The sequence below is a fragment of the Streptomyces sp. NPDC007896 genome (genome assembly GCF_042959425.1).
Lineage (GTDB): Bacteria > Actinomycetota > Actinomycetes > Streptomycetales > Streptomycetaceae > Streptomyces.
Window position 1 is genome coordinate 55,531 of sequence record NZ_JBIBKX010000022.1, and the last position, 56,064, is coordinate 111,594.

A 56,064-nucleotide genomic window follows, 5' to 3' on the forward strand; every position below is an offset into this window, starting at 1 on the left:
CGGGGTGGTGGCGGCCCAGGCCCATCACCCCGAACCCGGCGAGCATGTCCAGGTAGTCGTTGCCGTCGGCGTCCCAGAAGTGCGCGCCCTCGGCCCGCTCGTACACCTTGTCGAAGCCGATGGTGTGCAGCATGCGCGGGAGCTGGTGGTTCAGGTACTTGGTGTGCAGCTCGTAGCGCTCGGCTCCGCGCTCGGCGAGGAGCGCGCCGAGGTCGAACTCCCCCTTTTCCGCAGGGTCGGTCATTCCTGTTTCTCCTTGGACAACTCTTCCTCGGACGGCGCGTCCTTCGACAGCGCGTCCTTGACGGCCAGACCGGCGCTGATCCGCCCGGCGATCTCGACGGGCGTGAGACCTATGTCGGCCAGCACCTCCCCGCGCTTGGCGTGCGCGAGGAACTGCTCCGGGATGCCGAAGCGCCGTACGGGCACGTCGACCTCGGCGTCCCCGAGCGCCAGCGCGACCGCGGCGCCGACGCCGGCCGCCCGGCTGTTGTCCTCGACGACCGCGACGAGCCGGTGCTCGGCGGCGAGGCCGGGCAGCGCCGGGTCGACGGGCTTGACCCAGCGCGGGTCGACGACCGTGCACCCGACGCCACGGGCCTCCAGCAGGTCGGCCACCTGGAGGCAGACCGGTGCCATCACGCCGACGGCGACCAGGAGGACCTGCGGGGTGTCTTCGGAGCGGTGCAGGACGTCGAGTCCGCCCAGGTGGTCGACCGCCGGGATCGCGGGGCCCACCGACTCCTTCGGGAAGCGGATCAACGTCGGCGCGTCGTCGACGGCGACCGCCTCCCGCAGCTGCGCCCGCAGCTGGTCGGCGTCGCGCGGCGCGGCGATCCTCAGGCCCGGCACGACCTGGAGGATCGACATGTCCCACATGCCGTTGTGCGAGGCCCCGTCGACGCCGGTGACCCCCGCCCGGTCCAGCACGAAGGTCACTCCGCAGCGGTGCAGCGCGACGTCCATGAGGAGCTGGTCGAAGGCCCGGTTGAGGAAGGTCGCGTAGACGGCGACGACCGGGTGGAGACCGCCGGTGGCGAGCCCGGCCGCCGAGACCGTGGCGTGCTGTTCGGCGATCCCTACGTCCCACACCCGGTCGGGGAACCGCTCGGCGAACTTCCCGAGCCCCACCGGGTGCAGCATGGCCGCCGTGATCGCCACGACGTCGTCCCGCTCCTCGCCGATCCGCAGGATCTCGTCCCCGAACACCGAGGTCCAGGACGGGCCGCCCGAGGGCGCGAGCGGCTCGCACGTCAGCGGGTCCATCACACCGACCGTGTGGAAGTGGTCCTCCTCGTGCGCGAGCGCGGGCTCGTAACCGCGCCCCTTCTCGGTCAGGCAGTGCACCAGCACCGGCCCGTGGAAACGTTTCGCGCGGCGCAGCGCGGACTCCACGGCCCCGACGTCGTGCCCGTCGATCGGCCCGACGTACTTGAGCCCCAGGTCCTCGAACATGCCCTGCGGCGCGAAGGCGTCCTTGAACCCCTTCTTCGCGCCGTGCAGCGACTCGTAGAGGGTGTGTCCGACGACGGGGGTGCGCAGCAGTACGTCCTTGCCCCAGGCGAGGACCTTCTCATAACTGTCGGTCGTCCGCAGGGTCGCGAGGTGGTTGGCCAGGCCACCTATGGTCGGCGCGTACGAGCGTTCGTTGTCGTTGACGACGATGATCAGCGGGCGGTCCTTGGCCGCGGCGATGTTGTTCAGCGCCTCCCACGCCATGCCGCCGGTCAGCGCGCCGTCGCCGATGACCGCGACGACATGGCCCTTCTCGCCCTGCACCTGGCGGGCCTTGGCGAGCCCGTCCGCCCAGCCGAGCGCCGTGGAGGCGTGGCTGTTCTCGATGATGTCGTGCTCGGACTCCTCACGCGAGGGATAGCCGGACAGGCCACCCTTTCCGCGCAGCTTGGAGAAGTCCTGGCGTCCCGTCAGCAGCTTGTGTACGTAGCTCTGGTGGCCGGTGTCCCACAGGATGCGGTCGACGGGTGACTCGAAGACCCGGTGGAGCGCGATGGACAGTTCCACCACCCCCAGATTGGGTCCGAGGTGACCGCCGGTCCTGGCGACCGCGTGCACCAGGAACTCCCTGATCTCGTCCGCCAGTTCACCGACGTCCGCCTCGGACAGCGCCTTCAGGTCGCGTGGTCCCCGGATGCTCTCCAGAATCGTCACGCTCGGGCCCCCTCTCGGTCCGTGCTGATCAGCTCACGGTGACGGCGGGTTCGCCGGAGGCGACGCCGTCCTTCTCCATCTGCTCGGCGATCTTCATCGCTTCCTCGATGAGGGTCTCGACGATCTTCGACTCGGGCACGGTCTTGATGACCTCGCCCTTGACGAAGATCTGCCCCTTGCCGTTGCCGGAGGCGACCCCCAGGTCCGCCTCCCGCGCCTCGCCGGGGCCGTTGACGACGCAGCCCATGACCGCGACGCGCAACGGGACCTCCATCCCCTCCAGACCGGCCGTGACCTCGTCGGCCAGCTTGTAGACGTCGACCTGGGCGCGTCCGCAGGACGGACACGAGACGATCTCCAGGCGGCGCTGCTTCAGGTTCAGCGACTCCAGGATCTGCAGGCCGACCTTGACCTCCTCTGCGGGCGGGGCGCTCAGGGAGACCCGGATGGTGTCCCCGATGCCCTCGCTGAGCAGTGCCCCGAAGGCGACGGCGGACTTGATCGTGCCCTGGAACGCAGGACCGGCCTCCGTCACACCGAGGTGCAGCGGGTAGTCGCACTGGGCGGCGAGCTGCCGGTAGGCGTTGACCATCACCACCGGGTCGTTGTGCTTCACCGAGATCTTGATGTCCCGGAACCCGTGCTCCTCGAAGAGGGACGCCTCCCACAACGCCGACTCGACCAGTGCCTCGGGGGTCGCCTTGCCGTACTTCTGCAGCAGCCGCCGGTCGAGCGACCCGGCGTTGACCCCGATCCGGATCGGGGTCCCGGCGTCAGAGGCGGCCCGCGCGATCTCGCGGACCTTGTCGTCGAACTGCTTGATGTTGCCCGGGTTCACCCGCACCGCCGCACAGCCCGCGTCGATGGCCGCGAACACGTACTTGGGCTGGAAGTGGATGTCCGCGATCACCGGGATCTGGGACTTGCGGGCGATGGTCGCGAGGGCGTCCGCGTCGTCCTGCGTGGGGCAGGCGACGCGCACGATCTGGCAGCCGGACGCGGTGAGTTCCGCGATCTGCTGCAGGGTGGCACCGATGTCCGACGTACGCGTCGTCGTCATCGACTGCACCGAAACGGGTGCTCCGCCCCCGACCGCCACCGCTCCGACCTGGATCCGCCGCGACACACGGCGTTCGGCGATCGGTCGGACCGGCACCTCGGGGAGGCCCAAGGAAACGGCGGTCATGTCGTCACCCGCGGCTTTCCGTGAAGGTCTCGCGGGCGGCGCGCAGCGACTCCTTGAGGGAGCCCATCGTGGCGAGGACGGCCGTCGGCTCGTAGCCGCAGTGCGCCATGCAGTTCGCGCACCGCTCGTCCTTGCCGCGCCCGTAGGAGTCCCAGTCGGTCTCCTCCAGGAGCTGCTTGTACGTCTGCACGTACCCGTCGCTCATCAGGTAGCAGGGCCGCTGCCAGCCGAAGAGCGAGTAGCTGGGGATCGCCCACGCGGTGCACGGGAAGTCGACCTTGCCTTCCAGGAAGTCCAGGAAGAGCGGGCTCTGGTTGAGCCGCCAGCGGCGGCGGTTGCCGCCCGAGAAGGCCTTCTTGAACAGCTCCCGGGTCTGCTGGACGCCGAGGAAGTGCTCCTGGTCGGGTGCCTTCTCGTAGGCGTAGGCGGGCGAGAGCATCATCTCGTCCACCTTCAGGTCGTCATTGAGGAAGTTGAGGACCTCGATGACGGTCTGCGGGGTGTCGGTGTTGAAGAAGGTCGAGTTGGTGGTGACCCGGAAGCCGCGCCGCTTGGCCTCCTTGATGGCCGCGACCGCCTCGTCGAAGGTGCCTTCCTTGGCCACCGACTCGTCGTGCCGCTCGCGCAGCCCGTCGATGTGCACGGCCCAGGCGAAATACGGCGAGGGCTTGAACTTGTCCATCTTCTTGCGCATCAACAGCGCGTTCGTGCACAGGAAGACGAATTTCTTCTTGGCCACCAACTGCCGTACGATCTCGTCGATCTGCGGGTGCATCAGCGGCTCGCCGCCGGCGATGGACACCATCGGCGCGCCGGATTCGAGGACCGCACCCACGGCCTGGGCAACGGGCATGCGCTGCTTGAGCACCCCCGCCGGGTGCTGGATCTTGCCGCAGCCCTCGCATTTGAGGTTGCAGGCGAAGAGGGGTTCCAACTCGACCAGCAGCGCGAACTTGTCCCGCTTCCTGAGCTTCTGTTCAAACAGGTACGCAGCGACCTTCATGGACTGCCGAAGCGGCATGGCCATCTGGCTCACCTCCGGGGGAGCAACAAAGAACGGTGCCATTCAAAGAAAGCGGGAAGGACGGCACGAAGAACACGGAAAGCTGATATTCCACCGCGTACTGTGCCGATTCGGACGAGTTCATGTTCTGGAGCGTCCACGACCACCCGTACGGCCGCAACCGGGCGCACGCCCGCACGTACGGCACTGTGGAGCGTGGCCGCGGATTCCATGTCGACCGCGATCGCGCCGGTCGCGAGCAGTTCCGACCGCTCGTGACCTCGGACGACGTGATCGGAGCCGGTGAGTGGCCCGGTGTGGACGGTGCGCCCGGGCACGGTGCGCACGAGTTCCTTGACGAGCAGTTCCGTGCCCACGCACGGGGTGCTGCCGCGTGGGTCCCGGGTCTCCTCGGCGACCACCAGGTCACCGGGGTGCATGCCCGGGGCGAGCCCCGCGCAGAAGCCCGTGGCCAGGACGGCGGCCTCACTCAGAGCCGGGTCGGCCAGGACCCGGGTGAGCGAGCGCTCGGCTGCCTTGGGACCCATGCCGGTGCGCAGCACGGTGACGGGCCCGTCGGCCCCGGTACGGTCGCCACTGCGCAGGGCGAGGTGCTCGATGCCGAGCGCGCAGGCGATCAGCAGCGGGGCCGGATCGGGCTTCGTGCTCATCAACCCCCCTTGACCTCGGCGAAGGACTCGCCGTGAACAAAGCTCGGTTCGCCGTGGACATAGCGGCCGAGCGCGGTGAGCGGGAAGACCTGCCGGTAGAGGTGGTAGTTGATCGAGAAGTCCCACGGGAACCCGGTGCCGGTGAAGTACGGCTCGTCCCAGGAGCCGTCCGCCAGCTGGGTCTCCGCGAGCCAGGCGACCCCGCGTTCCACCGCCTTGGCGTCCCGCTCCCCCGCGGCCAGCAGGGCGAGCAGCGCCCAGCCGGTCTGGGAGGCGGTCGAGGCGCCGCGTCCGCTCCACTCGGCGACCTCGTGGTAGGAGCGCAGGTCCTCGCCCCAGCCGCCGTCGTCGTTCTGGACGGTTTCCAGCCAGGCGACGGCCCGGCGGATCGCCGGATGCGAGGCGGGCAGTCCGGCGGCCACGAGCGCCGGGAGCACCGACCCCGTTCCGTACACGTAGTTGACGCCCCAGCGGCCGAACCACGAGCCGTCCGGCTCCTGGTGGGCGAGCAGCCACTCGATGCCCCGACGGGTGCGCGGGTCGTGCGAGAGCCCCTCGACCGCGAGCATCTCCACCACATGGGCGGTGACGTCGGCGGACGGCGGGTCGATGACCTCCCCGAAGTCGCAGAACGGGAGCCGGTTGGGGAAGGCGCTGGTGTTGTCGACGTCGAAGGCGCCCCAGCCGCCGTCCTTGGACTGCATACCGAGGTTCCAGCGCACCCCGCGCCCGATGGCGTGCTCGACGCGCTCCGGGTCGTGGTGGCGGACGCGGCGCAGCGCGAGGGCGACCTCGGCGGTGTCGTCGATGTCGGGGTAGTTGTCGTTGTGGAACTCGAAGGCCCAACCCCCGGGCGGAAGGTGGGGGCGCTTCACCGCCCAGTCCCCGGGCCGCACGATCTCCTCACCCAGCATCCAGTCCGCGGCCTTCACCAGCTGCGGATGGTCGGCGGGCAGGCCCGCGTCGGCGAGCGCGATGGTGGCGAGGCAGGTGTCCCAGACCGGGGACTGACAGGCCTCGATCATCCGGGCCCCGTCCTCGCGCCAGACGGCGAACCGGTCCAGCGACGCCAACCCCTCACGCATCACGGGGTGTTGGAGGTCGTAGCCGAGCAGGTGCAGCGCGATGACCGAGTACACCGCGGGTGGCTGGATGCCGCCCCAGCAGCCGTCGTTCTCCTGCCGTTCGATGATCCAGCGCGCCGCCGTGTTCATCGCGGCCCGGCGCAGCCGACGTGGGACGACCTTGCGGTACTGGTGCAGGGCCTTGTCGAGACGCTGGAAGACCCCGTCCCAACTCGCCACGGGGGCGAGGGGTTTGACCGGGTTGGGGTCGCGGGCGTCGGTGTGCAGCTCGTCGAGCGGGAACGGCGCGGGTCGCACCGGGCGCTTCGCCGAGACGATGGTCAGCGGCACGATCGTCTGCCGCGCCCAGCAGCCGAAGTCGTAGATGTTGAGCGGCATCCACTTCGGGAAGTAGATGAGTTCCGGCGGGAGTTCGGGCAGGTCGTCCCACTTCCACCAGCCGAACAGGGCGAGCCAGATCCGGGTGAAGACGCGGGCCGAGGCGATGCCGCCCCGCTCGCGGACCCAGGCGGCCGCCCTCGCCATGTGCGGCTCGTCCGGGCCGTCCCCGGCCAGCCGCAGGGCGACGTACGCCTCGATGGTGGCGGAGAGTTCGCCTGGGCCACCGTAGAAGGTGGCCCAGGTGCCGTCCTCGCGCTGCTCGCCGCGGATGAACAGTCCGGCGGCGCGTGTGGTCGTCTCGTCGCGGATTCCCAGGAACTGACGGAGGAGCAGGTCCTCGGCGTCCATCGTGACGTTCGTCTCGAGGTCGCCCTTCCACCAGCCCTCCGCGTCCTGCCGTGAGAGCAGGAAATCGGTGGCGCGCTGTATGGCGTGCGTGGCGACGTCTCGGGTCTCGACTGTCCCGGCCGCCGCGGGAGTCGTCTCTGGGTGGATTTCGCTGGCCGCGGCAGCGCGGGGCGGCAGTGCCCCGGTGCTTCCGTCGGTCGTCGCTGTCATGGCTTCCCCTTCGTGCAGTGGTACGTCTCTGCTGGGTCCGCCGTCGGCCGGTGCGCCTGTCTCATGGGGGTCCCACCCTGCTCGAACGGAGTTGAGAGCTTGGGAGAGGCACCGGCCGGCGACTACGCGAGGTTTATTCGACCGATAGTGATCATCTCTTCCGTACGACGACGAAGTCGGCGAGCGCCACGAGCTGGGCCCGCACCTGGTCGGGCATCTCCACGGCGTCCAGGGCTCCGATGGCGATGGTGTGCTGGCGGCGCGCCTCCTGGGCGGTCCACTCGCGGCCGCCCGCCTCCTCGATGAGCGCGGCGCGCACGGCGAACTCCTCTTCGGAGAAGTTCTCGAAGTCGCTGGCCTTGGCGTCCTCGGCGAGCAGTTCACCGAGCCGCTCGGAGGCGGGCCCGCCCGCCGCGAGCGCGGCCACGACCGGCAGGGACTTCTTGCGCTGGCGCAGATCGCTCCAGGTCTGCTTGCCAGTGGCCTCCGGGTCGCCCCAGATGCCGAGGAGGTCGTCGACGGCCTGGAAGGCCAGGCCGAGGTGGTAACCGTACTTCTCCAGCGTGTCCGCGGTACGGTCGTCCGCGCCGCCGAGGACCGCGCCGATGGAGCAGGCGCAGGCGAGCAGGGCGCCCGTCTTGTTGCCCTCCATCTCCAGGCACTCCTCGACGCTGACGCGGTCGCGGTGCTCGTAGGAGATGTCCTGCGCCTGACCGTCGATGAGGGCGCGGGTCGCGCTGGTCAGCCGGCGGGTGGCACGCCCGGCCTCGACGGTGCCGAGTTCGAGGAGGATCTCGTTGGCCAGCGCGAACAGGGCGTCGCCGACGAGGATCGCCTGGGCGGGGCCGTGCACCTTCCAGACGGTGTCGCGGTGGCGGCGCTGTTCGTCGCCGTCCATCAGGTCGTCGTGCAGCAGCGAGAAGTTGTGCACCAGCTCGACCGCGACCGCGCCGGGCACGCCGACCTCGGGGGCGGCACCGGCGGCCTGCGCGGAGAGCACGGCCAGCGCGGGGCGCACGGCCTTGCCGCCGTCGCCGTCCGCGGGGTTGCCCTGGGCGTCGATCCAGCCGAAGTGGTAGGCGGCGACGGTGTCCATGGGCGACGCCAGGCGGTCGACGGCCGCCTTCAGCACCGGTGTGGCCAGGGTCCGGCCGCGCTCCAGGAGCGCGGTCACGTCCACCGCGTCGGCAGCCTTGTCGGCCGGGGGCACAGTGGGCACAGTCTCTCCTCTTGTTGCGGTACCGGGGGTGCGGGGGTCTGCCGCGCGCTCGTCGAGCATCAGGCCGCCTCCTCGAACGCGAGGAGGTGGTCGCGGGGCCGGCCCAGGGCGCCCAGTGCGGCTCGCGCCGCACCGACACCGCTGCGGACCGCACTCTCCATGGTCGCGGGCCACCCGGTGGCGGTCCACGCGCCGGCCAGATACAGGCCGGGGGCTCTGGTGCGGACGCCGGGCCGCAGCCGCCCGACGCCTGGGGTGGGGGCGAACGTCGCGGTGCGCTCCCTGGTCACGAAGAAGTCCTTCACCTCCGCGCCGCGCGCGGCGGGCAGCAGCCGCTCCAGCTCCGGCAGATAGCGCTCGCGCAGGACGGCGACGGGTTCGTCGATCTCGTCCTGGGCGGCCGACTGCGACAGGGCGAGGTACTGCCCTTCCCGCAGTCCGGACGCGTCGGTGCGGTCGAAGACCCACTGCACCGGGGAGCCGAGGGCGGCGAAGAACGGTCGCGCGAGCACCTTCCGGTCGTAGACGACATGGACGTTGAGGATCGGCGCGGTGCCGATCTCCAGCAGCCGTTCGGGGGCGTCGAGCGCTCCCTCGGGCAGCAGATCGTGGGCCTCGCGCTGGGGTACGGCGAGGACGACGGTGTCGGCGTCGAGCCTCTCGCCGGGAACCTGAACGCTCCAACGCCCGTTCTCGTTAAGGGAGATGGAGGTGACGCGTGTACGGACTTCGGTACGCACGCCCGCGGAGTCGAGCGCCTTGCGGGCCAGAGTGTCGTGCAGTTCGCCCAGCGGGACGCGGGCCCAGCCGATGTCGGCCGCGCCCGGGTCGGACAGCAGACCGGTCTTGAACACCATCGCGGCGAGCCCGAGCGAGGAGTCGCCGGCCACCGCGTTGAGGGTGGCGACCCCCACCAGGTCCCACAGTGCCTCGACGGCACGCTCCGACTGACCGTGTTCGGCGAGCCATTGGCCGAAGTTCTGGTCGTCGAGGGCCGGATCGTCGAGATCGAGCGCTTTGAGCGCCAGTGCGGCACGGCCGACCTTGGCGCGCTCGGCGAGCGACAGATGCTGATACGTCGCCAGGCTGCGCGCGAGATGCAGAGGTACGGGCAGCGCGCTGCGGCTGATTCTGCCGAGCCGCCGCCCGGGTTTCGCCTCCGCGTCGAGAACGGGCACGTCGAGACGATCCTGCAGGGGCGCGAGCGAGGCCCCGTCGATGCGGTCGAGGAACCAGCGGTAGGCGGTGCAGCAGCGCAGATACACGTGCTGTCCGTTGTCCACGGTGAGTTCGCCGCGCTGGAAGGAGAAGGCGAGCCCGCCGAGCCGCGGCCGGCCTTCGAGCAGGGTGACACGCACCCCGGCGTCGGCCAGCGCGAGCGCGGCGGTGATTCCCGCCAGCCCGCCGCCGACCACCACGGCGGCAGCCCCTTCCGGGCGGCCCGAAGTCCCCGTGGGCTGCGTGTCCTCGCTCATCGTGCACCCTCCCCAGCGGCCGTGCCGCGGTGATTGAACGGTGCACGGCAGGCCATCGCAGTCAGGGACGCCACCCGGTGCCGGAGGGTTGCGTGCCGCTTTTCGCCGATGGAATCACCTTGGCCCATATTGTCCATCAGGTACGCCTCCTGACGGTACGCCTCGAGACATGCCGGGCGTCCAGACCGGAGAGGCCGCGCACGGCGACGTACGCCTTCTCGCGCCCCGGCAGCGAGACACGGCCGCGCAGCACGGCCTCCGGCTCGCGCTCGATGCGGTCGAGGAGCCGCCGGTAGATGCCGGCCATGGCCGCGACACAGGCGCCGCTGCGCCGGTCGAGCATGGGCAGCAGCCGGTAGCCCTCGGCGAAAAGGGTGCGGGCCCGTCGCACCTCGAAGTGGACGAGGCCCGCGAAGTCGGAGCCCTCGGGCGGGGTCGGGCCGTTGAACCCGGCCGAGCAGCCGAACTTCGCGAGGTCGTCGGCGGGCAGATAGGTGCGCCCGCTCGCGGCGTCCTCCCGTACGTCCCGCAGGATGTTGGTGAGCTGGAGCGCGAGCCCGAGCGTGTCCGCGTACTCCGGCGCGCGCTCGGCGCCACGCGCCCCCGGTTCCGTACCGAACACGCCGAGCGAGAGCCGCCCGATCGCCCCGGCCACGCACCGGCAGTACACCTTCAGGTCGTCCCAGGTCTCGTACGTCTCACCGCGTACGTCCATCAGGACGCCGTCGATGAGTTCGTCGAGGCCGCCCAGCGGCACCGGGAAGTACGCGGCGGTGTGGCTGAGGGCGACCGCGACCGGGTCGGTGTCGTCCTCGTCGACCCGGCCTTCGCGGACCCGGGCGAGCAGCGCCCGGGTGTCCTCGAGCCGCGCCGCCTTCACATCCGGTGCCAGCGCGCCGTCGCCGATGTCGTCGACACGCCGTGAGAACGCGTAGAGCGCCGACATCGCACGACGCTTGGGCGTCGGCAGAAGTCTGATGCCATAGGCGAAATTACGAGCCTGCTGACCGGTCACTGCCTCGCAGTAGCTGTATGCGGCGAGTACCGGTGCGGACACGTGTTGTTCCGACTCCACGGTCCGGATCACCCCTCTCCTCGCAGAGTCACTCCCACCTCGCGCAGCAACTGGAGCTTGCCGGGCTTGGGCGGGCCGGGAAGTACGTCGTATTCAGCGGCGGTGATCGCACGGATCGCCGCCCTTCCCCCTGCCACGAACCCCGCGAGCAGCAGCTTCAACCTGCCGTGGACGCTACCCACGAGGGGGGTGCCTTCATTCAGGAGGTGGAGCGCGCGTTCTGCTTCGTATGCAACCAGTGCGCGCACCGATGCGCCTGCTGTGGCCATGGCGAGATCCGCCTCCTGGACATGGAAGCGCTTCATGTCCTCGGCCGGCAGGTAGATGCGGTCGCGGCCGAGGTCCTCGGCGACGTCCTGGAGGTGCTCGACGATCTGCAGCGCCGTGCACACCGCGTCCGAGCGGCGAATCCGCTCGGGCGTGGAGGTGCCGGTGACGGACAGCACCAGGCGGCCGACGGGGTTGGCGGACAGCTCGCAGTAGGCCACGAGGTCGTCATAGGTCTCGTACCGCTTGATCAGCTGGTCCTGGCGGTTGGCCGCGATCAGCCCGAGGAAGGGTTCGGGGGTGAGGTCCGCGCGGCGGACCGTGGGCTGCAGGCGGCGCAGCAGCGGGTGGTGCGGCGTCGAGTCGAACACGCGGCGCAGGTCGGCCTCGAAGGCGTCCAGGAGTACGAGACGGTCCTCGGCCTCTTCGGGCGACACGCCGAGCAGCCTGGCGTCCGCGCCGCCCGGGGCGAGGTCGCCGTCACCGATGTCGTCGACGAGGCGGGCGAAGCCGTACACCGCCATCAGGTCGTCGCGCCAGGCCTGGGGCAGGAAGAAGGGGGCCACGGGGAAGTTCTCGCCCGCGGCCTTGTCGAGCGTTCCGCGCTCCGTCTCACCAGTGCGCGCCGTACCGGCTTGGGTCACCGCTCGCCGCCCGGCGCGGGGACGGCACACGCGTCGCGGAGCTGGAGAGTTTCCGTAGCCATTGCCGTCACATCTCCCGTTCTACACTGCCGACCCAAGGGTGCCCATATCGGACACGCCGCCCGGGACTCCGCGCGGCGCGCCGGTGCCGGGTGTTGCGCAGTATCGCCCCACTTGCCGCGATTCAGCACCGGTACAGCTTACGTTGTACAACGCAGCGAGGTTCGTCGGGGTGTCCTGCACATCACAACAACACACCGATTGGTGTCAAGATTCCTAAGGCCAGCAGGAGTTGGCGTTTCCTTTGCAGACGCAGAGCCCCGCCGAATCGTTGCGGCGGGGCCCTGGGTATTGCGGGCGTTGCGGGCTACTTGCCCGTGAACTTCTCGTACTCCTTGAGGACCTCTTCGGTCGGACCGTCCATCCGCAGCTCACCGCGCTCCAGCCAGAGCACGCGGTCGCAGGTGTCGCGGATCGACTTGTTGTTGTGGCTGACCAGAAACACCGTGCCCGCGCTCTTGCGCAGCTCACGGATGCGGGCCTCGGAGCGCCTCTGGAAGGAGCGGTCTCCGGTGGCGAGGGCCTCGTCGATCATGAGGACGTCGTGGTCCTTGGCGGCCGCGATGGAGAAGCGCAGCCGCGCCGCCATGCCGGAGGAGTAGGTGCGCATCGGCAGGGTGATGAAGTCGCCCTTCTCGTTGATGCCCGAGAAGTCGACGATCTCCTGGTAGCGCTCCCTGATCTGCTCGCGGGACATTCCCATGGCGAGCCCGCCCAATATGACGTTGCGTTCGCCCGTGAGGTCGTTCATCAGGGCCGCGTTCACGCCGAGCAGCGAGGGCTGGCCGTCGGTGTAGACCTTGCCCTTCTCGGCGGGCAGCAGACCGGCGATGGCGCGCAGGAGCGTGGACTTGCCGGAGCCGTTGGAGCCGATCAGGCCGATGGCCTCGCCGCGGTAGGCCATGAAGGAGACGCCCCTGACGGCGTGCACCTTGCGTACGCCCCGCTCCTCGCCGCGCTTGATGATGCGGCTGAGAGCGGCGGTGGCGCTGCCCTTGCCGGTCTTGGCGCCGTTCACGCGGTAGACGATGTGCAGTTCGTCCGCGATGACGGTCGGGATGTGGGATGTCTGCTCAGCCACGGCCGTACCTCTCTTCCGCCTTCCAGAAGTACACGAACCCGCCGGCGGCGACGACCACGGCCCAGAAGGTGGCGATGGCCCACACATGGGGCGGCAGGTGGGAGGCGCCGTAGCCGTCGATGAGGGCGAAGCGCATCAGGTCCATGTAGATCGCGGCCGGGTTCACCTGGAGCGCGCGGATGAACCACTCGGGCCGTCCGACGAGCATGTTGCTGATGGAGAACATGACGCCCGAGGTGTACATCCAGGTGCGCAGGATGAACGGCATCAGCTGGGCGAGGTCCGGCGTCTTGGCGCCCAGGCGCGCCACGATCAGCGCGAGGCCGGTGTTGAAGAGGAACTGCAGCACCAGCACCGGGACGATCAGCAGCCAGGACAGACCTGGCGCGCTGCCGAAACCGATCACCACGACGAACAGCACGATCATCGAGAACAGCAGCTGCTGGAGCTGCTGGAGCGCGAAGGAGATGGGCAGCGAGGCGCGCGGGAAGTGCAGCGCGCGCACCAGCCCCAGGTTGCCCGAGATCGCGCGGACGCCCGCCATGATCGAGCTCTGCGTGAAGGTGAAGACGAAGACACCGGTCACCAGGAACGGGATGTAGGTGTCGTGCGACATGCCCCGGCTGGCCTTGAGGATCACGCCGAAGATGAAGTAGTACACGGCCGCGTTCAGCAGCGGCGTCGCCACCTGCCACAGCTGGCCGAGCTTGGCCTGGCTGTACTGCGCGGTGAGTTTCGCCTGCGAGAAGGCAAGGATGAAGTGCCGCCGCCCCCACAGCTGACGCACGTACTCGACGAGTCCGGGCCGGGCGCCGCTGACCGCGAGCCCGTACTTGGCGGCCACGTCGGCCGCGGAGAGCCCGTCATCGGGGGACGGACGGTCGCTCACCGCGACAGTTCCGTCATGCGTTGTCTCACTCACAAATGGAAACTTTCGTCTTCATGATGCGCACGGCCTGGTGGGGCAGGGGCTGGGGGCACGGGACCGGAGTACGGCGAACGTGCTCCCGGGAACGAGCTTGTCAGATGGCGTGGTCGCTTGTCAGATGACAGGAGGACGGCCGAGGCGGGTCAGCCGCCATACCGTACGCCACTTCATGGGACGCCGGGGCCCGCAGGAACTGGTCCAGCCCTCCTTGAAACCGCCGAACCACGCCTTCAGTGCAGGTCCCGAGGGACGGCGGGCCAGGGTCAGGAGCATCCAGACGCCGAGGTAGACCGGGACGAGCGGCGCGGGAAGGTTTCGGCGCGCGAGCCAGACGCGGTTGCGGGCCACCATGCGGTGGTAGACCGCGTGCCGCGAAGGGGCGGTCGTGGGGTGGTACAGCACCATGTCGGACCGGTAGTCGATCATCCAGCCCGAGTCGAGGGCCCGCCATGCCAGGTCGGTTTCCTCGTGGGCGTAGAAGAACTCGTCCGGAAGTCCGCCGACCTCGGCGAAGACCTTCGTACGGACCGCGTTGGCGCCGCCGAGGAAGGTGGTCACGCGCGAGGAGCGCATCGGGTCGGAGGCGCGCAACCGCGGTACGTGGCGGCGCTGGGTCTCCTTGGTCTCGGGGTCCGCGATCCGGAAGCTGATGATGCCGAGCTCGGGGTCGGCGGCGAAGGCCCGGCGGCACAGCTCGGCGGTGTCGTGGGTGGCGAGGAGGCCGTCGTCGTCGAGGAAGAGCAGGACGTCGACGTCCGTGCCACCGGGGCCGAAGGCCTCGATGCCCACGTTGCGGCCGCCGGGTATGCCGAGGTTCTCGGGCAGCTCGACGGTGCGCACGCCGTCGGGGACGTCAGGGACGGGCGAGCCGTTGCCGACCACGACCACCTCGACCCGGTCGCCGTCCTGCTTGGCGACGGAGCCCAGCAGGGCTCGGAGTTCGTCGGGGCGGTTGCCCATGGTGATGATGACCGCGCCGACCTTCATCGCCGTACTCACTTCAGCCTGCTGGAGGCGAGGATGGACACGAGGTGCAGCACGGTCTGGAGGATGGCGATGCCGGCCAGGACCGCGACGCCGAGGCGGGTGAAGAACAGGTCCCCGCGCACCGAGTCCACGATGGCCAGCACCAGGATCAGCAGGGACGCCTCGATCCCGAGGACCAGCCGGTGGAACTTCAGCGCGGCGGCGGCCTTGCGGGCCAGCGCCACGCCGGACGAGCGCGGCTCGGACGCCGACTCCTTGACCGGCGGCAGTCCGCCCTGGTGGCGGGCGACGCCGACGAGGTCGGTCTCGGCCTTGATCAGGATCGCGCCGAGGGCCGCCAGGGTGCCGAGGAAGGCCCAGAGCCAGTCGATCCGCCCGGAACCCCAGGGATCGGCGGCGCGCAGGCCGAAGCCGACGAGTACCGCGGCGTCGGTCAGATAGGCACCGACCCGGTCCAGGTAGACCCCGCCGAGCGAGAACTGCTTCTTCCAGCGCGCTATCTCACCGTCGACACAGTCGAGCAGCAGGTAGAGCTGGACCATGATCACACCGAGCACGGCGCCCGGGATCCCCGGCACCAGCAGGGCCGGGGCGGCGAGCACGCCACAGACAGTCATCAGGTACGTGAGCTGGTTGGGCGTGATCCTGGTGTTCACCAGGTAGCGGTCGCAGCGCAGCGAGATCTCTCGCATGTACAGGCGTCCCGCCCAATGCTCACCGCTGCGCCGGTCCTTCACCCCTGCGGGATGAACGACGGGGCGGAGTTCAGCTACTGATGGCCTTGGCATAGTCGGAGTAGATGTCCTTGATCTGGTTGGTTTTCAGGTCGAGGTGTTCGAGGATCGTGTAGCGGCCCGGCCGGGTCTGTGGAGCGAACTCCACGACCTGCACGAACTCGTCCACGGTGAACCCGATCTCCTCGGGCAGCACCGGCAGCCCGTGCCGGCGCAGCACCTCGGCCGTGTACGCCGACTCCTCGTGCGCCCCTCGCAGGTACATCGCGAAGGCCGCGCCCAGGCCGCACTGCTCGCCGTGGCTCGCCGCGCGCTTGGGGAAGAGGAGGTCGAAGGCGTGGTTGATCTCGTGGCAGGAGCCCGAGGCGGGCCGTGAGTCGCCCGAGATCGACATCGCGATGCCGGTGAGGACCAGCGCCTCGGCCAGCACCTGGAGGAAGTCGTTGTCCCCGATGCCGCCCGGGTGCCGGAGCACCGCCTCGCCGGCCTGACGGGCCATCGCGGAGGCGAGGCCGTCGATCTTTTCGCCGTTGACGCGGTTGGAGAGTTCCCAGTCCGCGATCGAGTTGATGTTGGAGATCGCGTCGCCGATGCCGGCTCGCACGAAGCGCGCCGGTGCCTCACGGATCACATCGAGGTCGATGACGACCGCGATCGGGTTCGGCACGCCGTAGGAGCCGCGGCCCGCGTCGTTGTCGAGGGTCGCGACGGGCGAGCACAGGCCGTCGTGCGCGAGGTTGGTGGGCACGGCGACCAGCGGGAGCCCGACGCGTGCCGCGGCGAACTTCGCGCAGTCGATGATCTTGCCGCCGCCCAGGCCCACGACCGCGTCGTAGTGGCCGGCCTTGATGGCACCGGCCAGCCGGATCGCGTCGTCGAGGGTGCCGCCGCCGACCTCGTACCAGGTGGCGCCGGGCAGGGACGGGGCGATCCGCTCGCGCAGCCTCGCGCCGGAGCCGTTGCTCACGGCGACGGCCAGCTTCCCGGAGTGCGAGATCCGCTGGTCGGAGAGCACGCTCGCCAGGTCGTCGAGGGCACCCGGGCGGATGTCGACGACGACCGGCGAGGGGATGAGCCTTGTCAGTACTGGCACGCGATCTCCCGTCCCTTGGCGAGGTCGTCGTGGTTGTCGATCTCGACCCACTTGACGTCGCCGATCGGCGCCACGTCGATCTTGAAGCCGCGGTTGACGAGCTCCTGGTAGCCGTGCTCGTAGAACTGCTGCGGGTCCGTCTCCCACACCGTCTTCAGGGCGTCGGTCAGGTCGGCGGCGGCGTCGCCCTCGATGAGGGTGACGCCGATGTACTCGCCGGTGGCCTCGGTGGGCTCCATCAGCTTGGTGATCTTCCGGACGCCCTTGTCGGGGTCCACGACGACCTTCATCTCCTCGTCGGCGAGCTTCTTCACCGTGTCGAGGGCGAGGATGATGCGCTTGCCGTCGCCGCGGGCGGCCAGCAGCGTCTTCTCGACGGAGACCGGGTGCACGGTGTCGCCGTTGGCGAGGATCACACCGTCCTTGAGTGCGTCACGGCCGCACCACAGGGAGTAGGCGTTGTTCCACTCCTCGGCCTTGTCGTTGTCGATGAGGGTGATCTTGAGGCCGTACTTGGCCTCCAGGGCGTCCTTGCGGTCGTACACGGCTTCCTTGCGGTAGCCGACGATGATCCCGACCTCGGTCAGACCGATCTCGGCGAAGTTGCCGAGGGTCAGGTCCAGGACCGTGATGCTGTCCTCTATGCCCGCGGGGCCCACTGGCACGAGAGCCTTTGGGAGGCTGTCGGTGTAGGGACGCAGACGCCGTCCGGCGCCGGCCGCCAGCACGAGGCCGATCATGCGGGTTCTCCTTCATCGTGTACGGCGGGGGCCCCGGAGGACACCCAGAAGCGGATGCTCTCGACGAGCACCAGCAGCGCCACGGCCACGGCGAGCGCCGTGAGCGCGACCTTGAACTGTGCGGCGGTGAGCAGCGCGGCCAGGACGGTGACCAGCAGCGTCCTGCCTTCGTGCCCGCCGATCGCCCGCACCAGCCAGTGCGGGGGGGCTCCGGCGTTGCCGCGGATGCGGTACACCGTGTCGTAGTGATGGTAGGCGACGGCGGCCACCAGGCCGAAAGCCGCGGGAAGTGCTCCGTTCACATCGGCTTTGGCCGCCAGTACCAGAACGGTGAGGTATTCGGCGGCGCGGAAGAAGGGGGGCACCAGCCAGTCGAGGGCTCCCTTGAGGGGGCGGACGACGGCGAGGGCGGACAGGAGCACGTAGCCGATGGCGCACAGGACGGTCTGCCAGCCCGCGCCCCAGAGCAGGGCCGAGGTCACCACGAGGACGCCGCCGACGGCGGCACTGACGGGCGCCGCGATACGGACCGTGCCGCGCGCCAAGCGCACCAGCAGTTCGACGAGCGGTCCACTGTCCGCGAGATCCGCCAGCGCCTGCGCCGCCCGGTCCGTGCGCCGGGCCTTGCGGGTGAGCGAGCGCAGTACGCGGCCCGCCGTGGTGTACGTCGCGGCGAACGCGCAGCCGACGAGCAGCGCGTAGAAGGTGATGCGGGGGGTCGTCAGCGCCGTGAGGACGGCGATCATCGCCCATCGTTCACCGATGGGCAGGACTATCATCCGGCGCACCCAGACCGTCCAGCCGACGCTGTCGAGCTTGTCCGAGAGGGCGGCGGTGGGGCTGGTGTTGGCGGTGGCGTCGTGGTTCGCCTCGTTGAAGGAGAAGTCCACGACGTGCCGGCAGGTCTGGAGGATCATCGCGCCGAGCGCGAGGGCCCATACGTCGTCGCCGCCGCGGGCGGCCCCGAGGGCGAGGCCCGCGTAGTAGGCGTACTCCTTGGCGCGGTCGAAGGTCGCGTCCAGCCAGGCGCCGAGCGTCGAGTACTGGAGCGAGTAGCGGGCGAGCTGCCCGTCCGTGCAGTCCAGGACGAAGGAGAACAGGAGCAGCAGCCCGGCCGCGACGAATCCGGCGCGGGTGCCGGTGGCGGCGCAGCCCGCGGCGATCAGCGCGGTGAGCAGGGAGGCGGTGGTGACCTGGTTCGGGGTCAGGCCGCGGCGGGCGCACCAGCGGGCGATGTAGCGCGAGTACGGGCTGATGCAGTACGTGGTGAAGAAGCCGTCGCGGGCCTTCACCGCGCTGCGCAGGCGTACGGCCTCGTCGTCCACGGCGGAGACGGCCTGCCGGGCCTCGTTGCGCTCCTGCGGGTCGGTGGGGACCGTGGCGACGAGCGTGCCGAGCTCGGGGCGGAACACGGCGACGCCGTCCGTGTCGAGGGCCGCGGTGAGCCGCTCGGCGAGGTTGTCGGTGGCGACGGCGAGGCCGCCGGAGGCGGAGCTCTCGCGGGCCACGGCACGGGTCAGCGCCCGGCGGGCCTCGGGCTGCACCGAGACGGCGCCGGGCAGGGCGGAGGCCGTGAACCGCGGGTCCGTGAGGCCGAGGCGCAGTGCGTGCAGGTGCCCCACGAAGCGGGCGTCGACGACGGCGACCCGCTGGTCCGCCGGTACGGCGGCCAGCAGTGTCTCGGCGTCACCGGCTTCGGCGGCGAGCCGCACGTCGAAGCCGAGCGACCGCAGATCGCCCTCGAGCGACGATCCGGGGACCGGCTGGCCGGTGAGGATGGCGGTCGACAGCGAACTCACTCCCTGAGTGCCGACGCGGCCTCGCGCCGGGCGTGTACGTGGTGGGAAGGCCCCGGCCCCAGGCCCGAGGGGCTCAGGCCGCTGGGCGGCATGTCGGCAGAGGCTATCCGATGATGAGAAGCGGGCGTTCACCGCCCGTTCACTGCGCGATCAACCACATCTGCGTACCGCCTCCGCCGCGATCATCATCGGTGATCCGGGGGCCGTGTCACAAACCCGTACTCGCAGAACGCATTATTTGCGTCATTGATCACAACATCTTCCAGACCGTTACTTAGTGGGGTAGGACGGTCGGATCGGCGGCCGGCACCGGAGCCACCGGCGGCGGACCGACATAGGGTGGTCGTCCATGACATGGCTGATCACAGGCGGGGCCGGATACATCGGGGCACACGTGGCGCGGGCGATGGCGGAGGCCGGGGAGCGCGTCGTCGCCCTCGACGACCTCTCGGCCGGGGTTCCGAACCGGCTTCCGGAGAGCATTCCGCTGGTGCAGGGCTCGTCACTGGACGGGGACCTGCTCAAGCGGGTCCTCGCGGAGCACTCGGTGACGGGCGTGGTGCATCTCGCCGCGCGCAAGCAGGTCGGCGAGTCCGTGGCCCAGCCGACGCGCTACTACCAGGAGAACGTGGGCGGGCTCGCGACGCTCCTGGAGGCGGTCGCCGGGGCCGGCGTCAAGCGCTTCGTCTTCTCCTCCTCCGCCGCCGTCTACGGCAACCCGGATGTGGACCTCATCACGGAGGACACCCCCTGTGCGCCGATGAGCCCGTACGGCGAGACGAAGCTCGCCGGGGAGTGGCTGGTCCGCGCGGCGGGCCGGAGCCACGGCATCGCGACCGTGTGCCTGCGCTACTTCAACGTGGCGGGTGCGGCCAAGCCCGAGCTGGCCGACACCGGCGTGTTCAACGTGATCCCGATGGTCTTCGACCGCCTCACCCGCGACGAGGCCCCGCGGATCTTCGGCGACGACTACCCGACGCCGGACGGCACCTGCGTCCGTGACTACATCCACGTCGCCGACCTCGCCGAGGCACACCTCGCGGCGGCCCGGCGGCTGGCCGGCGGCGCGACGGGCGACCTCACGGTGAACATCGGCCGCGGGGAAGGGGTATCGGTACGAGAACTGCTCACCTTGATCGGCGAGGTCAGCGGGGACACCCGGCCGCCGGTCGTCGAGCCGCGCCGCCCCGGGGACGCGCCGCGCGCGGTCGCCTCGGCCGACCTGGCCGGGCGGGAACTCGACTGGAGCGCGCGGCGCGGGGTCCGGGAGATGGTGGAGTCGGCGTGGCAGGGGTGGGTGCTGCATCACCCCCGGGCACAGGATTAACGATCTTGAGTGTGCTCTGACCTGCGGATCGTTTCCGCAGGTCAGAGCATATGACAACGGTGTTCAGTGCCGCATTGCCCGATACCCCCCGCCCGTAGTTCACTGTGATCCCGGGCAGAGCACAGGAGGCGGCTTCCATGGGGGCTGGACACGATCACGGGCACGCCCACGGCGCGCCCACCAGCGGCACGGCGGCAGCCGCGTACCGCGGGAGGCTGCGGGTCGCGCTGTCGATCACGCTCACCGTGATGGTGGTCGAGATCGTCGGCGGACTCATGGCCGATTCCCTCGCGCTCGTCGCCGACGCGGCACACATGGCGACGGACGCGGTGGGGCTGGGCATGGCGCTCCTCGCCATCCACTTCGCCAACCGCCCGCCCAGCGGCAACCGCACGTTCGGCTACGCGCGGGCCGAGATCCTCGCCGCGCTCGCCAACTGTCTGCTGCTGCTCGGTGTCGGCGGCTACGTCCTGTACGAGGCGATCCAGCGCTTCGTGACGCCCGCCGACACCGAGGGCGGTCTGACCATCGTCTTCGGGTTGATCGGTCTGGTCGCGAACACGATCTCGCTCACGCTGCTGCTGCGCGGCCAGAAGGACAGCCTGAACGTGCGCGGCGCCTTCCTGGAAGTGGTGGCGGACGCGCTGGGTTCGGTGGCGGTGATCATCTCCGCCGTGGTGATCATGACCACCGGCTGGCAGGCGGCCGACCCGATCGCCTCGATCCTCATCAGCATCATGATCGTCCCGCGCACCTGGAAGTTGCTCCACGAGACGCTCGACGTGCTCCTGGAGGCGGCGCCCAAGAACGTCGACATGGCGGAGGTGCGCACCCACATCCTGGCCCTGCCAGGCGTCGAGGACGTGCACGACCTGCACGCCTGGACCATCACGTCGGGCATGCCGGTCCTCTCCGCCCATGTGGTCGTCAGCTCCGACGTCCTGAACGCCATCGGCCACGAGAAGATGCTCCACGAGCTCCAGGGCTGTCTGGGCCACCACTTCGACGTGGAGCACTGCACCTTCCAGCTGGAACCGAGCGGGCACGCGGAGCACGAGGCGAAGCTCTGCCACTGAAAGGCTCCATCAGGAAGCTCCTGACCCAACGGGCCCTCAAGAGGCTCCTGTATCCGGCGGGCTCTCACGAGGCTCCTGATCCGGCGGGCTCTCGAAAGACTTTCGAACCGGCGGGCTCTTAATTCGCGGGCGTGGTCGGCGCCCCCGGTGCTAGCGTGGCCGGAAATCCGAGGAAGAGGTGGGTTGATGACTGTCGCGTTCGGTGCCGCTGTGCGCGGCGACAGGTGCGTCCCCATCCTCCGGGTCCACGGCTGACCCACGCCGAGCGGCGTGCGCGGCGGCCCGGGCCCCCGCATCCAAAGGTTTCCCACGTTGTCCGAGCATCACGACTCGTCCGACCGCAATGCCCTCCACGAGGCGTTCTTCACCCTGCGTCACCGACTGCCCCGGCAGGGCCCCGGCTCCGACGCCACCACCCGTCACCTGCTCTCACTCGCGGGCCCACTGCCCGTCCGTCCCCGCGTGCTCGACCTGGGCTGCGGCCCCGGCCGCTCGGCGCTGCTCCTGGCCGCCGAGGCCGCGGCCGAGGTGACGGCCGTCGACCTGCACGAACCGTTCCTCGACGAACTGCGGACGGCCGCCGAGACCCGGGGGCTGACCGCCTCGATCGACACCGTCCACGGGGACATGGGGGAGCTCGCCCACCCCGACGGCTCGTTCGACCTGCTCTGGGCCGAGGGCTCGGCCTATCTGATCGGTTTCGACACCGCCCTGCGCCGCTGGCGGCGGCTGCTCGCCCCCGGCGGCACGCTGGTCCTCACCCAGTGTGTGTGGACCACCGACACGCCGTCCGACCAGGCCCGTGCGTTCTGGGAGGACGACTCGTTGCGCACGACCGACCAGGACACCCGGGTCGCGCGCGACGCCGGGTACTCCGTCCTGGGGGTGTATCTCCAGCCGGAGTCCGACTGGGACGAGTACTACGACGCGCTCGGCGTCCACGCCGACGTGGCCGATGTCACCAGGCCCGGCATGGCCGAGGCGGTGGCGGGTGCACGGGCGGAGATCGCCATGCGCCGCGAGCACGGGAGGGAGTACGGCTACGTGGGCTATGTCCTGCGTCCGGTCGCCGTCGGCGACTGACGCCTCCCGCCCGCCCGGTGCCCGCGTCGGCGCCTGCGTCCGTCGCCGTACGGCGGGTGCGCCGCGCACCGCGGTGAACCGGCCGAGGACTACGGCATCCGGCCCGGGTTCGACGGACCGGACGGGCACCGCCTCCGGGGGTCCCGGCGAACATCTGATGCCCCCTGTCCTGGACGGTTCCCCGTCCGTGGCACCGGGCACGATCAAGTGTCCGGCCGCTTTCGGTGACTGACAGACGTCGGCCGCGTGTCCCGCTCCGGGCTCCCGGAACGGGACATGCGGGGAGCCGCGAAGTGCCGGGAGTGCCGGTTTCGTACGGCAGACTTGGGGCTCGAAGACCGATGCGAAGGATGGGTATGCCGATCACACCTGCCACCGCGACGCACAGTTCGTCGAACGGCACCGTTGAAGCGATCTTGCTCGAGTTGGTCGACGAGGACGGCAACACGATCGGCACGGCGGAGAAGCTCGCCGCCCATCAGCCACCGGGACAGCTGCACCGCGCCTTCTCCGTGTTCCTCTTCGACGAGCACGGCCGGCTGCTGCTCCAGCAGCGCGCCCTGGGCAAGTACCACTCCCCCGGTGTCTGGTCCAACACCTGCTGCGGCCACCCCTACCCCGCCGAGGCGCCCTTCGCGGCGGCGGCCCGGCGGACGTACGAGGAGCTCGGCGTCTCGCCCTCGCTGCTCGCGGAGGCGGGCACGGTCCGCTACAACCACCCGGACCCGGAGTCGGGCCTGGTGGAGCAGGAGTACAACCACCTCTTCGTCGGCATGGTGCAGTCGTCGCTGCGCCCCGATCCGGAGGAGGTCGGGGACACCGCGTTCGTGACCGCCGCCGAACTCATGGAGCGGCACGCGAAGGACCCCTTCTCGGCGTGGTTCATGACGGTCCTGGACGCGGCCCGCCCGGCGATCAGAGAGCTGACGGGCCCGTCCGCCGGCTGGTGACGGACCCGTCCGCGCGAAGACTCCCCGAGGGTGCTAGACGATGCTCACAGTGAGCGGCAGGGCGGCCCAGATCACCTTGCCGCCACTCGCCGTGTGCTCGACGTCGCACACCCCGCCCGACTCCCTGGCGACCTCCCGCACCAGCAGCAGCCCACGGCCGCCGGTCTGGCCGTGGTCGGCCTCCAGGGCGGTGGGACGGTAGGGGTGGTTGTCCTCCACCGAGACCCGCACCCACTCGGACCCTACGGCCACCTCCACGGCAAGCATCGGGGAGAGCAGTGCCGCGTGTCGTACGGCGTTCGTGACCAGTTCGGAGACGATCAGCAAAAGCCCGTGGACGAGGTCGTCCGAGACGGGCACTTGCTGACGGAAGAGCAGGTCACGAACGGCGTGTCGTGCCTGCGGAACCGAGGCGTCGATGGCGGGAGCGGTGAACCGCCACACCCCCTCGTACGGCAGCGGGCCCGGCGGTCTCCGATCGGGAGGCACATCCCCGGCGCCTTCAGGGCGGGAGTCGAACCCCCGCCCGTGGTTCTCCATCGTCCGGTCGCCACCCTTGCGCTCGATTGTCACCACACGTCGAGTGTTGGTAACGCGCTGGTCCGGACCGCATCCCTGAACAGAAGTCAGCGACTATCGACGGCTTCTGACCGTTGACGCATGGCACTGTCGGCCGCGCGACCGCTCCTGTCTGTGTGGTGTCTGCTTCGAGAACTATTCGGGTTGTACGGGTTGGGCGCCGGGCTCGCCCGATTCGTCCGTCAGCGGCCGCGCCCCGAGACCAGATGTACGATGCGCCGCCCGCCGAAGCCGGTGGCGATCAGGCCCAGCCCGTCGAAGAGCAGCGCGAGCGAGAAGAAGCAGCCGATCACGTACTTGCTGCTGCTCGGCCAGTTGTCCAGCACCAGGATGCCGAGGAGCAGGTCGAAGGCGCCCTGCAGGAGCGTCCAGCCGAACTGCGGACCGCGCACCACGAGGCTGCCGACCAGCCGGAACACCCCGCCGGTCAGGAACAGCAGGGCCGCGAACATGGTGAGCGCCTCGGCCGCTGCGTCCGGGCGGCGGATCACCACCACACCGGCCGCGATGTTCAGGGCCGCGACCACCACCCCGAGCCAGAAGAAGGTGGTGCCGCGGGCCTGAATCGCGTGCAACAGTCCGACCGCTCCGCCGATCAGCAGCAGCCAGCCGAAAAGGATCATCGAGGTCAGGGTCGCGACGCCCGTGTAAACGAGCCCGACGAGCCCCGCGATCACCAGGACCACGCCGAACGCGGCGGTCCAGCTGAAGCCGCGGTTCAGTTTCGTGGTCGCGTCGTTCGGCGCCCTGTCCGTGGTCCTGGCCATCAGCGCCTCCTCGCGCCCGGCCCCTTCTTGATCGTACGTTCGAGGGTTGCGGATAGCATCCGGCATATGGAGCCGCAGCTGCTGCACAGCGTCGGCGACGGGGTCGCCACCGTCGTCATTCACCACCCGGCCAAGCGCAACGCGATGACGGCCGACATGTGGAGGGCGCTGCCGCCCCTGCTCGACGGGCTCGCGGCCGACCCGGACGTCCGTGTACTGGTGCTCACCGGCGAGGGCGGCACCTTCTGCGCGGGGGCCGACATCTCGACGCTGCGGGGCTCCTCAAACGAGGCGCAAGGGCTCGCCGTGAACGCCGAGGAGGCGCTCGCCGCGTTCCCCAAGCCGACGCTCGCGGCGATCCGCGGGTACTGCGTCGGCGGCGGATCCCAGCTCGCGGCTGCCTGCGATCTGCGGTTCGCGGAGGAGGGCGCGCAGTTCGGAGTGACGCCGGCGAAGCTGGGGATCGTGTACGCCGCCTCGGCCACCCGGCGGCTGGTGTCACTGGTGGGTCCGGCGACCGCCAAGTACCTGCTGTTCTCGGGCGAGCTGATCGACACCGAACGGGCGCTGCGCACGGGTCTGGTGGACGAGGTGCTGCCCGAGGGCGAACTCGGCAAGCGGGTCGGGGAGTTCAGCCGCGTCCTGGCCACGCGGTCGCTGCTGACGCAGGCGTCCGCCAAGGAATTCGCCCATGGGCGGACCGACCGGGACGCGTACTGGGCCGAGCAGGCGCGCGGGAGCGACGACACCGCGGAGGGCGTCGCCGCGTTCCTGGAGCGCCGGCCGCCGCGCTTCACCTGGACCACACCGGCGTCCACCACAACCAGCCGGCCGGCCACCACGACCACACCGTCGTCCACCAGGACCGCTCCGTCCTCCACCGCGACTACTCCATGATGAAGCGGCTCTTCGCCCGGAACTCCGCCACCAGATGTGCAGGAGCCTTCTGGGGTGACCCGGCGTCGTAGGGCGGCTGCGGATCGTACTCCGTCAGCAGTTGTACGGCCTGTGCGTGTTCGTCTCCCGCGATCCGTCCGAGCAGGGCGAGCCCCATGTCGATGCCGGACGACACGCCGGCCGCGGTGACGTACTTCCCGTCGAACACCACCCGCTCCCCGGTCGGCTCGGCACCGAACCGCTCGAGGTGGTCGAGGGCCAGCCAGTGCGAGGTGGCCCTGCGGCCCTCGAGCAGCCCGGCGGCGGCCAGCAGCAGAGAGCCGGTGCACACGGAGGTCGTCCAGGTGCTCGTGGCGTCGGCGGCGCGCAGCCAGTCCAGCAGGACCCGGTTCTCCATCTGCGGGGTCTGGCCCGGCCCGCCGGGGACCACGACGATGTCCGGGTGCGGCACCTCCGCCAGGGTCCTGTCGGCGGTCAGGGCCAGGTTGCCGCTCTCGTTGCGGACGGGGCCGGTGTGCTCCGCGACGAAGACGGTCTCCGCGTCGGGCAGGCGGCCGAGGGTCTCGTAGGGTCCCACGGCGTCCAGGGCGGTGAAGCGGTCGAAGAGGACGATGGCGATCTGCATCGAGTTCCTTCCACGGGTGAGTGGGCCAGGGTCGTCAGGTGAGGGCCGGTCAACGGGTGGGGGCGGGGCGGAAGCGGCGCCGGTACTCCGCCGGTGCCGTGCCGAGCGTCTTCACGAAGGCACGGCGCATCGCCTCGGGGGTGCCGTAGCCGCAGACGCGGGAGATCCCCTCGACTCCGTCGGCGGTGTCCTCCAGGAGGCGCCGGGCGTGTTCGAGACGGACCCGGTCGACGTACCGGCCCGGGGTCATGCCCGTCTCGGTCTGGAAGGCGCGGGCGAAGTGCCGGGGCGAGAGCCGGGCGCGGGCGGCGAGCGACTCGACGCACAGGTCGTCGCCGGGGTGCTCGGTGATCCACTGCTGGACCTCGCGGAGCGGTTCGCGCCGCGCCGTCTGCGCGGCCAGCTGGGCGCTGAACTGGGCCTGGTTGCCCGGGCGGCGCAGGAAGACGACGAGGTGACGGGCGACCGACAGGGCGACCTCGCGGCCGAGGTCCTCCTCCACGAGCGCGAGGGCGAGGTCGATGCCGGAGGTGACGCCGGCCGAGGTGGACACCTGTCCGTCCCGCACGTAGATGGGGTCGGGGTCGACCTCGATGGCCGGGTGGTCGCGGGCGAGCTTGTCGCAGTACGCCCAGTGGGTCGTCGCGCGGCGGCCGTCCAGCAGGCCCGCCTCGGCGAGCGGGATGGCGCCGGTGCAGACGGAGACCAGGCGCTCGGCGCGCGGCCCGTGCGCGCGCAGCCAGTCGGTCAGCCGGGGGTCGGGGCGCCGGGTGCCCCGGCCGCCCGGGACCAGCAGGGTGTGCGGGACGGGCGCGTCGGCGAGGGTGTGGTCCGGGACGAGGGTGAGGCCGCTGGTGGTACGCACGGGTGCGCCGTCCAGGGAGGCGGTGTGGATGCGGTACGAGCCGCCGCGGAAGGCCTCGGCGCCCGCGAAGACCTCCATGGGGCCCGTGACGTCGAGGCTCTGCACGTCGTCGAAGAGGACGACCAGAACGGTTCGCATGGTCTCGATTCTTGGCGGCCCGCGTGATGGCCGCAATGACGAGTACCCCACCTTTCCTGCCATCACCCCACCCGCACCGTTCCTGCCATCGCCCCATCGCCCCTCCAGCCTTCCCGGCGTACCGACTAGTCGGTAACATTCGGGCATGACCACACCTCTGCCGGAGCGCGCCGGGCGGCGCTGCCACAACGTCCTCAACCCGCTGCACTCGACGCACTACTTCTCGCCGGACCTGGGCCGGGAGCTGGCCGCCCTCGGGATCGAGGACAGCAACGGCGCGTACTTCGCCGTACGGGCCGCTGCCATGGGGCCGGTGGGTCCCGGCACGGTGACGGCGACGTTCTACAACTTCCGCCATGAGCTGGTGGCCCGGCATGTGCCCGAGGTGTGGGAGAAGGCGTCCCCGGAGACCGTCCTCGCGGCACGCGCGCGTGCCGTCGACGCGACCTGGCGACGTCTCCTCGGCGAGGACGTCCTCGCCTCCAAGGAGGTCGCCGAGGCGGCGGAGCTCGCCCTTCGGGCCGCGGAGGCCTGCACCAGGACCGCGCGTCCGCTGTACGCGGCGCACGCCGACCTGCCCGTGCCCGACGCGCCGCACCTCGCCCTCTGGCACGGCGCGACGCTGCTGCGCGAGCACCGGGGCGACGGTCACCTCGCGGCGCTGCTCGACGCGGAACTCGACCCGGTCGAGGCCCTGGTGAGCCACACCGCGACCGGCAAGGGCATGGCCCCGAAGTGGGCACTGGGCACGCGCGGCTGGTCGCGGACGCACTGGGACGCGGCGGTCGAGCGGCTGCGCGAGCGCGGACTGCTCGACGCGGAGGGCGAGTTGACCGCGGCGGGGGTGGCCCTGCGCCAGGAGATCGAGGACCGCACGGACCGGCTGGACCGTGCACCGTACGAGCATCTGGGCGCCGCGGGCGTGGAGCGCCTCACCGAGCTGGCGCGGGGCATCCTGATGCGGGCGCTGGCGGCCGGCGCGTTCCCCGAGGGCATGACCGGCAAGGGCTGACAGCGCCGATCGGCGCCCTGATCCCCCGTTGTCGGTGTCACCTGCCACAATTGCCGCGCAACCTCAGTGGAGAAGGCGGTACGGGATCGTGACGACACCCCTCGTAGGGTCCATCGAAGGCAGGATCGCCGAGGAGCTCGGCGTACGGGAGCGGCAGGTCAAGGCCGCCGTCGACTTGCTCGACGGCGGGTCGACGGTGCCCTTCATCGCCCGCTACCGCAAGGAAGCGACCGAGATGCTCGACGATGCGCAGCTGCGCACCCTCGAGGAGCGGCTGCGCTATCTGCGGGAGCTGGAGGAGCGGCGCACGGCGATCCTCGAATCGGTGCGCGAGCAGGGCAAGCTCACCGAGGAGGTCGAGGCGCAGATCCGGGGCGCCGAGACGAAGGCGCGGCTCGAGGACATCTATCTGCCGTTCAAGCCGAAGCGGCGCACGAAGGCGCAGATCGCGCGCGAGGCGGGGCTGGAGCCGCTGGCCGAGGGCCTGCTCGGCGACCCGTCGGTCGACCCGCTCGCCGCCGCGACGGCCTTCGTCGACGCCGACAAGGGCGTCGCCGACCCGCAGGCCGCGCTGGACGGCGCCCGGTCGATCCTCACGGAGCGGTTCTCGGAGGACGCCGACCTGATCGGCGAGCTGCGCGAGCGCATGTGGGTGCGCGGGCGCCTGGCCGCCAAGGTGCGGGACGGCAAGGAGGAGGCGGGCGCCAAGTTCGCCGACTACTTCGACTTCGCCGAGCCCTTCAAGGAGCTGCCCTCGCACCGCATCCTCGCCATGCTGCGCGGGGAGAAGGAGGAGGTCCTCGACCTCGTCCTGGAGCCCGAGGAGCCCTCCGAGCAGCCCGGTCCCTCCTCGTACGAGGGGATCGTCGCCCATCGCTTCCAGATCGCCGACCGCGGCCGTCCCGGCGACAAGTGGCTCACGGACACGGTCCGCTGGGCCTGGCGCACCCGCATCCTCGTGCACCTCGGCATCGACCTGCGGCTTCGGCTGCGCACGGCCGCCGAGGACGAGGCGGTGAACGTCTTCGCGGCGAACCTGCGGGACCTGCTGCTCGCCGCCCCGGCGGGCACGCGCGCGACACTGGGTCTCGACCCCGGTTTCCGTACGGGTGTCAAGGTCGCCGTGGTCGACGCGACCGGCAAGGTCGTCGCGACGGACGTGATCTACCCGCACGTCCCGGCCAACAAGTGGGACGAGGCCATCGCCAAGATCGCCCGCCTCGCCAAGGAGCACGCGGTCGAGCTGATCGCGATCGGCAACGGCACGGCATCCCGCGAGACCGACAAGCTCGCCGGTGAACTCATCACCAAGCACCCGGAGTTGAACCTCACCAAGGTGATGGTGTCCGAGGCGGGGGCGTCGGTGTACTCGGCGTCGGCGTTCGCCTCGCAGGAGCTGCCCGACATGGACGTGTCGCTGCGCGGCGCCGTCTCCATCGCGCGCCGCCTCCAGGATCCGCTGGCCGAGCTGGTGAAGATCGACCCGAAGTCCATCGGCGTCGGGCAGTACCAGCACGACCTGTCCGAGGTGAAGCTCTCCCGGTCCCTGGACGCGGTGGTCGAGGACTGTGTGAACGGCGTGGGTGTGGACGTGAACACGGCCTCCGCCCCGCTGCTCGCCCGCGTCTCCGGCATCACCTCCGGGCTCGCGGAGAACATCGTGGCGCACCGTGACGCCAACGGCCCCTTCACGTCCCGTACCACCCTCAAGAACGTGGCCCGGCTCGGCCCGAAGGCGTACGAGCAGTGCGCGGGCTTCCTGCGCATCCGGGGCGGGGACGACCCGCTGGACGCGTCCAGCGTGCACCCGGAGGCGTACCCCGTGGTGCGGCGGATGGTGAAGACTGCGGGCAGCGAGGTCGCCTCCCTGATCGGCAACACCGGTATGCTGCGCTCGCTCAGGCCGACCGACTTCGTGGACGAGACGTTCGGTCTGCCGACCGTCACGGACATCCTGAAGGAGCTGGAGAAGCCCGGGCGCGACCCGCGGCCCGCCTTCAAGACGGCCACCTTCAAGGAGGGCGTCGAGAAGATCTCCGACCTGGCCTCCGGGATGGTGCTCGAAGGGGTGGTCACGAATGTGGCCGCGTTCGGGGCCTTCGTGGACATCGGCGTCCACCAGGACGGTCTGGTGCATGTCTCGGCGATGTCCAAGACGTTCGTGAAGGACCCGCGCGATGTGGTCAAGCCGGGTGACATCGTCAAGGTGAAGGTGCTCGAGATCGACATCCCGCGCAAGCGGATCTCTCTCACGCTGCGGCTCGACGACGAGGCGACCGCGTCGGACCAGCAGGGTGGGGGTGGGCGTCCGCAGCGGGGTGGACGGCCTCCTCAGCAGCGCCAGCAGCAGCGCCAGCCGCGGGGCGGGGCGGGCGGAGGCGGCGGTGGCGGCGGTTCGCGGCAGGCCGCTCCGCCGCCGGCCAACAGTGCGATGGCCGACGCGCTGCGGCGTGCGGGGCTTGTCGATCCCAAGAAGGGCAGGCGCTGAGCGGCTGAAGGTACATGGGGAACTGCGGGTCGTTCGTGGCTGAGCGCGCAGTTCCCCGCGCCCCTTTCGGGGCGCTGCACTGGCCCCGGATCCTAAAGTGACCGTATGACCGGCTCGCGCGTCATCACCTGGGAAGTCAGTGAGAGCAAGGGTCTCGAGACCTCTTGGATCGCGTCCGGCGCCCGTTCATTGCGGGCGCGCGGGCGTGCCGTCGGGACGGTTCCCGAGCCGTACTGGATCTCTTACGAGCTCGACACCGTCGACGGGTTCGTGACCCGGCGGCTGTGTGTGAGCGCCGAGACGGCCTCGGGCACACGCTCGCTGGACCTGCGGCACGACGGTGAGGGGCACTGGACGGCGGACGGGGACTGGCTGCCCGACCTCGGCGGCGCCCTCGACTGCGACCTGGGCCTGTGCCCGCTCACCAACACGATGCCGGTGCTGCGCCACGGGCTGCATCTCGCGCCGGGTGAGCGGGAGTTCCTGATGGCCTGGGTGTCGGTGCCGGACCTGGCCGTGCGGGCGTCGGCGCAGACGTACACACATCTCGGACGCACCGGGGACGGCGGGCGCGTGCGTTTCTCGTCCGGTGACCACCGCAGTGATGTGGAGTTCGACGCGGAGGGGTACGTCGTGGACTACCCCACGATGGCGCGCCGGATGGCCACGGCCTAGATCAGCGTTCGGTCACCTTGCCCGCCGCCACTTCCAGCCGGCGCGTGGTGTGGACCGCGTCGAGCATGCGGCGGTCGTGGGTCACGAGCAGCAGGGTGCCCTCGTACGAGTCGAGCGCCGACTCCAGCTGTTCGATCGCGGGCAGGTCGAGGTGGTTGGTCGGCTCGTCGAGGACGAGGAGGTTGACGCCACGGCCCTGGAGGAGGGCGAGGGCCGAGCGGGTGCGCTCGCCCGGGGAGAGGGTGGCCGCAGGGCGCAGGACGTGTTCCGCCTTGAGGCCGAACTTGGCCAGCAGGGTGCGAACCTCGGCCGGTTCGGTGTCGGGGACGGCGGCGCTGAACGCGTCGAGCAGCGACTCGGAGCCGTGGAAGAGTTTGCGGGCCTGGTCGACCTCGCCGACGACGACGCCTGAGCCGAGGGTCGCGTGACCGGCGTCCAGCGGGACCCGGCCGAGCAGGGCGCCGAGCAGGGTCGACTTGCCCGCGCCGTTGGCGCCCGTGACGGCGACCCGGTCCGCCCAGTCGATCTGGAGGGTCGCGGGGCCGAGGGTGAAGTCGCCGCGCCGCACCTCGGCGTCACGCAGGGTGGCGACGACGGCGCCGGAGCGCGGTGCGGCCGCGATCTCCATCCGCAGCTCCCACTCCTTGCGCGGCTCGTCGACGACGTCCAGGCGCTCGATCATGCGCTGGGTCTGCCGGGCCTTGGACGCCTGCTTCTCGCTGGCCTCGCTGCGGAACTTGCGGCCGATCTTGTCGTTGTCGTTGTTCGCCTTGCGTCGGGCGTTCTTCACGCCCTTGTCCATCCAGGAGCGCTGCATCTGGGCGCGGCCTTCGAGGGCGGAGCGCTTGTCGGCGTACTCCTCGTAGTCGTCGCGGGCGTGCCGGCGGGCGGTGTCGCGCTCCTCCAGGTAGGCCTCGTAGCCGCCGCCGTAGAGGGTGATCTGCTGCTGGGCGAGGTCGAGTTCGAGCACCTTGGTGACCGTGCGGGTCAGGAACTCGCGGTCGTGGCTGACGACGACGGTGCCCGCGCGCAGCCCGGAGACGAAGCGTTCGAGCCGCTCCAGGCCCTCCAGGTCCAGGTCGTTGGTGGGCTCGTCGAGCAGGAAGACGTCGTAGCGGGACAGGAGCAGGGAGGCGAGTCCGGCGCGGGCCGCCTGGCCGCCGGACAGCGACGTCATCGGCTGGTCGAGGTCGACGCCGAGCCCGAGGGTGTCGGCGACCTCCTCGGCGCGCTCGTCGAGGTCGGCGCCGCCGAGGTCGAGCCAGCGTTCCAGGCTCTCCGCGTACGCGTCGTCCGCGCCCGGCGCGCCGTCGACGAGTGCCTGCGTCGCCTCGTCCATCACGCGCTGGGCCTCGGCCACACCGGTGCGCCGGGCCAGGAACTCCCGGACGCTCTCGCCCTCCCGCCGCTCCGGCTCCTGCGGCAGATGCCCGACGGTCGCCGACGGCGGGGACAGCCGCAGCTCCCCCTCCTCGGGCGTGAGCAGTCCGGCGAGCATCCGCAGCAGGGTGGACTTGCCCGCGCCGTTGGCACCGACGAGTCCGATCACATCGCCGGGCGCGACCACGAGGTCGAGCCCGGAGAAGAGCGAGCGGTCGCCGTGTCCGGCGGCGAGGTTCTTGGCGACGAGAGTGGCAGTCATCAGGAGGCCGATCCTAACGGCCCGGCCGCCCCGGCTGCGCCCCCGTTTCCCTGCGGGGCCTCACCCCCTGTTCCATGCGGCCCGCTCAGTGGGCCATCGCCTCCACCAGCACGCTCCCCGAGGTCCGCGCCACGAGGAAGGACTCCCCCTTCACGGCCTTGGCGTCCAGGGCGATCCGGTGTCTGCCCGCCTCCAGAATCCCGTCGAAGACCTCCTGCGCGTGCGTGCGGTACAGCCGGTCGAGGCGGTACGCGGTGATCTGGACCCGACAGGTGGAGGTGACCTCGATGCCCGCCTCGCCGTCGGCGGCGACCAGGCGGGTGAGGCGGCGCCGCTCCTGGGGACTGCGGTCCAGGGCGTGCTCGATCTGGGCGACGAGGAGCGGGATGACGGGGGCCAGGCCGTCGACGTAGGCGACCTCGACCCCGGCCCGCTCGAAGGACCGCCGTACGGCCGCGCGCTCCTGTTCGCCGATGGCGCGCCCGAAGGCCACCGCTCCGTACCCGCGGAGTTCCTCGCCGGGGACGTCGGTGGCGTCGCGGGTGATGTCGGCACCGATGCCGATGGTGCGCAGGGCGGCGGCGAGCTTGGCGAGCACGGCGACCCTGGCGCCGATGAGCAGGACCCGGCGGCGCGCCCCGGGGTCGCCGAGGAGCAGCGAGTTCAGGGCGCTGCGGTACTCGGCGCCCTGGAAGCGGAACGGCCCTATCCCGTGGTAGCCGTTGAGTTCCAGATCGGCGTGTTCGCCGGTCTGCCAGGCGAAGTCGCGCCACACGTAGTCGTCGGTGGAGTCGTCCTTCTCGATGACGGCGGTCACGGCACCGCATTCGATGCCCTCGCACTCGGGACAGCCGTAGATCACGTAGCGGCCGTCGTCGAGCGGAGCCTCGGCCTCCAGGAGGAGGCTTCGGACCTGGGCGGTGAAGATGGCGGGTGGTACGTCGGAGGCGAGCGGGGACACCGCGTCGAGGTCGGAGAGCTGGTACAGCAGCGGGCGGCCGTCGACGATGAAGTCGACGAAGTCCCGGTGCACTTGGTAGTCACCGTTGGCGAGGACTCCACCGGCACGCATCGCCGGTGCCAGGCCGAAGGTCGCGTACTCGGCAGACATGCTGTGAGTATCCCCAGACTGGGAGTGATGTGAGCACTGCATGACATATTCCGCTAACGTCCCGGCATGGACAACGCGCGCAGCGGTGACGTGATCGTGGTCGGAAGCGGTGTCATCGGGTTGACGACGGCGGTCGTCCTGGCCGAGCGCGGCAGGCGGGTACGGGTGTGGGCGCGGGAGTTCGGCGAGCTGACCACCTCGGCCGTTGCCGGCGCGCTGTGGTGGCCGTACCGCATCCGGCCGAAGGCGCTCGCGGGCGAATGGGCTCTTCAATCACTCTCCGTGTACGAGGAGTTGGCGGCCCGGCCCCAGGAGACGGGCGTACGCGTTGTCGAGGGCGTACAGGGGGAGACGCGGCTGGACGAGCTGGAGCCGTGGGCTGCCCGGGTGTCGGGGCTGAGGGCGACGACGTCCGAGGAGTACGCGGGTACGGGGCTGTGGGCGCGGCTGCCGCTGATCGACATGCCGGTGCATCTGAGGTGGCTGCGCGAGCGGTTTCTGCGGGCGGGCGGGACGATCGAGACACGGACGGTGACGGATCTCGCGGAGGTCGAGGCGCCGGTCGTCGTGAACTGCACGGGGCTGGGTGCCCACACGCTCGTACCGGATCCGGCCGTACGGCCCGTGCGCGGGCAGCTCGTGATCGTGGAGAACCCCGGGATCCGCACCTGGCTCGTGTCGACGGACCCGGACGCCGGGACGACCACCTATGTCTTCCCGCACCCGGACCGGCTCGTGCTGGGTGGCACGACCGACGAGGACGACTGGTCGCTCACGCCGGATCCGGCGGCGGCCGGGGCGATCGTCGAACGGTGTGCGGCGCTGCGGCCGGAGATCGCCGGGGCGCGTGTGCTCGGCCATCGGGTGGGGCTGCGGCCGGTGCGTGACACGGTCCGGCTGGAGCGTGAAGTACTGCCGGACGGGCGGGTGTTGGTGCACCACTACGGCCATGGTGGCGCGGGCGTGACGGTGGCCTGGGGTTGTGCGCGGGAGGCGGCCGGGCTCGCGCTGGGCGAGGAACCGGCCGCCGTGCGCCCTTGAGGTCGTCAGTGGATCAGCGGGTCTCCCCCGGCACCCGCAGGGCACTGCTCGGATCGCGTACGCCGTCGAGGCCGGCCGTGCTCGTGGCGGCGGCGGAGCCCGCGGTCGCCCTGGTGAAGGCCTCGGCGCCGCCGACGAACGGCACGCGGGCGGACGTACGGGACAGGTCCAGCGTGAGGGTCGCAGTGGTCGACGGCGGGTCGATGAGGTCCTTGTCGGTGCCCGCGACGATCAGGGCGAGCCGGTGGCCCGCCGGGACGACGTGGTCGGTGGCGGCCAGGTCGAGCGTGATCGTGTACGCCTTGCCCGGGGTGAGCGGGACGCCCTTGAGGTCGGAGGCGTAGTTGCCGAGGTCGGCCCAGCCGCGGCTGAAGACCGTGGCGGCGACGTCGGTCTTCTTCGCCTGGGTGACCTTGTAGCAGGAGCTGTCGCCGGTCGTGCTCGGGCCCCAGCAGGAGCGGTCGGTGAGGGTCGTGATGCCCTCGCCGCCGTCGGCGTAGTCGCGGATGGTGTCCGGGCCCAGGTCGACCAGGACCGCGGAGAGGTGGGCGGTCGAGGTGGTCGGCGTGGCGGTGACGGTCACCTTGGAGGAGCCGGACAGACGCAGGTCCCTGGTCAGCGGCTTGGTGACGAATCCGGCCTTCTCGGGGGTGGACCGGTCGATGTGCGCGGCCCAGTCGGTCTCGCTCAGCTGGGGGTCGTCGGTGAAGGCCTCGGTTCCGGAGCCCGTACGCAGGCCGAGGGTGCCGACGCCCGCCTGGGTGCCCGTGCCCGGACGCAGTGTCGTCGTCTGTGTCCCGCGGGGCGGCCAGACGCTGGAGGTGACCCACTGGTCGGGGTGGCGCTCGATGTCGGCCATGGGCTCGTCGTCGATGCCGTTGTCGTAGCCGAGGAGTTCGTGGTCGAACCAGCGGTGCAGGGTGTCGACCCAGGCGGCGCGGCGGAAGTCGAAGGGGTCGACATGGCCCGTCTGGGAGAGCCAGATCTTGCGCTCGACGCCGTTCTTGGCGAGGGCGCTCCACCACTGGCCGAAGTTCTTGGTGCGGACGTTGAGGTCCTGCATGCCGTGCACCAGGAAGACGCTCGCCCTGACCTTGCTCGCGTCCTTCACGTAGTCGCGCTCGGTCCAGAACTTGGTCCAGTCACCGGTGCGCGGCGCTCCGTCGACGAGCTTCTGCTGCACGGCGGCGCACTTGGCGGTGGCCTCGGGGCTGTCGACGTAGCCGGAGAGCCAGTCCGGGCCCGAGTCGTACAGCGGGGCGCCCTTGGCGAAGTAGTAGTCGTACCAGGAGGAGATGGCGCTGATCGGCACGATGGTCTTCAGGCCCTCGACGCCGGTCGCGGCGACACCGTTGGCGATGGTGCCGTCCCAGCTCTTGCCGATCATGCCGGTTCTGCCGTTGGTCCAGCTCGCCTTGGCCCGGTCCGCGCCGGTGCGCGTGGTGTAGGCCTTGGCCCGGCCGTTCAGCCAGTCGACCACGGCCTTCGCGGACTGGATGTCGGAGCGGCCGCCGACGTCCACACAGCCGTCGGAGCGATTGGTTCCGGCCAGGTCGACGCCGACGAAGGCGTAGCCGCGCGGCACGAAGTAGTTGTCGTAGAACAGCGGCATCTGGACGACGTTGCCGTTCGCGTCGTACGTCTTGAGCTGGCTCTCGTTGCCGCGTCCGCAGCAGGAGTAGTACGGGCTGGCGTCCATGATCACGGGAACCTTGCGGCCCTGCTGGGCGAGTTCGCGGGGCCGGACGATGTCGACGGCGACACGGTCGGTCTTCCCGTCGCCGTCGCCGTCGAGGCCGGTGTCCACCCAGACGGATTCGCGGATCGCGTTCTCGTACGAGTAGACCGGGGTGCTCTCCCGGGGCGCGCCGTGTGCGGCGGCGGGGGCGAGGAAGACGGCCAACAGGGCGGCGGTGGCCGCCGTCGCGAGCGATCTCCAGGTCGTGAAGCGCATACGGCGCGCTGGTTTCGGCATGCGCGGAAGGTACCCCGGCCAACTCCCGTACAAAAGAGGGTCTGTGGAGGCGGCCGGGCCCGAATCGGTCATGTCGGCCGAATGGCGATCGTGTGACAGGAGGGGCGATGGACAGGGTGACGGCACAGGGAGTCAATAGGCTCCGAACCGTCCTCGTTCCCCCACGACTTGGAGCTCTCCGTGCACCGCAGACTCATCGCCCCGGGCGCGCTCGCCGCTTCCCTGCTGCTGGCGATCCCGGCATCGGCGGCGGACTACACCCCCGGGGCGCCCGGTATCGGCGACCCCTATTACCCGGCCTACGGCAACGGCGGATACGACGTCTCCCACTACGACCTGCGGCTCCAGTACCAGCCGGCGACCGACGAGTTGCAGGGAACGGCGACCGTCCTGGCCACCACCACGCAGGACCTCTCACGCTTCGACCTGGACTTCCTGCTCGACGTGAGCGAGGTGCGGGTCAATGGGGCGAAGGCCTCGTTCACCACCTCGGGCCAGCACGAGCTGGAGATCACCCCGGCGACTCCGCTGCCGAAAGGCACGCCCGTCACGGTCGTCGTCCGTTACAGCGGGGTGCCCTCGACGAAGAGCGCGTACGGCTTCTCGACCTGGCACCGCACTCCGGACGGGGCCGTCGCGGCGGACGAGCCCGAGTCGGCCTGGTGGTGGTTCCCCAGCAACGACCATCCGAGCGACAAGGCCACGTACGACGTGTCGGTGGCCGTGCCGGACGGTACGCAGGCGATCTCCAATGGCACGCTCCAGTCGACGAGCTCACGGCTCGGCTGGACCCGCTACAACTGGCGGTCCAACAAGCCGCAGGCGACCTATCTCGCCACGCTCGCCATCGGAAAGTTCGACATCACGACGGGAAAGACGTCCGACGGCGTCCCGGTCGTCAACGCGTACAGCAAGGACCTCGGCGACAACGACGGGGCCGCGCGGGCGAGCGTCGAGCGGACCGGGGAGATCGTCGACTGGCTGAGCGGCTACTTCGGCCCGTACCCCTTCAGCTCGGTGGGCGGATACGTGCCGAACACCACCACCGGGTACGCGCTGGAGACCCAGACCCGCGTGTACTACAGCCCCCGGCAGTTCGCGAACGGCTCCAACACCTCCGTGGTCGTCCATGAACTGGCGCACCAGTGGTACGGCGACGACGTGTCCCTGAAGGGCTGGAAGGACATCTGGATCAACGAGGGCTTCGCGCGGTACGCGCAGTGGCTGTGGTCCGAGCACGAGGGCGAGGGGACGGCGCAGGAGCTCGCGGACTACGTGTACGCCTCGCATCCGGCGGACGACGCCTTCTGGAAGGTCGCGCCGGGTGACCCCGGTCCGGACAACCAGTTCGACATCGCGGTCTACGACCGGGGGGCGTTGGCGGTCCAGGCGCTGCGCAACGAGGTCGGGGACGACACGTTCTTCGCCATCCTGAAGGGGTGGCCGCGGGAGCACGCGTACGGGAACGCGTCGGTCGGGGACTTCCAGAAGTACGCGGAGAAGGTGTCCGGCACGTCGCTCGCCACGCTCTTCGACACCTGGCTGTTCGAGCCGTCGAAGCCGGCGGCGCCCGCGGCACGGGGTGCGTCGATCGCGGTGGCACCGGCCAGGGCGGGTGCCCCGGCGCAGCCCAGGTCGTGGAAGAAGATCGCGGCGACCGATTCCGTCCACTCCGGCTGAACCGGCACCGCAGGCCCCTGAGCGGGGCCTTCGCCCACTCGCCCGCCCTTTTCCCTTTGAGGGCGGGCGAGTGGGGGCCGTTCGTGTACGGGCGTCAGTTGCCCTGCTCCACCGGGGCGGCGATCCGCTCGCCCACGATGCGGCTCGCCAGCTCCGAGGCCAACTCCGATACGGACATACGCAGTTCGGCGTCGGCCGCCGCGCACTCGGACTCGATGCGGGCGCGGCCGTCGGCCACCACGGCGTCACGTTCGCGCTGCCCTTCCGCGCGGGCCTCGGCGATCAGGGCGGAGCCCTGTTCGAGGGCCTGCTGGCGGATGCGGGCGGCTTCGTGGCGGGCCTCGGCCAACAGGGCCTCGGTCCCTACGCGCTCACTCTCGGCGCGGGCGCGTACCGCTTCGGCGCGCTCCTTGGTGCCGTTGATGGCGTCGTCCCGCAGTTCGAGCGCCCGGTTCATCCGCGGGAGTACGCGGGCGACGAACACATAGATGAAGGCGAACAGCGCCAGGGCGTAGCCGACGTCCTGAACCTTCGGGTTGAGTGGACCTATCGGGTAGGGGATGAGTTCCATGGCCGTGACTTACCCGCTCATGCGTGCGAACCAACGCGCATCTGCGCCAGAGTTGACCGAAAACAGCCCCTCTGGCCGACCCCGGTGACCCTTCGGCCGAATCGCCGGTGCAGCCGAGCAGACGGGCGGCCCGGACGCCCCACCAGGGGCGCGGGGAACCGCGCGCCCAGCCACGGACAAGCCGCGACGCGCCCGACCCGAAGTCGTCGTGGGCGCGGAGGGCCAGGGCGAAGCCCTTCCGCCACCCCCCGATGTCATTGCAGACATGGGCGATCAGCTTGACACCCTTGGCCGACGCAGTGGTGGCGTCACCCCGGACATACGTGATCTCCGACATGACGCCACCGTAGGCGCCGCCCCTGACAACGGCGTCCGACCTGCTACTTCGTCAGCTCGCTCAGTTCCTGGTCCGTGGTCTTCGAGACCCGGTGGCGGATCGCGAACCAGCCGCCGACCAGCAGGGCCGCGATCACCGGGATGAGGAGCAGGGTCTTGCGGCCCACCTCGGGGTCGTTCCCCATCAGGCCGAGCACGACCAGCAGGAAGACGATGGTGACGATCTCGGTCACCGGGCTGCCGGGGAGCCGGAAGGACGGGCGGGTGACCAGGCCGTCCTTGGCGCGGCGTACGAACACCAGGTGACAGACCATGATGATCACCCAGGTGCTGATGATGCCCAGGGACGCCACGTTCAGGACGATCTCGAAGGCCTGGCTGGGCATGAGGTAGTTCAGGCCGACACCGAGCACGCACACCGCGCAGGTGAGCAGGATGCCGCCGTACGGGACCTGGCTGCGGTTCATCTTCGCGGTGAACCGGGGCGCGGAGCCCGCCATCGCCATGGAGCGCAGGATGCGGCCGGTGGAGTACAGGCCGGAGTTCAGGGACGACATGGCCGCGGTGAGGACGACCAGGTTCATGACGTCACCGGCTCCCTGGACGCCGATCTTCGACAGGACGGTGACGAAGGGACTCTCGTCGGCCGAGTAGACCGAACCGGGCAGCAGCAGCGCGAGCAGCACGACCGAGCCGACGTAGAACAGGCCCACGCGCCACATGATCGAGTTCACCGCGCGCGGGACGACCTTCTCCGGCTCGGCGGTCTCGCCCGCGGCGACGCCGACCAGCTCCAGAGCCGCGTACGCGAAGATCACGCCCTGCATCACCAGGACGACGGGCATGATCCCGTGCGGGAGGAGGCCGCCGTGGTCCGTGATGACGCTCAGGCCGGGCTTCTGGCCGCCCACGTCGTGGTGCGTGGCCAGCAGGAAGATGCCGACCAGCATGAAGGAGACGAGGGTGGCGACCTTGACGATCGCGAACCAGAACTCCATCTCGCCGAAGATCTTCACCGAGATCAGGTTGACGGCCAGGACCACCGCGAGGGCGATCAGCGCCAGCACCCACTGCGGGATGTCGGTGAAGAAGCTCCAGTAGTGCGTGTAGAGGGCGATCGCGGTGATGTCGGCGATGCCGGTGGTCGACCAGTTGAGGAAGTACATCCACCCGGCGACGTACGCGCCCTTCTCGCCGAGGAACTCGCGCGCGTACGACACGAAGGACCCGGAGGAGGGCCGGTAGAGGACCAGCTCGCCGAGCGCGCGCACGACGAAGAAGGCGAAGACTCCGCAGACGAGGTAGGCGATCGCCAGCGCGGGGCCCGCGTTGTGCAGGCGGCCGCCGGCACCGAGGAAGAGTCCGGTGCCGATCGCGCCGCCGATGGCGATCATGTTGACGTGGCGGGCCTTGAGGTCCTTGCTGTAACCGGCGTCGCCCGCGTCCGCGGGCGTGCGGGCCGCATCGGTGCGGGATGCGGCCTTGGCCGTGTCTACGGCGTCCTTGCTCACGCGTGGATCTACTCCCTGGTGCGCCCACGCACTGAGTACGCGGGTTTCCGGATGTGCCTCGGCCCGCACCACCCCTGACGCGGCGCAGACCAAGGAGCCACCTTCCCCGAGGCATCCCACGGATGCGATGGCACACCTCACACCGCGGAACATCTCACATGGTGATCAAAGGGTGCAGAACTCGTCGACAGCGCTTTCACAGGACCGGTGAGACAGCAATACTGTTGCACCTGATCGCTGCACCATCGAAGAGGCGAGGACCTGCGATGACGACGGACACCGAGGAGCCGACGCTCACGGTCGACGAGCTGGCGGCACGCGCGGGCGTCACGGTCCGTACGGTCCGCTTCTACAGTTCCAAGGGGCTGCTCCCGCCGCCCGTGATCGGACCCCGCCGGGTGGGGCACTACAGCCAGGAGCATCTGGCCCGGCTCGCGCTCATCGAGGAGCTGCAGCGCCAGGGCATGACGCTGGCCGCGATCGAGCGCCATCTTCAGCAGCTGCCGGCCGACCTGAGCGCCCAGGATCTCGCCCTTCACCGCGCCGTGGTCGCCTCCTGGGCGCAGGACGCGGCAGAGGACGTGTCACGCCAGGAACTGGAACGGCGGGCCGGCCGCCCCCTGGGCGAGGAGGACCTGGAGCGGCTCGTCGCGATGAACATCATCGAGCGGGCCGAGGACACCTCCGACAGTTTGGAGAGATCGGACTCCCCGGACTCCATGGACTCCCCGGACTCCGTGGACTCCTCCGGCTCCTTCCGTGTGGACCCGGCGCTGCTGGCGCTCGGCGTCCAGCTCCTCGACGTACCGCTCGCGCACGAGTCGATCCTCGCCGCGCGCGGCGTCCTGCTGGAGCACTCCCGCGCGGCGGCACGCGAGCTGTCCGCGTTGCTGCGCGAGGCGGTGGGCGAGCACGAGTCGGTGGCGGCGGTGAAGTCCCTGTCGGCGCACATGCAGCCGCTGGTGGTGCAGGCGCTGCTGACCACGTTCCAGCGCTCCCTGAAGGAGGAACTGCGGGAGTGGCTCAAGGAGTCCTGAGCCACCGAGGACTCCTGAGCCACACCCGCGCACCTCCTGCTCAGCGATACGTCAGTTGTCGCTGAACCTCTCGCCCTGCTCCGCCTTCTCGACGAGCAGCGCGGGCGGCGTGAACCGCTCCCCGTAGCGCTCGGCGAGCTCACGCGCGCGTGCCACGAATCCGGAGAGACCTCCGTCATAGCCGTTGATGTACTGGAGCACGCCGCCGGTCCACCCCGGGAAGCCGATCCCGAAGATGGACCCGATGTTGGCGTCGGCGACGGACGTCAGCACGCCCTCCTCCAGGAGCCGGACGGTGTCCAGCGCCTCGGAGAAGAGCATGCGCTCCTGCATGTCCTTGAACGGGATCTCGTGGCCGGGCTTGGTGTAGTGCTCGCGCAGGCCGGGCCAGAGCTTGCCGCGCTTGCCGTCCGCGCCGTACTCGTAGAAGCCCGCGCCGCCGCTGCGCCCGGTGCGGCCGAACTCGTCGACCATGCGGTCGATGACCGCCTCCGCCGGGTGCGTCTGCCAGGTGCCGCCCGCCTCCTCGACGGCCTGCCTGGACTCCTTGCGGATCTTGCGCGGCAGGGTGAGCGTCAGCTCGTCCATCAGGGACAGGACCTTGGCCGGGTAGCCCGCCTGGGCCGCCGCCTGCTCGACGGAGGCGGGCTCGATGCCCTCGCCGACCATCGCGACGCCCTCGTTGATGAAGTGGCCGATGACGCGGGAGGTGAAGAAGCCGCGCGAGTCGTTGACGACGATCGGGGTCTTCTTGATCTGCCGTACGAGGTCGAAGGCGCGCGCCAGCGCCTCGTCGCCGCTCCGGTCGCCCTTGATGATCTCGACGAGCGGCATCTTGTCGACGGGCGAGAAGAAGTGCAGTCCGATGAAGTCCTCCTGCCGCTCCACGCCCTCGGCGAGCACGGTGATCGGCAGGGTCGAGGTGTTGGAGCACAGCAGCGCGTCGGGCTCGACGACGTTCTGGATCTCCTGGAACACCTTGTGCTTGAGGGCCGTGTCCTCGAAGACGGCCTCGATCACGGCGTCGCAGCCGGCCAGGTCGTTCGGGTCGGCGGTGGGCGTGATGCGGGCGAGCAGCTCGTCGGCCTTCGCCTGGGTCGTACGGCCCCGGGAGACGGCCTTCGCGCAGAGCTTCTCGGAGTAGGCCTTGCCCTTGGCCGCCGCCTCCGCCGACACGTCCTTCAGGACGACGTCGATGCCCGCGCGGGCGCACGAGTAGGCGATGCCGGCGCCCATCATCCCGGCGCCGAGGACGGCGACCTTGCGGACCTGGCGCGGCTCGATGCCCTGGGGGCGGTTGGCGCCGGAGTTGACCGCCTGGAGGTCGAAGAAGAACGCCTGGATCATGTTCTTCGAGGTCTGCCCGGTGACCAGCTCGGTGAAGTAGCGGGCCTCGATGACCAGCGCGGTCTCGAAGTCGACCTGGGAGCCCTCGACGGCGGCCGCCATGATGTTGCGCGGGGCCGGGTAGGGGGCGCCGTTCAGCTGCTTCCTCAGGTTGGCCGGGAAGGCGGGCAGGTTGGCGGCGAACTTCGGGTTCGACGGCGTGCCGCCCGGGATCTTGTAGCCGGGCTTGTCCCAGGGCTGGTGCGACTCGGGGTTGGCGTCGATGAAGGCGCGCGCCTTGTCGAGCATCTCCTCGGAGGTGGCCGCCACTTCGTGGACGAGCCCGTTCTCCAGGGCTCGCTGCGGGGAGTACTGGGTGCCCTGGAGGAGCACCTTCAGCAGGGCGTCGGTGATGCCCATGAGGCGGACGGTGCGGGTGACGCCACCGCCCGCGGGCAGCAGGCCGAGGGTGACCTCGGGCAGGCCGATCTTGGAGCCGGGGGCGTCGAGGGCGACGCGGTGGTGGGAGGCGAGGGCGATCTCGTAGCCGCCGCCGAGGGCGGCGCCGTTGATGGCGGCGACGACCGGCTTGCCCAGGGTCTCGATGCGGCGCAGGGAGGACTTGATGGCCGTGCCGGTGTCGAAGGCCTCCTGGGCGTTCTCCGGGCCTGCCTTGATCATGTCCTTGAGGTCGCCGCCCGCGAAGAAGGTCTTCTTGGCGGAGGTGTAGATGATGCCCCGGATGGAGTCCTTCTCGGCCTCGGCGCGTTCGGCGATCGCCGCGATCGAGTCCTTGAAGGCCTGGTTCATGGTGTTGGCGGACTGGTTGGGGTCGTCGAGGACGAGGGTGACGACACCGGTCTCGTCCTGTTCCCAGCGGATGGTGGTGCTCTCGGTCATGAGGAGGGTCTCCGTAGAAGCCGTTTAAGCCGTGGAAGTCTGGGGGTCCGCCGGGGGTTACAGGCGCTCGACGATGGTCGCGATGCCCATGCCGCCGCCCACGCACAGCGTGGCGAGGCCGTAGCGCTTGTCCTGGCGCTCCAGTTCGTCCACGAGGCTGCCGAGGATCATCGCGCCGGTGGCGCCGAGCGGGTGGCCGAGTGCGATCGCGCCACCGTTGACGTTGACCTTGTCCAGGGACAGGCCCATGTCCTTCACGAAGCGCAGGACGACGGCGGCGAAGGCCTCGTTGATCTCCACGAGGTCGATGTCGTCGATGGTCAGTCCGGCCTTGGCGAGCGCCTTGCGGGTCGCGGGCGCGGGGCCGGTGAGCATGATGGTGGGCTCGGAGCCGGAGACGGCCGCGGCGACGATCCGCGCGCGGGGAGTGAGGCCGTAGCGCTCGCCGACCTCCTTGGAGCCGATGGCGACCAGGGAGGCGCCGTCGACGATGCCGGAGGAGTTGCCCGCGTGGTGGACGTGGTCGATCTCCTCGACCCAGTGGTACTTCTGCAGCGCCACGGCGTCGAAGCCGCCCAGCTCGCCGATGTCCGCGAACGAGGCCTTCAGCTTGCCGAGCGAGTCGGCGGTGGTGCCCGGGCGCATGTGCTCGTCGTGGTCGAGGACGACGAGCCCGCTGCGGTCCTTCACGGGGACGACGGACCGGTCGAAGCGGCCGTCCTTCCAGGCGGCGGCCGCGCGCTCCTGGGAGAGGGCCGCGTACTCGTCGACGTCCCGCCGTGAGAAACCCTCGATGGTGGCGATGAGGTCGGCGCCGATGCCCTGCGGCACGAAGTTGGTGGCGATGTTGGTCATCGGGTCGGCGAACCAGGCGCCGCCGTCCGAGGCCATGGGCACGCGGGACATCGACTCGACGCCACCCGCGAGCACCAGGTCCTCCCAGCCCGAGCGGACCTTCATCGCGGCCAGGTTGACGGCTTCCAGGCCCGAGGCGCAGAAGCGGTTCTCCTGGACGCCGGCGACCGTGTCGGGCAGTCCGGCGGCGATCGCGGCGATCCGCGCGATGTCGGAGCCCTGGTCGCCGACCGGGCCCACGACACCGAGCACGATGTCGTCGATCGCGGCCGGGTCCAGGCCCGGCAAGCGGCGCTGGATCTCGTGGATGAGGCCGACGACCAGGTCGATGGGCTTGGTGCCGTGCAGGGCGCCGTTCGCCTTGCCGCGCCCGCGCGGGGTGCGGATCGCGTCGTACACGTACGCTTCGGTGCTCACTGAATAAGCCTTTCGGGGAGGGTGCGGAGGATCAGCCGAGCAGGGAGCGGCCGATGATCTCCTTCATGATCTCTGTGGTCCCGCCGTAGATGGTCTGGATGCGGCCGTCGGTGAAGGCCCTGGCGACGCGGTACTCCGTCATGTAGCCGTAGCCGCCGTGCAGCTGGAGGCAGCGGTCCGCGACGCGTTTCTGCAGTTCGGTGGCCCACCACTTGGCCATCGAGGCGTGCACGGCGTCGAGTTCCCCGTTCGTGTGGTCGACGACGCAGCGGTCGAGGAACGTACGGGTGACGGCGCACTCGGTGGCCATCTCGGCTATCTCGAAGCGGATGTGCTGGAGCTTGGACAGCGGCCGTCCGAAGGCCTCGCGCTCCTTGACGTACTGGGTGGTGATCTCCAGCAGGTGCTCGGCCGCCGCGATCCCGGCGACGGCGATGCCCATGCGTTCCTGCGCGAGGTTCGTCATGAGGTGCACGAAGGCGCCGTTGAGCTCCCCGAGCAGGTTCTCCTTGGGGACGCGTACGTCGTGGAAGAACAGCTCGGCCGTGTCCTGCGCCTTCTGCCCGATCTTGTCGAGATTGCGGCCACGCTCGAAGCCTGCCATGCCGCGCTCGACGACGAGCAGAGACAGACCGTGGGCGCCGCCTTCCGGGGTCGTCTTCGCGACGACGATCACCAGGTCGGCGAGGATCCCGTTCGAGATGAAGGTCTTGGAGCCGTTGAGCAGCCAGTGGTCGCCCCGGTCCTCGGCGTGCGTCCTGATGCCCTGGAGGTCGGATCCGGCGCCGGGCTCGGTCATCGCGATCGCCGTGATGAGCGAACCGTCGCAGAACCCGGGCAGCCAGCGCCGCTTCTGCTCCTCGGTGGCCAGGTCCGTCAGATACGGCCCGATGATGTCGTTGTGCAGCCCGAGGGCGAGACCCGCGGCCCCCGCGCGCGTGAACTCCTCGGCGAGTACGGCGCTGTAGCGGAAGTCGGCGTTGCCGCCGCCTCCGTACTCCTCCGGTACGGCGAGGCCGAGCAGCCCCTGTTTCCCGGCGGCGCGCCAGGCCTCGCGCGAGACGATGCCGTCCTTCTCCCACTGTTCGTAGTACGGCGTCACCTCCTTGGCGAGGAAGGTGCGCACGGTCTCCCGGAACGCGTCGTGCTCGGCGCCGAAAATCTGCCGCTTCATGCGCGAATGCCCTCCTAGAGCCAGCTCTTGACGGTCTCGACCAGGCGGGCCGGCTCCGGCCCCACGGGAGTGATGTTGAGCATGTCGACCCCGGCCTCCCGGAAGGCCTCGACACGCTCGCGCACATAGCTCTCCGGCCCGCACAGCGAGATCAGCTCACAGAACTCGGCCGGTACGGCGGCCTCGGCCTCCTTCTTGCGACCGGAGAGATACAGCTCCTGGATGAGCCGGGCCTCCTTCTCGTAGCCGTAGGCCACCGCGAGGTCGTTGTAGAAGTTCTTGCCGGGGGCACCCATGCCGCCTACGTAGAGCGCGATTTTGGGTCGCGCGAGCTCGCGTACGGCCGCCGCGTCCTCGCCGATGGCGAGCAGGCCGCCCGCGACGGTCCGCAGGGGGCCGAGCGCCGGGTCCCGCAGTGCGGCGCCCTCCGCGAGGGGGACGCCCCACACCTGGTGGGCCTTCTCCGGGATGAAGAGGGTGGGCAGCCAGCCGTCGGCGAGTTCGGCGGTCATCCGGACGTTGGCGGGGCCCAGGGAGGCCACGTACAGCGGCACGTCGGGGCGCACCGGCTTGGTGAGGAGCTTCAGGGGCTTGCCCAGGCCGCCGGGGCGGGGCATGTCGGTGATGCCGTGGTGGTCGATGACCTCGCGGCGCAGGATGCGGCGGGTCAGTTCGATGGCCTCGCGGGTGCGGCCCAGCGGCTTGTCGTACGCCTTCCCGTGCCAGCCCTCGACGACCTGCGGGCCCGAGGCACCGAGCCCCAGCATGGCGCGGCCGCCGGAGATCGCGTCGAGTCCGGCGGCGGTCTGCGCGAGGAGCGCCGGGGTGCGCGAGTACACGTTGAGGATCCCGGAGCCGATCTTCATGCGCTCGGTGCGGGCGGCCAGATAGCCCATGATCGTGGGCGCGTCGAAGCCGTAGGCCTCCGCGACCCAGACGGCGTCCAGGCCCGCGGACTCCAGGGCGGCGACCTCGTCGGCGGCCTGCCGGGGGTCGCCCGCGTAGTCGAGCGGGAGGGAGAGCTCCATCAGTGGCCGTCCTTCATCGTGTCGTCCTTCATGAGGTCGTGCCGCGTCAGCCGTGGTACGTCCCAGTCGCGGGCCACGTCCGCGGTGTCGGCGCCCGGCAGGGCGGGGCCGGTGCGGACGGAGGTGCGGGTCAGGGAGAAGCGGGGTGCCGGGGCGGGCTGGGTGATGCCGCCGTGGTCGGTGAAGGTGCCGCGGGCGGCGAGGTGGGGGTGGGCCGGGGCCTCCCGCAACGACAGGACGGGGGCCACGCAGGCGTCGGAGCCCTCGAAGACCGCGGTCCACTCGTCCCTGGTACGGGTCTTGAAGCGGGCGGCGACCGCCTCGCGCAGCTCGCCCCAGCGGGCCAGGTCCTTGCGGGAGTCGGCGTGCTCCTCGATGCCGAGCAATTTCACGAACTCGGCGTAGAACTGCTGCTCCAGGGCGCCCACCGCCATGTACTTCCCGTCGGCCGTCTCGTACGTGCCGTAGTACGGGCAGCCGCCGTCCAGGAGGTTGGCGCCGCGCCGGTCCTGCCAGCCGCCCGCGGCGAGCATGCCGTGGATCATCGAGGCGAGGTGCGCGGCGCCGTCGACGATCGCCGTGTCCACGACCTGCCCGGCGCCGGTGGCGCGTGCGTGGTGGAGCGCGGCGAGGACGCCGACGACGAGATAGAGCGAGCCGCCCGCGTAGTCGCCGACGAGGTTCGCGGGGACCGTGGGCGGCTCGTCGGGCCTGCCGATCATGCCGAGGGTGCCGGTGAGGGCGATGTACGCGATGTCGTGCCCGGCACGCGGGGCGAGCGGGCCCTGCTGGCCCCAGCCGGTCATCCGGCCGTAGACGAGCCGGGGGTTGCGGGCGTGACAGGTCTCGGGGCCGACGCCGAGGCGCTCGGCGACGCCGGGGCGGTAGCCCTCGACGAGGATGTCCGCGCGTTCGACCAGATCGAGGACGCGGGCGGGGCCGTCCTCGGCCTTCAGGTCGATCACGACCGACCGCTTGTTGCGGTTGGTGATGTCGTACTCCGGGTTGACGGCGAGCCCCGTGCCGCCGGGCCGGTCCACGCGGACGACGTCCGCGCCCAGGTCGGCGAGGAGCATGGCGGCGAACGGGCCGGGGCCGATGCCCGCCAGCTCCACCACGCGCACTCCGGCCAGCGGGCCGTACGCCGGCGTCCCTGCCACTGCCATCGAGCCCCCAGCACTGTGACACCACTGATGTGACATCAGTGATGTTACGAACGTGTTCCACGCCGGGCAAGCCCTCAGCGAGCAAGCGCTTAGTTAAATCCCGGGTGGCGAATCAAGCCAAAAGGTCATGAAACAGGGCACGTCAGCGGCGTATGCCGCCGCACGGCCGGCGCGCGTTCCCCTGCACGGCCACGGCCACCTCCGACCTCTATGTCGACCTCGTCGTTCAGCCGCTCGGACCTCACGCTAGCCTCAGCCACCGACAACGGCGCTTCGCGCACGACAGATGGGGTGTCATGAGCAGGCTGAACGGGACGGCTCGCACGTACGACATCGTGCTCTTCGGAGCCACCGGGTTCGTCGGAACCCTCACCGCGGAGTACCTCGCCGCACACGCGCCCGAGGGGCTGCGCTGGGCGATCGCGGGCCGCGACGAGGAGAAGCTGGCGCGGCTGCGGGAGCGGCTGTCCGGCGCCCCCGACGTGCTCTTGGCGGATGTCGCCGATCCGGCCTCGCTGCGCGAACTCGCCCACGGCGCACGCGTGGTGGCGACGACCGTCGGGCCGTACATCCTGCACGGCGAGGAGTTGGTCGCCGCCTGCGCCGACGCGGGCACCGACTATCTGGACCTCACCGGCGAGCCCGAGTTCGTGGACCTGATGTACGTCCGGCACGACGCACGCGCGCGGGAGACCGGGGCGCGCCTGGTGCACGCCTGCGGTTTCGACTCGATTCCGCACGACCTGGGCGCCTACTTCACGGTGCGGCAACTGCCCGAGGACGTGCCGCTGCGGGTCGACGGTTTCGTCCGCGCCCAGGCGATGTTCTCGGGCGGCACCTTCGCCTCCGCGCTCACCCAGTTCGCGCGCGGGCGGCAGATCCTGGCCGCGGCGCGGGATCGCGGGCGGCACGAACCACGGCTGGTCGGGCGGCGGGCACACGCGCCGCTGAGCACGCCGCGGTTCGCCAAGGAGGTCGGGGCATGGGCGCTGCCGCTGCCCACCATCGACGCCCAGATCGTGCAGCGTTCGGCGCGGGTGCTGGAGCGCTACGGGCCCGACTTCCGCTACCGGCACTACGCGGCCGTCGAACGGCTGCCGGTCGCGCTGGGCGGGGTCACGGCCATCGGCGCGGTGTTCGCGGCGGCCCAGGTGCCGCCCGCGCGGCGCTGGCTGTCCGACCGGATCAAGCCGGGCGAGGGACCCAGTGCCTCGCGGCGGGCGAAGAGCTGGTTCTCGGTGCGGTTCGTGGGCGAGGGCGGCGGGCGCCGCGTGTTCACGGAGGTCTCGGGCGGCGACCCCGGCTACGGCGAGACCGCCAAGATGTTCGCGGAGTCCGCGCTGTCGCTCGCCTTCGACGACCTGCCGGAAACGGCCGGACAGGTCACGACGGCGGTGGCGATGGGCGACGCGCTCATAGACCGGCTGCGCGGGGCGGGGATCACCTTCCGGGTGGCCGCGTCCCGGTAGGACCGTCCGGAACTCCCCTCTGGAGTGGCCGGCCCAGCACCGTCAGAGCGGCCAGCCCAGCACCGTGTAGATCATCCCGCCGATCCAGCCGACCCCGGCGAGGACGGAGAGGACCAGCGCGGCCATCACGGTGCGCTCGACGGGCTGGGTGGCGCCGGTGGCGGGCTTCGGGGAACGGTGCGTCGTCATGCGCCACAGCCTGCCGATCACGACGGCGCCCCCACATCCGTACAGGTACTCAGATCACGTACTCAGAACACGTACTCACGGCACACGCTCACGGCACGTGCTCAGTCAACGGGTGAGGCTCCTGAGGGAGTTGTCTCCTTCAGGGCCCGTCGGCACAGGGAGTCCGCGCTTCGGGTGGTCTCCGGGAGGCGGTACTTCGGGGTGAGCGCGAGGGTGTGCGCGCAGGCGTTGTCGAGGCTCACCCGGTGGCCGACCGAGACGAAGACAGGCTTGACGTCGTCCTGGGTGCGCAGTGCCCGACCGACCTCCTCCGGGCCCGTCGGTTCGCCCGCGAGCAGCGGGGAGGCACTGCCGCGCCGGGCGCCGGGCTCCTCGTAGGAGAAGGTGAACGGGTTCTTGGCCACCCCGATCGTGGGGAGCCCGGTGAGTACGCCGAGGTGGCTGGCGAGGCCGAAACGGCGGGGGTGGGCGAGCCCGTAGCCGTCGCAGACCACGAGACCCGGCGCGCACGGCAGCGCGTCGAGCACGGCCAGCACGGTAGGGATCTCGCGGAAGGCGAGCAGCCCGGGGACGTAGGGGAAGGAGACCTGTCCGACGGCGGTGGCCTCGGCGACGACGGCGAGGGTCGCCGCGTCGAGCACGACGGCCGCGGCCACGACGACGTCCCGCTCGTCGTCGTACGCCACGTCCACGCCCGTCACCCTGCCGGTGCCGGGCGGCGGCCCGGGCTCGTCGAGCACCACGCGCCCCCGCAGTTCGTCCTGCACGGCGCGGGCCTGCTCCTCGGTCGCGGGCCAACCCGCGGGAATCGGTACGGTGTTCAACGAGGTGTTCATGGTGCCGACGAGCCTAGCGCCGGAGGAAGTCCTGAGGGCGGTCACTTGCCGCCCAGCGCGCGCCTCAGCTCCTCCTTGTTCATGTCCGAACGGCCGTGGATGTCACGGCGCTTGGCCTCCTCGTACAGCTGGTCGTACGTGGGTCCCTGAGCGCCCTGGTGGGAGCGCAGGCCGCCGCGCCTGCCGGAGGAGATGTCCTGGGTGGACGTGCGGCTCGCGGTCTTCGACTCGCCGGACCGGGCCCGCTCCTTGTTCACGGTGCGCGCGGCGATCTCCTCGGCGCGCTCCCTGCTCTCTCCCCTGTCGAGAGCGCTCTCCTTGATGTGCTCGTACTGGCGTTCACGCTTGGGGCTGGAGCCACGGGGCATGGCGGCTCACTTCCTTCCGTGTCGCCGGTCGCTTGCTTGCGCGTCGGTGACACGGGTACCCCACTCGCCACGGGGCACGCGGCGAGTCAGCGCTCCAGACGTGCCACCCGGCCCTTCTCCCCGGACGCCCAGCAGCCCAGGTCGGGGGTGCAGTCCACGGTGTCGTACGAGCCGGTGTCCAGGGTGCGCCAGGTGCGGCCGCCGTCGGTCGTGAGGTCGGTGCCGGTCGGGCCGACCGCGAGCGCGGAGGTGCGGCTGTGCGGGAGCCAGGCGACACCGGAGCGGTAGGCGGGCGGCGGCTGGGCGGCGGGGGTCCAGGTGCGCCCGCCGTCGGGGGTGACGGCGGCCGCCTGGGGCGATGCCTGGTCGGCTCGGTAGTCGCCGCCGACCGCGAGGCCGTGGGCTCGGTCCCGGAAGGCGAGGGCGAAGACACCACGCGCCGGGTCGCCCGCGGGGATCGGCGTCTCGGCCGCCTTCCAGGTCAGTCCCCGGTCGGTGGAATGCAGCACACGCGCGTGTGCGCCCCCGCCGGTGGCCAGCCAGGCGTCGTGCGATCCCGCGCTCACGAGGCACTGTCCACTGGCGGCGAAGCCCGCCTCGCCGTCCTGCGCGGCGGGCATGCCGTCGCTGGGCAGCACCTTCCAGGACCGTCCGCCGTCGCTGGTGGACAGGATGCGGAACCTGCCGTCCACGGGATCGCTCATCGCGAGGCCGTGGCGCCGGTCGAAGAAGGTCAGGCAGTCGTAGAAGGCCTTCGCGTCGGTGTTACGGAAGGACTCGGTCCAGGTCGCGCCTGCGTCGTCGGTCCTGAAGACCCGGGAGGCCTCGCCCTCACCGATGGCGAGGACCACCGCGCGCCGCGCGTCGAACGCCTCGATGTCACGGAACTCCAGGTCGGCGGCGCCGGGCGGCGAGACGTTCCGCCAGCTCGCGCCGCCGTCGGTGGTCCGCAGGACGGTGCCCTTGGCGCCGGCCACCCAGGCGGTGTCCCGGCTGACGGCCGACAGCCCGCGGAAGCGAACGTCGCTGCCGCTGTCCTTGAGCGCCCAGTGGGCCACCTTCCCCGCCTCGCGTGCCTGCGCGGGCGCCGCCGTCAGCGCGGCGGCGAACGCCGCCGCGCACAGTCCCACGGTGACCGTCCGACTCGTACGTCTCGACTTCCCCAAGCCCCTCATGGCGGGCGAAGCTAGCCCACTCCCCCGGCGCCGTCCAGATGGCCTCGGCGGGAACCCGGGGGCCGCGGTTGGTGTCCTCTCCGGTATCGCGGGCATGTCGGAACGAGAAATGGATCACTACGCGTCACCGAGGTGAATGAACTCGGTGACAGAGGTCACTTGGGCTTCAGGTGCACTGAATGGCTCATTCCGTCGTCTCATACATTGCCCGGCCTCATCCGCCCGGAGTTCGTCCAGCCGTCACAAGGGAGCAAGGCGTTGTCCACCGTCATCGAGCAGCCCGTAGAGGCCCGCCTCGTCGCCGCCGCCCCGCGGATGCCGAGCATTCCCGCAACGCTCCACTACGACCGGAGCGACCCCTTCGCCGTCCGTATGACCTTCCCCGCCCCGGCCACGCTGGAGGGCGTGGAGGTCTGCTGGACGTTCGCGCGCGAGCTGCTCACGTCCGGCATGGAGGACTCCGTGGGGTACGGCGACGTACGGGTGCGGCCGTACGGCTACGACCGCACCGTTCTGGAGTTCCACGCCCCCGAGGGCACCGCCGTGGTGCATGTGCGCTCGGGCGAGGTGCGGAAGTTCCTCCAGCGCACGACCGAGCTGGTGCCCGTCGGACTCGAGCATCTCCAGGTCGACCTGGACCACGACCTGGAGGAGCTGATGCGGGGCACCTGCTGAGCGGCACCCCCGCCCTCAGCGAGCGCCGCCCAGCACGGTGTTGAGCTCGGCGTAGTCGAGTCCACCGGTCAGCGAGTCGTAGGTCCCCGCGCTCAGCAGTTCCCGCGCGGCACGGCGGACCACCGCGTGCGCCGCCTGCGCGATGCTCGAGCCCGCGCTGATCCGGGCGACCCCGAGCGCGGCCAGCTCGGCGACGGGCGGTGCGCCGGGACCGACCAGCACATTGAGCGGGCCCTCGACACCCGCCACGAGCGACTTCACCGTCCCCGGGTCGACGGCCCCGGGCACGAAGATCCCGTCGGCTCCGGCGGCGAGGAAGGCGGCGGCTCGCTCCAGGGTCTCCTCGACCCCTCCCGCGCCCCTCAGAACAGTGTCGATACGCGCGTTGATGAACAGCGGGACACCCGCCGCATCCGCTGCCGCACGGGCCGCGGCGATGCGTTCCGCCTGCTCGGCGACCGGGCGCAGCGGGCCACGGCCGGCGTCGTCGCCCTCGCCCCCTTCGCCGTCGTACAGCGCGTCCTCGATGTTCACGCCCACGGCGCCGGCCGCCAGCACCGCGCGGATCGTGTCCCCGACGCCCGCGGCGTCCTTCGCGTAGCCGCTCTCGATGTCCGCGCTCACCGGGACCCGGACCGCGGCGGCGACGCGTGCGACCGCGCCGAGGGCCAGGTCCCTGTCCAGCCGGTCCCCGTCGGCCGTTCCCAGGTCCCAGGCGAGCCCCGCGCTGGTCGTCGCCACGGCGGCGGCGCCCGCCTCCTCGACCAGGCGCGCACTCGCCGTGTTCCAGGCGTTCGGGAGGACGAGTGGGCGGCCGGGGGTGTGCAGGGCGCGGAAGGCGAGGGCGGTTTCGTGGGTGGGGTTCTGGTTCGTCATGGGGACGATCCCATCACCGGGGGCGGGGTGGGGGCTGGCAGGAATGCGACATGTGCGTGGGGCCGGGATGCACTACCGGGTGCGGGCTGCCGGGGGTTGCTCGCGGAGTTCCCCGCGCCCCTTCCCTGGCGCCTCAACCCCCCGTTGCCGCGCCCGAGGTCGATGCCGCCGTGGCCGCCACGACGATCGCGGTGCGCACCTCCTGGATGACCTTCTTCAGCGCCGGGGCCGCCGCTCCGCTGCGGTCGGTCAGCTCCTCGATGCGCTGCTTGTACAGCTTGCGGTCCTTGCCGGACGCCAGCGTGCGCAGTTCGGCCGCGGCGGCGAGGGCGACGAGGGCCGCGTCGCGGTCGGAGACGTCCTCGACGGGCACGGGCCCTTGCAACACGGTCCGTGCCTCCTCCCGCAGCGCCTCCACCGCGGACACCCGCTCCAGCTCGTACTCCACGGACGGGAAGAGCCCGAGCACCCGTTTCTTCTCGGCCCGCAGGTATCCCTCGGCGGCGAGCTGGGCGCGGACCGCGTCCAGGGTGACGCGCGCCCGCAGGGTCACCCACGCCTTCCACTTCCGGGGCCGGGACTCCTCCACCAGTTCCAGGAGCCCGTCGAGGACGAGGTCCCCCGTATGGGCGTCGGCGTCGACCGGTGTGGCGATGCCGTCCACGTCGACGAGCAGTCCGCGCTGGGCGAGCTCCGTGAGGGCGCCGGCGCGCACCAGGTGGTGGAGGTGGGTCGCCCCCGTGACCTTGAGCCTCGTGGTGTCCCAGGCCAGCAGATAGAGCCGGGCGGGCAGCGACAGCGAGCCGTTGGGCACGGCGTCTCCTTCGGGGTCGAGGTCGGGGCCACGTTAATGCGTTGACAGCGTTCAGGGCTGTTCCTACGGTGTACAGCGGTCCTGTTGCCGTCGATTGGAGAAGGACGTTGCTCGTCTGAGGTCTGAGACACCGCGTCACACAGTGGGCTCTCGTCGCCCCCGTGTGCGCAGCGTGCGACCTCGGCGTATGAGCCGTCCTCCGGTTTTACGGGGCCTTCTTTCCGCCCTCCTGACTGGATCGTCGTCACCTCGCGG

At 70.6% G+C, this 56,064-nt stretch carries 50 protein-coding genes and 2 pseudogenes (1 of these 52 only partly in view); 13 read left to right on the forward strand and 39 right to left on the reverse strand.

The window, feature by feature from the left end; genetic code table 11:
* The 18 genes from ACFZDJ_RS46145 to ACFZDJ_RS46230 form a co-directional block, all read right to left on the reverse strand.
* On the reverse strand, window positions 1-244 hold the start of the coding sequence (locus ACFZDJ_RS46145) for an aminotransferase class III-fold pyridoxal phosphate-dependent enzyme (RefSeq protein ID WP_390928856.1). 1,157 nt of this gene lie to the left of the window's left edge; only the first 244 of its 1,401 coding nucleotides appear in the window; its start codon is at window positions 242-244; the stop codon falls past the left edge of the window.
* Window positions 241-2,169: a 1-deoxy-D-xylulose-5-phosphate synthase gene (gene dxs / locus ACFZDJ_RS46150; RefSeq protein ID WP_384914892.1), complete on the reverse strand. Its 1,929-nt coding sequence runs from the start codon at window positions 2,167-2,169 to the stop codon at window positions 241-243. The genes ACFZDJ_RS46145 and dxs overlap by 4 nt, the downstream gene beginning before the upstream one ends.
* A 28-nt stretch (window positions 2,170-2,197) precedes the next feature.
* Window positions 2,198-3,355 (reverse strand): flavodoxin-dependent (E)-4-hydroxy-3-methylbut-2-enyl-diphosphate synthase, encoded by a 1,158-nt coding sequence (gene ispG, locus ACFZDJ_RS46155; protein ID WP_054232726.1) that lies wholly within the window; start codon window positions 3,353-3,355, stop codon window positions 2,198-2,200.
* Between the two features lie 4 nt (window positions 3,356-3,359).
* Window positions 3,360-4,382 carry an adenosyl-hopene transferase HpnH gene (gene hpnH / locus ACFZDJ_RS46160; RefSeq protein WP_099919495.1) on the reverse strand — a complete coding sequence of 341 codons (1,023 nt, stop codon included), beginning with the start codon at window positions 4,380-4,382 and terminating at the stop codon, window positions 3,360-3,362.
* 5 nt (window positions 4,383-4,387) lie between these two features.
* Window positions 4,388-5,029 carry a 1-hydroxy-2-methyl-2-butenyl 4-diphosphate reductase gene (locus tag ACFZDJ_RS46165; RefSeq protein ID WP_168513722.1) on the reverse strand — a complete coding sequence of 214 codons (642 nt, stop codon included), beginning with the start codon at window positions 5,027-5,029 and terminating at the stop codon, window positions 4,388-4,390.
* Window positions 5,029-7,053, reverse strand: a complete 2,025-nt coding sequence (shc, locus tag ACFZDJ_RS46170; protein WP_384914896.1) for a squalene--hopene cyclase — start codon at window positions 7,051-7,053, stop codon at window positions 5,029-5,031. The genes ACFZDJ_RS46165 and shc overlap by 1 nt, the downstream gene beginning before the upstream one ends.
* Before the next feature lie 151 nt (window positions 7,054-7,204).
* Window positions 7,205-8,332: a polyprenyl synthetase family protein gene (locus ACFZDJ_RS46175; protein WP_384914899.1), complete on the reverse strand. Its 1,128-nt coding sequence runs from the start codon at window positions 8,330-8,332 to the stop codon at window positions 7,205-7,207.
* Window positions 8,332-9,747, reverse strand: a complete 1,416-nt coding sequence (hpnE, locus tag ACFZDJ_RS46180) for a hydroxysqualene dehydroxylase HpnE (RefSeq protein WP_390928859.1) — start codon at window positions 9,745-9,747, stop codon at window positions 8,332-8,334. Before hpnE ends, ACFZDJ_RS46175 begins: the two co-directional genes overlap by 1 nt.
* On the reverse strand, window positions 9,744-9,884 hold the full coding sequence (locus ACFZDJ_RS46185) for a DUF6380 family protein (protein ID WP_382119283.1): 141 nt from the start codon (window positions 9,882-9,884) through the stop codon (window positions 9,744-9,746). Before ACFZDJ_RS46185 ends, hpnE begins: the two co-directional genes overlap by 4 nt.
* Window positions 9,884-10,834: a presqualene diphosphate synthase HpnD gene (gene hpnD / locus ACFZDJ_RS46190; protein WP_168513716.1), complete on the reverse strand. Its 951-nt coding sequence runs from the start codon at window positions 10,832-10,834 to the stop codon at window positions 9,884-9,886. Before hpnD ends, ACFZDJ_RS46185 begins: the two co-directional genes overlap by 1 nt.
* Window positions 10,831-11,733: a squalene synthase HpnC gene (gene hpnC / locus ACFZDJ_RS46195; protein ID WP_390928862.1), complete on the reverse strand. Its 903-nt coding sequence runs from the start codon at window positions 11,731-11,733 to the stop codon at window positions 10,831-10,833. Before hpnC ends, hpnD begins: the two co-directional genes overlap by 4 nt.
* 367 nt (window positions 11,734-12,100) lie before the next feature.
* Window positions 12,101-12,961: an ATP-binding cassette domain-containing protein gene (locus ACFZDJ_RS46200; protein ID WP_390928864.1), complete on the reverse strand. Its 861-nt coding sequence runs from the start codon at window positions 12,959-12,961 to the stop codon at window positions 12,101-12,103.
* Window positions 12,867-13,796 carry an ABC transporter permease gene (locus ACFZDJ_RS46205; RefSeq protein WP_384914910.1) on the reverse strand — a complete coding sequence of 310 codons (930 nt, stop codon included), beginning with the start codon at window positions 13,794-13,796 and terminating at the stop codon, window positions 12,867-12,869. Before ACFZDJ_RS46205 ends, ACFZDJ_RS46200 begins: the two co-directional genes overlap by 95 nt.
* Before the next feature lie 120 nt (window positions 13,797-13,916).
* Window positions 13,917-14,789, reverse strand: coding sequence for a glycosyltransferase (locus tag ACFZDJ_RS46210; protein ID WP_391068537.1), 873 nt, complete (start codon window positions 14,787-14,789; stop codon window positions 13,917-13,919).
* Window positions 14,790-14,797: 8 nt separating this feature from the next.
* Window positions 14,798-15,577: a CDP-alcohol phosphatidyltransferase family protein gene (locus tag ACFZDJ_RS46215; RefSeq protein WP_390928867.1), complete on the reverse strand. Its 780-nt coding sequence runs from the start codon at window positions 15,575-15,577 to the stop codon at window positions 14,798-14,800.
* Window positions 15,555-16,616, reverse strand: a complete 1,062-nt coding sequence (locus ACFZDJ_RS46220; protein ID WP_384914913.1) for an iron-containing alcohol dehydrogenase family protein — start codon at window positions 16,614-16,616, stop codon at window positions 15,555-15,557. Before ACFZDJ_RS46220 ends, ACFZDJ_RS46215 begins: the two co-directional genes overlap by 23 nt.
* On the reverse strand, window positions 16,604-17,356 hold the full coding sequence (locus tag ACFZDJ_RS46225; protein WP_168513702.1) for a sugar phosphate nucleotidyltransferase: 753 nt from the start codon (window positions 17,354-17,356) through the stop codon (window positions 16,604-16,606). The genes ACFZDJ_RS46220 and ACFZDJ_RS46225 overlap by 13 nt, the downstream gene beginning before the upstream one ends.
* Window positions 17,353-19,146, reverse strand: coding sequence for a DUF5941 domain-containing protein (locus ACFZDJ_RS46230; RefSeq protein WP_391068540.1), 1,794 nt, complete (start codon window positions 19,144-19,146; stop codon window positions 17,353-17,355). Before ACFZDJ_RS46230 ends, ACFZDJ_RS46225 begins: the two co-directional genes overlap by 4 nt.
* A 358-nt stretch (window positions 19,147-19,504) precedes the next feature.
* Between ACFZDJ_RS46230 and galE the strand changes: the two genes are divergently transcribed.
* From galE to idi, 4 genes and pseudogenes are all read left to right on the forward strand, one after another.
* A complete protein-coding gene (gene galE / locus ACFZDJ_RS46235) occupies window positions 19,505-20,482 on the forward strand; it encodes a UDP-glucose 4-epimerase GalE (protein ID WP_391068418.1) in 978 nt (325 codons plus the stop codon).
* Window positions 20,483-20,619: 137 nt separating this feature from the next.
* Complete coding sequence (locus tag ACFZDJ_RS46240) at window positions 20,620-21,558, forward strand: cation diffusion facilitator family transporter (RefSeq protein WP_384914918.1); 939 nt, start codon at window positions 20,620-20,622, stop codon at window positions 21,556-21,558.
* A gap of 312 nt (window positions 21,559-21,870) precedes the next feature.
* Window positions 21,871-22,623, forward strand: a pseudogene (locus ACFZDJ_RS46245) (class I SAM-dependent methyltransferase); the annotation flags it as partial.
* 374 nt (window positions 22,624-22,997) lie between these two features.
* Entirely contained in the window at window positions 22,998-23,591 is a 594-nt protein-coding gene (gene idi, locus ACFZDJ_RS46250) for an isopentenyl-diphosphate Delta-isomerase (RefSeq protein WP_168513696.1), read from the forward strand.
* 33 nt (window positions 23,592-23,624) lie between these two features.
* On the opposite strand, the gene ACFZDJ_RS46255 is transcribed toward idi, so the two are convergent.
* Together ACFZDJ_RS46255 and ACFZDJ_RS46260 are read right to left on the reverse strand one after the other, a co-directional pair.
* On the reverse strand, window positions 23,625-24,131 hold the full coding sequence (locus tag ACFZDJ_RS46255; protein ID WP_168518148.1) for an ATP-binding protein: 507 nt from the start codon (window positions 24,129-24,131) through the stop codon (window positions 23,625-23,627).
* 221 nt (window positions 24,132-24,352) lie between these two features.
* The gene (locus ACFZDJ_RS46260; RefSeq protein ID WP_391068422.1) at window positions 24,353-24,937 is read right to left on the reverse strand and encodes a DUF308 domain-containing protein; all 585 of its coding nucleotides are present in this window, start codon (window positions 24,935-24,937) and stop codon (window positions 24,353-24,355) included.
* Between the two features lie 66 nt (window positions 24,938-25,003).
* Here ACFZDJ_RS46260 and ACFZDJ_RS46265 point away from each other — a divergent pair, with 66 nt between their 5' ends.
* Window positions 25,004-25,834 carry an enoyl-CoA hydratase-related protein gene (locus ACFZDJ_RS46265; protein WP_391068425.1) on the forward strand — a complete coding sequence of 277 codons (831 nt, stop codon included), beginning with the start codon at window positions 25,004-25,006 and terminating at the stop codon, window positions 25,832-25,834.
* Here the strand turns inward: ACFZDJ_RS46265 and ACFZDJ_RS46270 are convergent.
* On the reverse strand, window positions 25,824-26,459 hold the full coding sequence (locus ACFZDJ_RS46270; protein WP_390928878.1) for a DJ-1/PfpI family protein: 636 nt from the start codon (window positions 26,457-26,459) through the stop codon (window positions 25,824-25,826). The two genes, ACFZDJ_RS46265 and ACFZDJ_RS46270, sit on opposite strands and share 11 nt — an antisense overlap.
* 49 nt (window positions 26,460-26,508) lie before the next feature.
* The gene (locus ACFZDJ_RS46275) at window positions 26,509-27,462 is read right to left on the reverse strand and encodes a DJ-1/PfpI family protein (protein ID WP_390928880.1); all 954 of its coding nucleotides are present in this window, start codon (window positions 27,460-27,462) and stop codon (window positions 26,509-26,511) included.
* Window positions 27,463-27,607: 145 nt separating this feature from the next.
* On the opposite strand from ACFZDJ_RS46275, the gene ACFZDJ_RS46280 reads away from it, so the two are divergent.
* From ACFZDJ_RS46280 to ACFZDJ_RS46290, 3 genes are all read left to right on the forward strand, one after another.
* Entirely contained in the window at window positions 27,608-28,474 is an 867-nt protein-coding gene (locus tag ACFZDJ_RS46280) for a hypothetical protein (RefSeq protein ID WP_391068428.1), read from the forward strand.
* 88 nt (window positions 28,475-28,562) lie between these two features.
* Window positions 28,563-30,962, forward strand: coding sequence for a Tex-like N-terminal domain-containing protein (locus ACFZDJ_RS46285; protein WP_391068431.1), 2,400 nt, complete (start codon window positions 28,563-28,565; stop codon window positions 30,960-30,962).
* A gap of 105 nt (window positions 30,963-31,067) precedes the next feature.
* On the forward strand, window positions 31,068-31,637 hold the full coding sequence (locus ACFZDJ_RS46290; protein ID WP_391068433.1) for a putative glycolipid-binding domain-containing protein: 570 nt from the start codon (window positions 31,068-31,070) through the stop codon (window positions 31,635-31,637).
* A 1-nt stretch (window position 31,638) separates the two neighbouring features.
* Here ACFZDJ_RS46290 and ACFZDJ_RS46295 read toward each other — a convergent pair whose 3' ends face one another.
* Window positions 31,639-33,279: an ABC-F family ATP-binding cassette domain-containing protein gene (locus ACFZDJ_RS46295; protein ID WP_384914938.1), complete on the reverse strand. Its 1,641-nt coding sequence runs from the start codon at window positions 33,277-33,279 to the stop codon at window positions 31,639-31,641.
* A gap of 85 nt (window positions 33,280-33,364) precedes the next feature.
* Window positions 33,365-34,390, reverse strand: a complete 1,026-nt coding sequence (locus ACFZDJ_RS46300) for an oxidoreductase (protein WP_391068435.1) — start codon at window positions 34,388-34,390, stop codon at window positions 33,365-33,367.
* Window positions 34,391-34,456: 66 nt separating this feature from the next.
* On the opposite strand from ACFZDJ_RS46300, the gene ACFZDJ_RS46305 reads away from it, so the two are divergent.
* Entirely contained in the window at window positions 34,457-35,431 is a 975-nt protein-coding gene (locus ACFZDJ_RS46305; protein ID WP_390928885.1) for an FAD-dependent oxidoreductase, read from the forward strand.
* 13 nt (window positions 35,432-35,444) lie between these two features.
* On the opposite strand, the gene ACFZDJ_RS46310 is transcribed toward ACFZDJ_RS46305, so the two are convergent.
* Window positions 35,445-37,406, reverse strand: a complete 1,962-nt coding sequence (locus ACFZDJ_RS46310; protein ID WP_390928887.1) for a Xaa-Pro dipeptidyl-peptidase — start codon at window positions 37,404-37,406, stop codon at window positions 35,445-35,447.
* A 180-nt stretch (window positions 37,407-37,586) separates the two neighbouring features.
* Here ACFZDJ_RS46310 and ACFZDJ_RS46315 point away from each other — a divergent pair, with 180 nt between their 5' ends.
* Window positions 37,587-39,086, forward strand: a complete 1,500-nt coding sequence (locus ACFZDJ_RS46315) for a M1 family aminopeptidase (protein WP_390928889.1) — start codon at window positions 37,587-37,589, stop codon at window positions 39,084-39,086.
* A 94-nt stretch (window positions 39,087-39,180) separates the two neighbouring features.
* Here ACFZDJ_RS46315 and ACFZDJ_RS46320 read toward each other — a convergent pair whose 3' ends face one another.
* From ACFZDJ_RS46320 to ACFZDJ_RS46330, 3 genes and pseudogenes are all read right to left on the reverse strand, one after another.
* Window positions 39,181-39,657, reverse strand: a complete 477-nt coding sequence (locus tag ACFZDJ_RS46320) for a hypothetical protein (RefSeq protein ID WP_390928891.1) — start codon at window positions 39,655-39,657, stop codon at window positions 39,181-39,183.
* A 172-nt stretch (window positions 39,658-39,829) separates the two neighbouring features.
* Window positions 39,830-39,994, reverse strand: a pseudogene (locus ACFZDJ_RS46325) (Appr-1-p processing protein); the annotation flags it as partial.
* 43 nt (window positions 39,995-40,037) lie between these two features.
* Window positions 40,038-41,504, reverse strand: coding sequence for an amino acid permease (locus tag ACFZDJ_RS46330; RefSeq protein WP_384914954.1), 1,467 nt, complete (start codon window positions 41,502-41,504; stop codon window positions 40,038-40,040).
* A 266-nt stretch (window positions 41,505-41,770) separates the two neighbouring features.
* Here ACFZDJ_RS46330 and ACFZDJ_RS46335 point away from each other — a divergent pair, with 266 nt between their 5' ends.
* Window positions 41,771-42,541 (forward strand): MerR family transcriptional regulator, encoded by a 771-nt coding sequence (locus ACFZDJ_RS46335; RefSeq protein WP_390928893.1) that lies wholly within the window; start codon window positions 41,771-41,773, stop codon window positions 42,539-42,541.
* 51 nt (window positions 42,542-42,592) lie between these two features.
* Here ACFZDJ_RS46335 and ACFZDJ_RS46340 read toward each other — a convergent pair whose 3' ends face one another.
* From ACFZDJ_RS46340 to ACFZDJ_RS46360, 5 genes are read right to left on the reverse strand one after another with little or no spacing between them, the layout of a single operon-like run.
* Window positions 42,593-44,767 (reverse strand): 3-hydroxyacyl-CoA dehydrogenase NAD-binding domain-containing protein, encoded by a 2,175-nt coding sequence (locus ACFZDJ_RS46340; RefSeq protein WP_391068438.1) that lies wholly within the window; start codon window positions 44,765-44,767, stop codon window positions 42,593-42,595.
* Window positions 44,768-44,824: 57 nt separating this feature from the next.
* A complete protein-coding gene (locus ACFZDJ_RS46345; RefSeq protein WP_099919522.1) occupies window positions 44,825-46,039 on the reverse strand; it encodes an acetyl-CoA C-acetyltransferase in 1,215 nt (404 codons plus the stop codon).
* A gap of 31 nt (window positions 46,040-46,070) precedes the next feature.
* A complete protein-coding gene (locus ACFZDJ_RS46350; RefSeq protein ID WP_390928899.1) occupies window positions 46,071-47,213 on the reverse strand; it encodes an acyl-CoA dehydrogenase family protein in 1,143 nt (380 codons plus the stop codon).
* Window positions 47,214-47,227: 14 nt separating this feature from the next.
* Window positions 47,228-48,241 carry an LLM class F420-dependent oxidoreductase gene (locus tag ACFZDJ_RS46355; protein ID WP_389594408.1) on the reverse strand — a complete coding sequence of 338 codons (1,014 nt, stop codon included), beginning with the start codon at window positions 48,239-48,241 and terminating at the stop codon, window positions 47,228-47,230.
* Window positions 48,241-49,407 carry a CaiB/BaiF CoA-transferase family protein gene (locus ACFZDJ_RS46360; RefSeq protein ID WP_248297212.1) on the reverse strand — a complete coding sequence of 389 codons (1,167 nt, stop codon included), beginning with the start codon at window positions 49,405-49,407 and terminating at the stop codon, window positions 48,241-48,243. Before ACFZDJ_RS46360 ends, ACFZDJ_RS46355 begins: the two co-directional genes overlap by 1 nt.
* 296 nt (window positions 49,408-49,703) lie before the next feature.
* On the opposite strand from ACFZDJ_RS46360, the gene ACFZDJ_RS46365 reads away from it, so the two are divergent.
* A complete protein-coding gene (locus ACFZDJ_RS46365; RefSeq protein WP_391068444.1) occupies window positions 49,704-50,876 on the forward strand; it encodes a saccharopine dehydrogenase NADP-binding domain-containing protein in 1,173 nt (390 codons plus the stop codon).
* 42 nt (window positions 50,877-50,918) lie between these two features.
* On the opposite strand, the gene mmpA is transcribed toward ACFZDJ_RS46365, so the two are convergent.
* The 4 genes from mmpA to ACFZDJ_RS46385 form a co-directional block, all read right to left on the reverse strand.
* Window positions 50,919-51,065, reverse strand: a complete 147-nt coding sequence (gene mmpA / locus ACFZDJ_RS46370) for a morphogenic membrane protein MmpA (protein WP_162489330.1) — start codon at window positions 51,063-51,065, stop codon at window positions 50,919-50,921.
* A gap of 101 nt (window positions 51,066-51,166) precedes the next feature.
* Window positions 51,167-51,901 carry an endonuclease V gene (locus ACFZDJ_RS46375; protein ID WP_391068447.1) on the reverse strand — a complete coding sequence of 245 codons (735 nt, stop codon included), beginning with the start codon at window positions 51,899-51,901 and terminating at the stop codon, window positions 51,167-51,169.
* A gap of 41 nt (window positions 51,902-51,942) precedes the next feature.
* Window positions 51,943-52,269 (reverse strand): plasmid stabilization protein, encoded by a 327-nt coding sequence (locus ACFZDJ_RS46380; RefSeq protein ID WP_266631991.1) that lies wholly within the window; start codon window positions 52,267-52,269, stop codon window positions 51,943-51,945.
* An 86-nt stretch (window positions 52,270-52,355) separates the two neighbouring features.
* Entirely contained in the window at window positions 52,356-53,444 is a 1,089-nt protein-coding gene (locus ACFZDJ_RS46385) for a WD40/YVTN/BNR-like repeat-containing protein (RefSeq protein WP_391068450.1), read from the reverse strand.
* A 258-nt stretch (window positions 53,445-53,702) separates the two neighbouring features.
* Between ACFZDJ_RS46385 and ACFZDJ_RS46390 the strand changes: the two genes are divergently transcribed.
* Complete coding sequence (locus ACFZDJ_RS46390) at window positions 53,703-54,119, forward strand: SsgA family sporulation/cell division regulator (protein WP_384914978.1); 417 nt, start codon at window positions 53,703-53,705, stop codon at window positions 54,117-54,119.
* A gap of 15 nt (window positions 54,120-54,134) precedes the next feature.
* Here the strand turns inward: ACFZDJ_RS46390 and ACFZDJ_RS46395 are convergent, their stop codons facing one another.
* Both ACFZDJ_RS46395 and ACFZDJ_RS46400 read right to left on the reverse strand, forming a co-directional pair.
* Window positions 54,135-54,995: an isocitrate lyase/phosphoenolpyruvate mutase family protein gene (locus ACFZDJ_RS46395; protein WP_391068452.1), complete on the reverse strand. Its 861-nt coding sequence runs from the start codon at window positions 54,993-54,995 to the stop codon at window positions 54,135-54,137.
* Between the two features lie 133 nt (window positions 54,996-55,128).
* On the reverse strand, window positions 55,129-55,809 hold the full coding sequence (locus ACFZDJ_RS46400) for a GPP34 family phosphoprotein (protein WP_390928912.1): 681 nt from the start codon (window positions 55,807-55,809) through the stop codon (window positions 55,129-55,131).
* Window positions 55,810-56,064: the final 255 nt, after the last annotated feature.

Coding starts and splice junctions, on each gene's coding strand:
- ispG (WP_054232726.1), bottom strand. CDS start 3,355: ATGACCGCCGTTTCCTTGGGCCTCCCCGAGGTGCCGGTCCGACCGATC.
- hpnH (WP_099919495.1), bottom strand. CDS start 4,382: ATGGCCATGCCGCTTCGGCAGTCCATGAAGGTCGCTGCGTACCTGTTT.
- ACFZDJ_RS46165 (WP_168513722.1), bottom strand. CDS start 5,029: ATGAGCACGAAGCCCGATCCGGCCCCGCTGCTGATCGCCTGCGCGCTC.
- shc (WP_384914896.1), bottom strand. CDS start 7,053: ATGACAGCGACGACCGACGGAAGCACCGGGGCACTGCCGCCCCGCGCT.
- ACFZDJ_RS46175 (WP_384914899.1), bottom strand. CDS start 8,332: ATGCTCGACGAGCGCGCGGCAGACCCCCGCACCCCCGGTACCGCAACA.
- hpnE (WP_390928859.1), bottom strand. CDS start 9,747: ATGAGCGAGGACACGCAGCCCACGGGGACTTCGGGCCGCCCGGAAGGG.
- ACFZDJ_RS46185 (WP_382119283.1), bottom strand. CDS start 9,884: ATGGACAATATGGGCCAAGGTGATTCCATCGGCGAAAAGCGGCACGCA.
- ACFZDJ_RS46200 (WP_390928864.1), bottom strand. CDS start 12,961: ATGTGTGGGCCATCGCCACCTTCTGGGCCGTGGTCGTCGCCGCCGGCG.
- ACFZDJ_RS46210 (WP_391068537.1), bottom strand. CDS start 14,789: ATGAAGGTCGGCGCGGTCATCATCACCATGGGCAACCGCCCCGACGAA.
- ACFZDJ_RS46215 (WP_390928867.1), bottom strand. CDS start 15,577: ATGCCAAGGCCATCAGTAGCTGAACTCCGCCCCGTCGTTCATCCCGCA.
- ACFZDJ_RS46225 (WP_168513702.1), bottom strand. CDS start 17,356: ATGATCGGCCTCGTGCTGGCGGCCGGCGCCGGACGGCGTCTGCGTCCC.
- galE (WP_391068418.1), top strand. CDS start 19,505: ATGACATGGCTGATCACAGGCGGGGCCGGATACATCGGGGCACACGTG.
- ACFZDJ_RS46240 (WP_384914918.1), top strand. CDS start 20,620: ATGGGGGCTGGACACGATCACGGGCACGCCCACGGCGCGCCCACCAGC.
- idi (WP_168513696.1), top strand. CDS start 22,998: ATGCCGATCACACCTGCCACCGCGACGCACAGTTCGTCGAACGGCACC.
- ACFZDJ_RS46255 (WP_168518148.1), bottom strand. CDS start 24,131: ATGGAGAACCACGGGCGGGGGTTCGACTCCCGCCCTGAAGGCGCCGGG.
- ACFZDJ_RS46260 (WP_391068422.1), bottom strand. CDS start 24,937: ATGGCCAGGACCACGGACAGGGCGCCGAACGACGCGACCACGAAACTG.
- ACFZDJ_RS46265 (WP_391068425.1), top strand. CDS start 25,004: ATGGAGCCGCAGCTGCTGCACAGCGTCGGCGACGGGGTCGCCACCGTC.
- ACFZDJ_RS46270 (WP_390928878.1), bottom strand. CDS start 26,459: ATGCAGATCGCCATCGTCCTCTTCGACCGCTTCACCGCCCTGGACGCC.
- ACFZDJ_RS46275 (WP_390928880.1), bottom strand. CDS start 27,462: ATGCGAACCGTTCTGGTCGTCCTCTTCGACGACGTGCAGAGCCTCGAC.
- ACFZDJ_RS46280 (WP_391068428.1), top strand. CDS start 27,608: ATGACCACACCTCTGCCGGAGCGCGCCGGGCGGCGCTGCCACAACGTC.
- ACFZDJ_RS46290 (WP_391068433.1), top strand. CDS start 31,068: ATGACCGGCTCGCGCGTCATCACCTGGGAAGTCAGTGAGAGCAAGGGT.
- ACFZDJ_RS46295 (WP_384914938.1), bottom strand. CDS start 33,279: ATGACTGCCACTCTCGTCGCCAAGAACCTCGCCGCCGGACACGGCGAC.
- ACFZDJ_RS46300 (WP_391068435.1), bottom strand. CDS start 34,390: ATGTCTGCCGAGTACGCGACCTTCGGCCTGGCACCGGCGATGCGTGCC.
- ACFZDJ_RS46305 (WP_390928885.1), top strand. CDS start 34,457: ATGGACAACGCGCGCAGCGGTGACGTGATCGTGGTCGGAAGCGGTGTC.
- ACFZDJ_RS46310 (WP_390928887.1), bottom strand. CDS start 37,406: ATGCCGAAACCAGCGCGCCGTATGCGCTTCACGACCTGGAGATCGCTC.
- ACFZDJ_RS46320 (WP_390928891.1), bottom strand. CDS start 39,657: ATGGAACTCATCCCCTACCCGATAGGTCCACTCAACCCGAAGGTTCAG.
- ACFZDJ_RS46335 (WP_390928893.1), top strand. CDS start 41,771: ATGACGACGGACACCGAGGAGCCGACGCTCACGGTCGACGAGCTGGCG.
- ACFZDJ_RS46340 (WP_391068438.1), bottom strand. CDS start 44,767: ATGACCGAGAGCACCACCATCCGCTGGGAACAGGACGAGACCGGTGTC.
- ACFZDJ_RS46350 (WP_390928899.1), bottom strand. CDS start 47,213: ATGAAGCGGCAGATTTTCGGCGCCGAGCACGACGCGTTCCGGGAGACC.
- ACFZDJ_RS46355 (WP_389594408.1), bottom strand. CDS start 48,241: ATGGAGCTCTCCCTCCCGCTCGACTACGCGGGCGACCCCCGGCAGGCC.
- ACFZDJ_RS46360 (WP_248297212.1), bottom strand. CDS start 49,407: ATGGCAGTGGCAGGGACGCCGGCGTACGGCCCGCTGGCCGGAGTGCGC.
- ACFZDJ_RS46365 (WP_391068444.1), top strand. CDS start 49,704: ATGAGCAGGCTGAACGGGACGGCTCGCACGTACGACATCGTGCTCTTC.
- mmpA (WP_162489330.1), bottom strand. CDS start 51,065: ATGACGACGCACCGTTCCCCGAAGCCCGCCACCGGCGCCACCCAGCCC.
- ACFZDJ_RS46375 (WP_391068447.1), bottom strand. CDS start 51,901: ATGAACACCTCGTTGAACACCGTACCGATTCCCGCGGGTTGGCCCGCG.
- ACFZDJ_RS46380 (WP_266631991.1), bottom strand. CDS start 52,269: ATGCCCCGTGGCTCCAGCCCCAAGCGTGAACGCCAGTACGAGCACATC.
- ACFZDJ_RS46385 (WP_391068450.1), bottom strand. CDS start 53,444: ATGAGGGGCTTGGGGAAGTCGAGACGTACGAGTCGGACGGTCACCGTG.
- ACFZDJ_RS46395 (WP_391068452.1), bottom strand. CDS start 54,995: ATGACGAACCAGAACCCCACCCACGAAACCGCCCTCGCCTTCCGCGCC.